Origin of the sequence: Parapedobacter soli, assembly GCF_025460835.1 — a bacterium.
GTDB lineage: Bacteria > Bacteroidota > Bacteroidia > Sphingobacteriales > Sphingobacteriaceae > Parapedobacter > Parapedobacter soli.
This window is the reverse complement of record NZ_JAMXAY010000028.1, coordinates 1-57671: the sequence shown is the minus strand read 5'-3', so window position 1 is coordinate 57671 and position 57671 is coordinate 1. Positions and strand designations below refer to the sequence as shown.

At 52.9% G+C, this 57671-nt stretch carries 52 protein-coding genes and 3 pseudogenes (1 of these 55 running past the window's edge); 8 read left to right on the top strand and 47 right to left on the bottom strand.

The window, feature by feature from the left end:
* From NGM62_RS13065 to cobA, 15 genes are all read right to left on the bottom strand, one after another.
* Nucleotides 1-775, bottom strand: the 5' portion of a protein-coding gene (locus NGM62_RS13065) for a 3-hydroxyacyl-CoA dehydrogenase/enoyl-CoA hydratase family protein (protein WP_262248568.1). Its footprint begins 1670 nt before the window's first position; only the first 775 of its 2445 coding nucleotides appear in the window; its start codon is at nt 773-775; the stop codon falls past the left edge of the window.
* 185 nt (nt 776-960) lie between these two features.
* Nucleotides 961-1392 (bottom strand): MarR family winged helix-turn-helix transcriptional regulator, encoded by a 432-nt coding sequence (locus NGM62_RS13060; protein WP_262248567.1) that lies wholly within the window; start codon nt 1390-1392, stop codon nt 961-963.
* Between the two features lie 153 nt (nt 1393-1545).
* Nucleotides 1546-2040, bottom strand: coding sequence for a molybdopterin-dependent oxidoreductase (locus NGM62_RS13055; RefSeq protein ID WP_262248566.1), 495 nt, complete (start codon nt 2038-2040; stop codon nt 1546-1548).
* Complete coding sequence (gene mobA / locus NGM62_RS13050) at nt 2037-2615, bottom strand: molybdenum cofactor guanylyltransferase (protein WP_262248565.1); 579 nt, start codon at nt 2613-2615, stop codon at nt 2037-2039. Before mobA ends, NGM62_RS13055 begins: the two co-directional genes overlap by 4 nt.
* Before the next feature lie 22 nt (nt 2616-2637).
* Nucleotides 2638-3087: a molybdenum cofactor biosynthesis protein MoaE gene (locus tag NGM62_RS13045; RefSeq protein ID WP_262248564.1), complete on the bottom strand. Its 450-nt coding sequence runs from the start codon at nt 3085-3087 to the stop codon at nt 2638-2640.
* Nucleotides 3088-3091: 4 nt separating this feature from the next.
* A complete protein-coding gene (locus NGM62_RS13040) occupies nt 3092-3328 on the bottom strand; it encodes a MoaD/ThiS family protein (RefSeq protein WP_262248563.1) in 237 nt (78 codons plus the stop codon).
* A 3-nt stretch (nt 3329-3331) separates the two neighbouring features.
* The gene (locus NGM62_RS13035) at nt 3332-4276 is read right to left on the bottom strand and encodes a GTP 3',8-cyclase MoaA (protein ID WP_262248561.1); all 945 of its coding nucleotides are present in this window, start codon (nt 4274-4276) and stop codon (nt 3332-3334) included.
* Between the two features lie 5 nt (nt 4277-4281).
* Nucleotides 4282-5007 (bottom strand): sulfite exporter TauE/SafE family protein, encoded by a 726-nt coding sequence (locus NGM62_RS13030; protein ID WP_262248560.1) that lies wholly within the window; start codon nt 5005-5007, stop codon nt 4282-4284.
* Nucleotides 4986-6464 carry a rubredoxin domain-containing protein gene (locus tag NGM62_RS13025; RefSeq protein ID WP_262248558.1) on the bottom strand — a complete coding sequence of 493 codons (1479 nt, stop codon included), beginning with the start codon at nt 6462-6464 and terminating at the stop codon, nt 4986-4988. Before NGM62_RS13025 ends, NGM62_RS13030 begins: the two co-directional genes overlap by 22 nt.
* Nucleotides 6457-9969, bottom strand: coding sequence for a nitrate reductase (locus NGM62_RS13020; protein WP_262248556.1), 3513 nt, complete (start codon nt 9967-9969; stop codon nt 6457-6459). The genes NGM62_RS13025 and NGM62_RS13020 overlap by 8 nt, the downstream gene beginning before the upstream one ends.
* 35 nt (nt 9970-10004) lie before the next feature.
* Nucleotides 10005-11321, bottom strand: coding sequence for an MFS transporter (locus NGM62_RS13015; protein WP_262248554.1), 1317 nt, complete (start codon nt 11319-11321; stop codon nt 10005-10007).
* Between the two features lie 12 nt (nt 11322-11333).
* Nucleotides 11334-12530 (bottom strand): molybdopterin molybdotransferase MoeA, encoded by a 1197-nt coding sequence (locus tag NGM62_RS13010; protein ID WP_262248553.1) that lies wholly within the window; start codon nt 12528-12530, stop codon nt 11334-11336.
* A 1-nt stretch (nt 12531) separates the two neighbouring features.
* Nucleotides 12532-13482, bottom strand: coding sequence for a bifunctional molybdenum cofactor biosynthesis protein MoaC/MoaB (gene moaCB / locus NGM62_RS13005; RefSeq protein ID WP_262248552.1), 951 nt, complete (start codon nt 13480-13482; stop codon nt 12532-12534).
* A complete protein-coding gene (locus NGM62_RS13000; RefSeq protein ID WP_262248551.1) occupies nt 13479-14222 on the bottom strand; it encodes a HesA/MoeB/ThiF family protein in 744 nt (247 codons plus the stop codon). Before NGM62_RS13000 ends, moaCB begins: the two co-directional genes overlap by 4 nt.
* A gap of 32 nt (nt 14223-14254) precedes the next feature.
* Nucleotides 14255-15013 carry a uroporphyrinogen-III C-methyltransferase gene (gene cobA / locus NGM62_RS12995; protein ID WP_262248550.1) on the bottom strand — a complete coding sequence of 253 codons (759 nt, stop codon included), beginning with the start codon at nt 15011-15013 and terminating at the stop codon, nt 14255-14257.
* Between the two features lie 187 nt (nt 15014-15200).
* Here cobA and NGM62_RS12990 point away from each other — a divergent pair.
* The 4 genes and pseudogenes from NGM62_RS12990 to NGM62_RS12975 all read left to right on the top strand — a co-directional run.
* A pseudogene (locus NGM62_RS12990) lies at nt 15201-15977 on the top strand (NAD(P)/FAD-dependent oxidoreductase); the annotation flags it as partial.
* 314 nt (nt 15978-16291) lie between these two features.
* Nucleotides 16292-17677, top strand: coding sequence for a (2Fe-2S)-binding protein (locus NGM62_RS12985; RefSeq protein ID WP_262248548.1), 1386 nt, complete (start codon nt 16292-16294; stop codon nt 17675-17677).
* Between the two features lie 43 nt (nt 17678-17720).
* Nucleotides 17721-18071 (top strand): nitrite reductase small subunit NirD, encoded by a 351-nt coding sequence (gene nirD, locus NGM62_RS12980; RefSeq protein ID WP_262248546.1) that lies wholly within the window; start codon nt 17721-17723, stop codon nt 18069-18071.
* A 54-nt stretch (nt 18072-18125) separates the two neighbouring features.
* Nucleotides 18126-19052, top strand: coding sequence for an isopenicillin N synthase family dioxygenase (locus NGM62_RS12975; RefSeq protein WP_262248545.1), 927 nt, complete (start codon nt 18126-18128; stop codon nt 19050-19052).
* A 7-nt stretch (nt 19053-19059) separates the two neighbouring features.
* On the opposite strand, the gene NGM62_RS12970 is transcribed toward NGM62_RS12975, so the two are convergent.
* Together NGM62_RS12970 and NGM62_RS12965 are read right to left on the bottom strand one after the other, a co-directional pair.
* A complete protein-coding gene (locus tag NGM62_RS12970) occupies nt 19060-19617 on the bottom strand; it encodes a thioredoxin family protein (protein WP_262248544.1) in 558 nt (185 codons plus the stop codon).
* A 74-nt stretch (nt 19618-19691) separates the two neighbouring features.
* On the bottom strand, nt 19692-20042 hold the full coding sequence (locus NGM62_RS12965; protein WP_262248543.1) for an MmcQ/YjbR family DNA-binding protein: 351 nt from the start codon (nt 20040-20042) through the stop codon (nt 19692-19694).
* Nucleotides 20043-20365: 323 nt separating this feature from the next.
* On the opposite strand from NGM62_RS12965, the gene dnaK reads away from it, so the two are divergent.
* Entirely contained in the window at nt 20366-22294 is a 1929-nt protein-coding gene (dnaK, locus tag NGM62_RS12960; protein WP_262248542.1) for a molecular chaperone DnaK, read from the top strand.
* 100 nt (nt 22295-22394) lie between these two features.
* Here dnaK and NGM62_RS12955 read toward each other — a convergent pair whose 3' ends face one another.
* From NGM62_RS12955 to NGM62_RS22235, 9 genes and pseudogenes are all read right to left on the bottom strand, one after another.
* Nucleotides 22395-23306, bottom strand: a complete 912-nt coding sequence (locus NGM62_RS12955) for a nucleotidyltransferase family protein (protein WP_262248540.1) — start codon at nt 23304-23306, stop codon at nt 22395-22397.
* A gap of 97 nt (nt 23307-23403) precedes the next feature.
* Nucleotides 23404-24948 carry a DUF853 domain-containing protein gene (locus NGM62_RS12950; protein ID WP_262248539.1) on the bottom strand — a complete coding sequence of 515 codons (1545 nt, stop codon included), beginning with the start codon at nt 24946-24948 and terminating at the stop codon, nt 23404-23406.
* A 71-nt stretch (nt 24949-25019) separates the two neighbouring features.
* Nucleotides 25020-26930 (bottom strand): family 43 glycosylhydrolase, encoded by a 1911-nt coding sequence (locus tag NGM62_RS12945; protein ID WP_262248537.1) that lies wholly within the window; start codon nt 26928-26930, stop codon nt 25020-25022.
* A gap of 75 nt (nt 26931-27005) precedes the next feature.
* The gene (locus tag NGM62_RS12940; RefSeq protein ID WP_262248535.1) at nt 27006-28400 is read right to left on the bottom strand and encodes a sulfatase-like hydrolase/transferase; all 1395 of its coding nucleotides are present in this window, start codon (nt 28398-28400) and stop codon (nt 27006-27008) included.
* Between the two features lie 19 nt (nt 28401-28419).
* The gene (locus NGM62_RS12935) at nt 28420-29895 is read right to left on the bottom strand and encodes a sulfatase (RefSeq protein WP_262248534.1); all 1476 of its coding nucleotides are present in this window, start codon (nt 29893-29895) and stop codon (nt 28420-28422) included.
* A gap of 97 nt (nt 29896-29992) precedes the next feature.
* Nucleotides 29993-31426 carry a sulfatase family protein gene (locus NGM62_RS12930; RefSeq protein ID WP_262248533.1) on the bottom strand — a complete coding sequence of 478 codons (1434 nt, stop codon included), beginning with the start codon at nt 31424-31426 and terminating at the stop codon, nt 29993-29995.
* Nucleotides 31427-31698: 272 nt separating this feature from the next.
* Nucleotides 31699-32160 (bottom strand): hypothetical protein, encoded by a 462-nt coding sequence (locus NGM62_RS12925; RefSeq protein WP_262248532.1) that lies wholly within the window; start codon nt 32158-32160, stop codon nt 31699-31701.
* Nucleotides 32161-32599: 439 nt separating this feature from the next.
* The gene (locus NGM62_RS12920; protein ID WP_262248580.1) at nt 32600-32782 is read right to left on the bottom strand and encodes a hypothetical protein; all 183 of its coding nucleotides are present in this window, start codon (nt 32780-32782) and stop codon (nt 32600-32602) included.
* Nucleotides 32783-32852: 70 nt separating this feature from the next.
* A pseudogene (locus NGM62_RS22235) lies at nt 32853-33017 on the bottom strand (carbon starvation CstA family protein); the annotation flags it as partial.
* Nucleotides 33018-33041: 24 nt separating this feature from the next.
* Here NGM62_RS22235 and NGM62_RS22230 point away from each other — a divergent pair.
* From NGM62_RS22230 to NGM62_RS12900, 3 genes are all read left to right on the top strand, one after another.
* The gene (locus NGM62_RS22230) at nt 33042-33335 is read left to right on the top strand and encodes an aminotransferase class I/II-fold pyridoxal phosphate-dependent enzyme (RefSeq protein ID WP_262248530.1); all 294 of its coding nucleotides are present in this window, start codon (nt 33042-33044) and stop codon (nt 33333-33335) included.
* A gap of 110 nt (nt 33336-33445) precedes the next feature.
* Nucleotides 33446-33742, top strand: coding sequence for a nucleotidyltransferase family protein (locus NGM62_RS12905; protein ID WP_262248529.1), 297 nt, complete (start codon nt 33446-33448; stop codon nt 33740-33742).
* Nucleotides 33735-34073 (top strand): HepT-like ribonuclease domain-containing protein, encoded by a 339-nt coding sequence (locus NGM62_RS12900; RefSeq protein ID WP_262248527.1) that lies wholly within the window; start codon nt 33735-33737, stop codon nt 34071-34073. The genes NGM62_RS12905 and NGM62_RS12900 overlap by 8 nt, the downstream gene beginning before the upstream one ends.
* A gap of 27 nt (nt 34074-34100) precedes the next feature.
* On the opposite strand, the gene NGM62_RS12895 is transcribed toward NGM62_RS12900, so the two are convergent.
* From NGM62_RS12895 to NGM62_RS12800, 21 genes and pseudogenes are all read right to left on the bottom strand, one after another.
* Nucleotides 34101-34706, bottom strand: coding sequence for a hypothetical protein (locus NGM62_RS12895; RefSeq protein WP_262248526.1), 606 nt, complete (start codon nt 34704-34706; stop codon nt 34101-34103).
* Nucleotides 34707-34749: 43 nt separating this feature from the next.
* Nucleotides 34750-35364, bottom strand: coding sequence for a TetR/AcrR family transcriptional regulator (locus NGM62_RS12890; RefSeq protein WP_262248524.1), 615 nt, complete (start codon nt 35362-35364; stop codon nt 34750-34752).
* A 16-nt stretch (nt 35365-35380) separates the two neighbouring features.
* On the bottom strand, nt 35381-36604 hold the full coding sequence (gene nagA / locus NGM62_RS12885; RefSeq protein WP_262248522.1) for an N-acetylglucosamine-6-phosphate deacetylase: 1224 nt from the start codon (nt 36602-36604) through the stop codon (nt 35381-35383).
* A 16-nt stretch (nt 36605-36620) separates the two neighbouring features.
* Nucleotides 36621-37927, bottom strand: a pseudogene (locus NGM62_RS12880) (sugar MFS transporter).
* Nucleotides 37924-38670, bottom strand: a complete 747-nt coding sequence (locus NGM62_RS12875) for a glucosamine-6-phosphate deaminase (RefSeq protein ID WP_262248520.1) — start codon at nt 38668-38670, stop codon at nt 37924-37926. Before NGM62_RS12875 ends, NGM62_RS12880 begins: the two are co-directional and overlap by 4 nt.
* Before the next feature lie 30 nt (nt 38671-38700).
* Nucleotides 38701-40176: a Gfo/Idh/MocA family oxidoreductase gene (locus NGM62_RS12870; protein ID WP_262248518.1), complete on the bottom strand. Its 1476-nt coding sequence runs from the start codon at nt 40174-40176 to the stop codon at nt 38701-38703.
* Between the two features lie 32 nt (nt 40177-40208).
* Nucleotides 40209-41399 (bottom strand): Gfo/Idh/MocA family protein, encoded by a 1191-nt coding sequence (locus NGM62_RS12865; RefSeq protein ID WP_315975868.1) that lies wholly within the window; start codon nt 41397-41399, stop codon nt 40209-40211.
* 268 nt (nt 41400-41667) lie between these two features.
* On the bottom strand, nt 41668-43569 hold the full coding sequence (locus tag NGM62_RS12860; protein ID WP_262248579.1) for an alpha/beta hydrolase family protein: 1902 nt from the start codon (nt 43567-43569) through the stop codon (nt 41668-41670).
* A 278-nt stretch (nt 43570-43847) separates the two neighbouring features.
* Nucleotides 43848-45518 carry a right-handed parallel beta-helix repeat-containing protein gene (locus tag NGM62_RS12855; RefSeq protein ID WP_262248515.1) on the bottom strand — a complete coding sequence of 557 codons (1671 nt, stop codon included), beginning with the start codon at nt 45516-45518 and terminating at the stop codon, nt 43848-43850.
* A gap of 103 nt (nt 45519-45621) precedes the next feature.
* Nucleotides 45622-45771, bottom strand: coding sequence for a hypothetical protein (locus NGM62_RS12850; RefSeq protein WP_262248513.1), 150 nt, complete (start codon nt 45769-45771; stop codon nt 45622-45624).
* Entirely contained in the window at nt 45768-47039 is a 1272-nt protein-coding gene (ltrA, locus tag NGM62_RS12845) for a group II intron reverse transcriptase/maturase (RefSeq protein WP_262248511.1), read from the bottom strand. Before ltrA (NGM62_RS12845) ends, NGM62_RS12850 begins: the two co-directional genes overlap by 4 nt.
* Nucleotides 47040-47091: 52 nt before the next feature.
* A complete protein-coding gene (locus NGM62_RS12840) occupies nt 47092-47352 on the bottom strand; it encodes a hypothetical protein (RefSeq protein WP_262248509.1) in 261 nt (86 codons plus the stop codon).
* A 270-nt stretch (nt 47353-47622) separates the two neighbouring features.
* Complete coding sequence (gene ltrA / locus NGM62_RS12835; protein WP_262248508.1) at nt 47623-48873, bottom strand: group II intron reverse transcriptase/maturase; 1251 nt, start codon at nt 48871-48873, stop codon at nt 47623-47625.
* Nucleotides 48870-49400 (bottom strand): hypothetical protein, encoded by a 531-nt coding sequence (locus tag NGM62_RS12830; protein WP_262248506.1) that lies wholly within the window; start codon nt 49398-49400, stop codon nt 48870-48872. The genes ltrA (NGM62_RS12835) and NGM62_RS12830 overlap by 4 nt, the downstream gene beginning before the upstream one ends.
* Nucleotides 49401-49414: 14 nt before the next feature.
* On the bottom strand, nt 49415-51265 hold the full coding sequence (locus NGM62_RS12825) for a RagB/SusD family nutrient uptake outer membrane protein (protein ID WP_262248505.1): 1851 nt from the start codon (nt 51263-51265) through the stop codon (nt 49415-49417).
* A 12-nt stretch (nt 51266-51277) separates the two neighbouring features.
* Nucleotides 51278-54637 carry a TonB-dependent receptor gene (locus NGM62_RS12820; RefSeq protein WP_262248504.1) on the bottom strand — a complete coding sequence of 1120 codons (3360 nt, stop codon included), beginning with the start codon at nt 54635-54637 and terminating at the stop codon, nt 51278-51280.
* A gap of 261 nt (nt 54638-54898) precedes the next feature.
* Entirely contained in the window at nt 54899-56155 is a 1257-nt protein-coding gene (locus tag NGM62_RS12815) for a FecR family protein (protein ID WP_262248503.1), read from the bottom strand.
* Between the two features lie 81 nt (nt 56156-56236).
* Nucleotides 56237-56419 (bottom strand): helix-turn-helix domain-containing protein, encoded by a 183-nt coding sequence (locus NGM62_RS22225; RefSeq protein WP_390937296.1) that lies wholly within the window; start codon nt 56417-56419, stop codon nt 56237-56239.
* A gap of 77 nt (nt 56420-56496) precedes the next feature.
* Complete coding sequence (locus tag NGM62_RS12810) at nt 56497-56685, bottom strand: Txe/YoeB family addiction module toxin (RefSeq protein ID WP_262248501.1); 189 nt, start codon at nt 56683-56685, stop codon at nt 56497-56499.
* A gap of 59 nt (nt 56686-56744) precedes the next feature.
* Nucleotides 56745-56954, bottom strand: a complete 210-nt coding sequence (locus tag NGM62_RS12805; protein WP_262248499.1) for a DUF2683 family protein — start codon at nt 56952-56954, stop codon at nt 56745-56747.
* Nucleotides 56955-56979: 25 nt separating this feature from the next.
* Nucleotides 56980-57576 carry an RNA polymerase sigma factor gene (locus NGM62_RS12800; RefSeq protein ID WP_262248498.1) on the bottom strand — a complete coding sequence of 199 codons (597 nt, stop codon included), beginning with the start codon at nt 57574-57576 and terminating at the stop codon, nt 56980-56982.
* Nucleotides 57577-57671 lie beyond the last annotated feature (95 nt).

Genomic DNA, 57671 nt, shown 5'->3' with positions numbered 1-57671 from the left:
TGCGGAAGGTGGCGCTTTTGGGGTGGCCCATGGCCGGACCGGTAAACTTATCTACCTCCTCGACAGTAAGACCCAGCTGCTCTACCAAGTGGGTGATTGCCAACATGGAATACACACCGATACGGTTACCGATAAATGCCGGGGTATCTTTACAGAGCACTGCAGTTTTGCCAAGGAATTTGTCGCCATAATGCATCAGGAAATCGACTACTTCTGGCTTTGTAGCGGGTGTGGGGATGATTTCGAGCAACCGCAGGTAACGGGGCGGATTGAAGAAGTGTGTACCACAGAAATGAGCCTTGAAGTCATCGCTACGCCCCGCTGCCATGAGGTGGATGGGGATACCGGAGGTATTGGAGGTAACCAGCGTACCGGCTTTGCGGTGTTGCTCTACCTTGTCGAACACCTGTTTCTTGATATCCAGCCGCTCCACTACCACCTCGATTACCCAATCGACCGACGCAATAGCGGGGAAGTCATCGTCGAAATTGCCGGTTGTAATCAACTTCGCACTATGTTTGCTGAACACAGGCGAAGGGTTACTTTTGATAGCGGCATCCAACGATTGATTTACGATGCGGTTGCGCACGGCCTTGCTATCGAGGGCCAGGCCTTTGGCCGTTTCCTGCGGTGTCAGCTCGTTAGGTGCGATATCGAGCAGCAATACCTCGACCCCGATGTTGGCGAAGTGGCACGCTATGCGCGATCCCATCACCCCTGAGCCCAGCACGGCCACTTTTGTGATTCGCCTTTTGTCTATTGTCTCATGTCTCATATCTGATGTCTCAAGTCTCAAATCTGATGTCTCACATCTCACATCTCATATCTCAAATCTCATATCTCACATCTCATATCTCATATCTCATATCTCAGATCTCATATCTCATATCTCATATCTCATATCTCATATCTCATATCTCATATCTCATATCTCATATCTCATATCTCATATCTCATATCTCACTCCGGTTTATATTGTACGGCCAACTCGTTAATGCGCTTCAATGTGCGGATGGCCGATATCCGCTCTTCGTCAGACAGGTGCTGATCGAGGTATGCGTTGAATTTACGTACCACATCTTTGGCCTGCTCCCGCTTCTCCTTACCCAGCGCCGTTAGGAAAACCTTCACCGAACGCTTGTCGGCACTATTCGTTTCCCTATAAATCAACTCCAATTTCTCCAAATTGTTGAGTATGCGCGACAAACTTGTGGCTTTCACGCCCAGTAGGCCGGCAATCTGAGAAACGGGCGTGCCTTCCTTATGGATATTGATGAGTACATAGCCCGTGGCTTGGGTAATCCCGAACTGCGATGCGATCTGATTATATTTGTTCGCTGCCGACTGCCACGCTGCCTTTAAGTAATAATCTATTGTATTGTCTTCATTCATACCGGTTTTCCCTGCAATTTATTATGCATGCATAGCAAATTTAGGTGGAATAATTTTGGATTGCAAGTTTTTTGTGCAAATAAAGATTTGTCCCCGAAGGGTGGAACGTGGAAAAGTGCTTTACCATTTGGTGAAAGCAGCCTTATTGGGGTCTTACAACTGAGGGGAAACAACGAAAAAGCTCCGGACTTGCCACACCCAGCGCGAATGCAACCGATCCTTGGGGGCAATGAGGCGCAACGGCCCCACCCGTTTATCCAGTGGCTTACCTTGCTGCCCGATAGCCAGCAAGATAGCACCGTCAGCCGATTTCGGGTCAAGCTCCGCTAGTGAGAACACGGCTCTATAACCATCTTCCGCGGCAACGACAACTGCCTTTTGGACGTGTTTTCCCTTCAACTGGTTTCCGGCAGGTACGCCGGCCAATGCTAACACGTCGATCAGGCGGACAACGTCATACACGACTGTATCGCCATCCATCGATTGCGTGGTATAGCGCTGCGGGGAGCATGTCTTTAGTTCTTCCATCGTTAGCGAAAGTGGCTTTTCTACGTCGCCGCCTATTTCCAATACGGCTTGGGCGCAACTCTCATTGCCAATAAAAAGGACCAACACAAAGATTGTCCATAATGATGCTGTTTTTCTCATAAAATACAATCTGGGGTGTTATAATTCCGGAAATCCAGTGTGTTTTCCGGTAGGGGTAGGTATACTGTATTAAGTGACTCTGTGGCACGCCGCACCGAAAAATCGGTCGAGTTACCACCGTCGTACGCGACACACAGCTTTCGGAGCCCCGAGGCCGTATAGATGGCACATAATGGCTCTGTGAAACCGGTTTGTCCATACAGGTACGCATCGGCGTGGACAATCTGCCGACGGATATTCAATAACCGTTGCAACAGCGACGTATCTAAATCTACCATATCACACGGCACCACAATGATATCTTTTTTGGGGAAGCGCAAATGTGCACTCAATAGACCACACAGCGGACCTCTCACATCCACTTGGTCAGGTATCAACGCTTTCGGAGAGAAAAACCGGCCGTACTCGATAAACTGGGATGAATTGATGGAAATATACGTTTTCAAATTAAGCAGCGTCAATTTGGCCTCCATATATTCGGCCCACGTATAACCTTCCTTCATCAGCATCCCTTTATCGGTTCCCATACGGCTGCTTTTGCCACCGCATAGTACAAGTCCTATCAAATTCTGCACGATAACATCTATTTCATCAACTTTAAAAAATCACGCTTTCATCCACCCGTTCCTCCTTGCAGGAGCAGTGTCCGCCCCATATCCGGCCGCCGCCGGCAAAATACTCGCATTTCCATATCGGCACGTCGTGCTTTATGCGGTCTATGATATACTGGTTGGCTGCGTAGGCTTCCTTGCGGTGGGCCGCACCGGTAATGACCACTACTGCTGTTTCCATCACTGCCACCTTTCCCAGCCGGTGCACAGCGATGGCCACGTGCAGGCCCCACCGCTGCGTAGCTTCTTCTAGCAGGGCCGCTATCATGTTATTGGCCATGGACTCGGCAGCCTCATAATATAGATGCGAAACGGCCTTGCCCTGGTGGTTGTCTCTAACCTCACCACTGAATAAGACCAGCCCTCCTGCTTCAGGATGATGGCTCCGCTGCCACAGCGAGCCCACGTCGATATGTTCCGTACAAAGGTGCTCCATGCCATTACCCTCCACTGCTCGGCGGGATTACCAGTACGGTATCTCCTGCGCGAAGGGCGTGCCCCTCATCAACAAATGTATCGTCGACCGCAAACCGGCACTGCGCCAGCAATACCGAGGCAGACATGTCCCTATCGACCAAATACTTGCGCAATGCCCGCACATCCTTTAGTGTGTCATCGACCTCCATCCACGCTGGAAAATGGTCTTTCAACGCCGCATAAAACTCTAGTTTAATCATCGTTTATCCTCCAATTGTTAACATGCTTAGTTCACTTCCTGAGAATTTCAGTTGTTTTTGTTCCAATGCCGCATATAAACTGGCCTCCAGTCCCCGCTGCGTGGCGATGCCGACAATGGGAATGGGCGTGTTGCTGCTCAAACAGCCATAGATATTCCCTTTGGTGTCCAACCGCAACCGGTTGCAGTCGGCACAAAAGGGTTGGCTTTCATTAGCGATAATACCGAAGCTGTGCCCGCATGCCGTTGCCCAGTATGTCGCGGTGTCGCCGGGCCGCTTTGCAAGCTCCCGGATCCGGTACCGGCCGGCGATGGTGGCCAGCATCGCCGCTTTTGGGAAAAACCTCTCATCCATATTTCCATATAAATGCCCCATACTCATCAGTTCCAGCAATCGGATTGTAAGTCCCTGCCGGAAGGCAAAGTCCAGCAGCGGCAGCACCTCGCCGTCGTTTTCGCCCCGCATCACCACGGTATTGATCTTCACCTCCAATCCCGCATGCTTCGCCGCCAGCAGGCCTTCCACCACGCGTGCTACTCCGGTCCGCTTCGTCACCCGGAAGAAACGTCCTTCATCCAACGCATCCAGCGACACGTTGATCGATTGGAGTCCGGCACGTTTCAGCTCACCGACCCTCCTTGCTAGCAAAAAGCCGTTGGTGGTCATCTTGATATTGCGGATGCCCAACGAGCGGATACCTGCAATCAATGTGGGTAACTCAGGATACAGCAGCGGCTCGCCACCGGTTAGCCTGACCGTGTGCAGGTGGAGTACTTGATGCAGGCGGGCAATCAACCCGATGAGCTCGGAAACTGATAGTATGGTCTCTTCGGCGCCTTTGGCAGCGGGTTTATCTTCGCAAACGCAGTAGGTGCATGCGAAGTTGCACGTATCCAGCAAACTAACCCGCAAAACACGGAACGAACGACCGATATTATCTTTTAACATACCCATCACATAAAAAATAACAGCTTGCAGCAGGCAATCATCAGGACCACGCTCAGCAGCGTGCGGACTGTCGCCATCTGGAAACGTGCACTACCGAAATAAGCGCCGGCGAATCCACCCACGGCAGCGAAACAGAACCAAATGGCGATCTGATTGTCGATATACACCGGCGAGGTGCTACCCAGCAAACCGCTCAGTGAGTTAAGTGCAATGAAAATGGCCGACGATGCGGCGGCTTCTTTGGCATTGGCCCATCCTAGTAAAATGAGCAAAGGGCTCAAAAAAATACCTCCACCAATATTAAGCATGCCCGATAAACCGCCGAGAAGTATCCCCATGAGCAATGCCACCGGCACATTTACGGGTTTGGTCTGCGCATGTTCTCTTGGTGTAATGCCCAGCAGCCTGATGGTGGGTAACACCAGCGCGAGGCCCAGGAGTACGAAGTAGAGCTGTCCGACGATGGCGTATCGTGCCCCCAGAAAAGCGGCTGGTATGGATGTGACCAGGAACGGCCAGCAGGTAGACCACCTGAAGTGGCCAGCACGCCGGAACTGTACGAACCCGGTACCTGCAACCAGCATATTGAGTACGAGGATAAGCGGCTTATACTGGATAACCGGAATGCCGAAAATGGAGAATACGGCTATGTAGCCACTGGCACCTCCATGGCCAACAGATGCATATAGAAAACCTACTGTGAATAATGTCAATGCGATATATAGTTCCATAGCTTAAAATCTTTCTTCGGCGCGCCGCACAAACCACAGGTGTAGTCTGTTGGCAAGTCGGTAAACGCTAAACCGGGTGGTACCGCCGCGAGCGCATCGCCGTAGGCGGCATCGTAAATACTCAGACAGTGTGTGCACTGGAATCGCGGATGTGTGGGTACGCCCTCCGGGGCTTCGGACAAGTGCGCTGCCGGGCGGGTGGACGACAAGCCGCCTTCAATCGTCGAATCGTAATAGTTGTCACAAAGTTGCTTGAGGACATGCGGTAGCGATTGCTGTGGCACCCCCTGCTTGTACGGAATGAGTATGCGGGCGTTTGCGTTGAAGTCTTCGGTGTGCAGTACGTCAAAGCAAGGCTCCTTGCTACCACCGGTCGTATCTTTTAAAATAATAGACCCCCAGATACCGCTGTTTGTTCCGATCTTGATACCGAAACACAGCCGATAGGTCCGGATGTTCAGCCGATCGAAATACCGTACGATCGACCGCTTCAGCTTCAGGGCAGGTTCACACCAATCTTCCAGCTGCCAATTCAGCTCGTTGGATGCGTGGCGTAGGTTAACGCGGTGCTTATCCAGAATATAATCCCACACCATGCGGTCTTCCTGCCGGATATCCTTGATGATCAACGATCGCCATGGCGTGGTATACAGCTGGCCGATCCGCGAGGTCTGGCAAGCGTCGCAAACGTCGAGCAGGAAGGAAACGGTGTATGTCTCGTCGGGCCGGTAAATACCCAGCCAGAATTTATCTTCGTACCGGTTGAACCCTTCGTAATAGGGAAGTCGGAATTCCGACTCGACCAACGGCCGGCCGGGCTCCTGGGAATGGAAAGATACTGCCTCCTTCACCTTCGTCTCGAGACTCGCACCCCTTACCCTGACGCCTGTTTTCGGCAAGCCGTCGCCCTGGAGGATCAGCTTTTCCAGCTGCCGGCAGACCTCTGCGATATCCATGGAGTATACCAGCGACGACCATTCGAACAGTTGGTTGGCTTTTGGCCACCGGACGAAAACGTGCCAGAAGTTACCGATGTCGGACGAAACGAAATTCAGATTGCCTGTATAATACGGCACCAGCGATTGGTTCGCATCGACAATGTTCACCTTTAGCTTAGGCACGAACTCAAACGAGGCCAGAATGTCTTTGTAGATGCCCTCTCTTAGCCAGCGCGATTGGTTGAAAATGCCGTCCGACACATAGGAGCTGACGATATTGGGGTAGTAATCATTGACCACTTCGTGGAGGAGCTCCTGGTTCAGCAGGTCGTAGGTGAGCTCGTCAAGCTGCTCAGCCGTTGCCGCAAAAAGGAGCTGCTGCCGGTTCCCGATTTTTACGGCGTGGATACCTACGGATTCAATGGCCTCCAACAGTGTCCGGAGATCGCCGATAGACACAAAGCCGCCCGGTAGGTTCACCTTGACGCGTTTCCACACGGGTTGTATATGTTTAGCCATGTACCTCCTCCATTTTTTCGGCTTCCGCCAGCACCCCTTCCAAGATTGCCATCACCTGCGGCCGGCATGAGCCGCATCCAGTTCCGGCGCCACTGGTCGCGCATAAGGTATCCAACTCGGTACAGCCCGACTGGATCAGGTTGGTCAGGTTCCCTTCACCCACCTGGCTGCAGCTGCATACCAGTTTTCCTATGACCGGTTCTTTTGTTGAGCCGCCGCGTAACAGTTGCAACCGTTTCTCACTGAGCTCGGTTTTATTCGTAATCAGATCTTTGAACTCGAGGAACTCATTCTTGTCGCCAATTAAAATGGCCCCTACCAGCCGGTCCTGGTGGATAATGCATTTCTTGTAATACCGTTTGGCTTTGTCGATGAAAACGATTTCTTCGTAGCTGTCGTCGGGGCAATCGACGAGGCCGATGCTACACAGGTCGAACCCCTGTATTTTGATGATGTTCATAAACACGCTGCCTTGGTATACACTCCCCACATCGCCATGGTGGTATCGTGCTACGACTGCTCCCTGCTGCTCAGCAGCAGCGGTGATGCCGTACAGCACCCCTTCGAATTCGGCGATCTCGCCGATGGCATAGATGGACGGGTCGCTCGTTTGCATGCGGTTATTCACCACCACCCCACGCTGGCATTGCAGGCCCGCAGCTTTGGCCAGCTCGATATTGGGGGTGGTGCCGATTGCCACAATCACCGCATCGCATTTAATCTGCCGGCCACTCTTCAGTTCGACTTTGCTGACCTTGTTGCGGCCGTAGTAGAGCTGCACCTCATCGTTGTAGTACACGTCGCAGCCGTGTTCCACCATCTCCTCGTGGAGCATCTGGCTGCCCAGTACGTCGAGCTGGCGGTTCAGGAAACGTGAAACCCGCTGTACGACGGTGATCTTCATACCCATTTCGCGCAAGCTTGCTGCCATTTCCAACCCCAGGAGTCCACCGCCGATAATCACGACCGATGCTTCTTTCCGAAGGAACTTCCGGAGGTTGTCGGCATCCGATCGGCGCCGCATGCTGAAAATACCGGGCAGGTTCGGTATGTCTTTGGGCATCGCCGGGCGGCTTCCTGTTCCCAGAATGAGTATGTCATAGGGCGTTTTTATCCCCCGTGAGTCTTCGACGCATTTCGTTGACCGGTCAATACGGGTTACCGCCACCCCGCGGATGTGCTTGATCTGGTATACGCCGTGCTCCTCCTCATCCTGCATTTTCACCAATTCGCCCCATTGCTGGTCGCCACTCACATAATGCGGTAGCATCACCCGGTTGTAAAACGGAAGGTCTTCGTTGCTGAACACGGTGATTTCGTCGGTGTTATTGAGCTCACGGAAAGTTTTCACGAATCCGAATGCGCCCGCTCCGGCGCCCACGATCACGATCCGCTCGAACGGCTTCCGGTAAGGCGTCACCTGTACCGCACAGAACTTAAAGTCCGGCTCTTTCGATATCGGATCCAGCAATGGGTTGGTCAGGTTGTTTGTCCGGTTGAGGTCCGAGCCCCACAGCTTGCCCCAGTGCATGGGCAGAAACACGCAACCGGGCTTTATGGTATCGCTAATAGTGACTTTCACCCGTACATTGCCCCGGCGGGAGGTGATTTCCACCAGCTGACTCTCGGCTATCCCCAGTTGCCGGGCATCGTCTTCGTGCATTTCTAATTGGGGCTCCCTGATATGCTGCTTCAGCTTGCTCACTTTTCCTGTTTTGGTCATGGTATGCCATTGGTCGCGAATACGGCCCGTGGTCAGGATGAACGGGAAATCGGTGTCGGGCTGCTCGCTCGGCATCTCGGCACCTGGGCTGTGGATGATGGCCCGCTGAGTGGGTGTATGAAACCGGTGGTCTGCAAACAAACGCGGCGTACCTCTGTCTTGGTGCTTCCGGTAGGGCCATTGGATGGTCTTATGGCTGTCTATCCGCGCATAATCCAGCCCTTCAACACGGATGGACGTTTTGGCCGTGAGCCGGGTATGCTCCTTGTATATCGCTTCCGGGCCTGTGTAGTCAAACCCACGGTAGCCCATCTTCTGGGCGAAGCGACAGATGATCTCCGCATCGGGAAGCGCTTCTCCGGGAGGGTCGATGATTTTGTGCAGGTGGCTGATCCGCCTTTCGGAATTGGTCATGGTCCCTTCTTTCTCTCCCCAACCTGCCGCGGGCAGGATCACGTCGGCATAATCCAATGTCTGGGGCTTGTTACTTATTTCCTGCACCACAACAAATTTGGCATTCGTCAGCGCTTGCTCCACCTTCCGGGCGTTGGGCAGGCTTGTCAGCGGATTGGTACACAGGATCCAGACGGCTTTCAGTCTCCCATCGGCGAGGGCATCGAACATCTCGGTCGCCGTGAGGCCCGGTTTATCGGCGATAGCCGTGCCGCCCCAGAAACCGGCCACCTCCCGCCGGTGGGCATCGTTCTTGAGGTCGCGGTGTGCCGGAAGCAGGTTGGCCAGCCCTCCCACTTCACGCCCCCCCATGGCATTGGGCTGGCCCGTTAGCGAGAACGGACCTGACCCCGGCTTGCCGATCCGCCCGGTGATAAGGTTGAGGTCTATGAGCGACAAGTTCTTGTCTACTCCTTTCGCACTTTGGTTAAGTCCCATAGTCCACAGGGTCAACAGCGATTTTGACATCCCGATATACGCGGCTGCCCGCCGGATTTCCCCTTCGGGCAGCCGGCAAATCTGCGCAGCCTCCGCCACGGTGCGCTCAAATACGCGCGTTTTATACGCCGCAAATCCTTCCGTATGATTTTCGATGAAGTCGCTGTCGATGTCGCCGTTTTCAATCAGCAATCTGCCAAGGGCATAGTTCAGCACCATGTCGGTGCCGGGCTGCAACTGCAGATGGATGTCGGCGATAGCCGCAGAATCCGTTTTGCGCGGATCGACGACGATAATCCGGGCATGCGGGTTTTCCGCTTTGTGGGCCTCCACCCGCCGCCAGAGGATGGGGTGGCACCAAGCCGGGTTGGCCCCTTCCACCAGCAGGCAATCGGACAGCTCGATATCGTCGTAGCAAATCGGCACCGAATCCTCGCCCAGGCTCATTTTGTAGGCAGCAACAGCACTGCTCATGCATAGGCGCGAATTGGTATCGATGTTGTTGCTCCCGATAAAGCCTTTGATGAGTTTATTGACTACGTAATACTCTTCGGTAAGGCATTGTCCCGATGCGTAAAATGCTACGGAGTCGGGCCCATACGTTGAAATCAATGAGCGGAATACCGCCGCGGTACGGGTAAGGGCATCGTCCCAGCTCACACGCTCCATGGGCATGCTGCGGTGGTAACGCATCTGTGGATACTGCAATCGATCGGACCGGTCATTAACCGTATACTGTAAATTCATGCCCTTGCTACACAACTTACCGCGGTTTACCGGATGGTCCGAGTCGCCGGTCACGGCAACCAGGTTGTGCTTATCCAGCTGGATCTTCACCCCACAGCCGACCCCACAATAGCAACAGGTACTGGTTACTTCCGTTTTCTTCATCGTTAACGCTGATCCATCAATCGTTTATATTATTGCTACTGCCCAAACACGAGTTCGCGGCGTTTCACTGCGGCAGCCGGTGTCGGCTGGAATTTGGTGACCACCACCATCAATCCGATTAAAACTACCCCGATACCGATATACTGGAAGGCATCGACGTACGTCAGCTCTTCCGATTTGAAGAGGAAGCCAACCAGCATGGCGCCGATGTTCCCACCGGCACCCACCACGCCGCTCACCACCCCGATGTTGTCTTTATTGATGAAAGGGACAATCCCATAGGTACAACCATTGGCCATTTTCAGGAACAATGCGAAAATCAGCATGGTAACCAACGCAAGCAACAATGAGTCAGATGCTGCGAATAACATAATCACCACACCTTCCAGCACCAACAGTACCCCCAATAACGTTCCTTTACCCCGCAAGCCGAACTTGTTGCCGACACGATCGCTGATGATTCCACCAAGGGCACGTGCAAAAATATTCATACCACCGAATATGCCGGCCATGGCTCCCGCCACGATGAGGCTGGTGCCAAACCGATCGATAAAGAAGGTAGCTGCCACATTATCTACGGTGATCTCGATGCCAAAACAGGCGGCGTAGGCCAGTGTCAACACCCATACCCGATAATCACGCAGTGCTGCCACCAGCGTCCCCCTCCTCTTTTTTTGCCGTACCGCAGCACCCACCTGCTCCAGGTTTTTGAAATTACCTGCAGGTGTATCCGTGGTATAGCGATAGTATACAAAGGCCATGACCAGCAGGACGACTCCGGGCACTACCATTGCCAGCAGCCAGGAATCGGCATCGCTCACCAGTCCCATCGCTGCAAAGCCAGCCGCAATCAATGGCATTACCAGGTTGGTAACACCACCGCCCAAGTTTCCCCAGCCGCCGGTTACCGCATTCGCGGTGCCGACGATATTAGGCGCAAACATCATGGACGTATGGAATTGGGTGATGACGAAGGACGCACCGACAATCCCGATAGCAAACCGGAACAACAAGAAAGACAGGTAACTATTACTCAACCCGATCAGCATCACCGGGATGGCACCCACCACCAGCAGCATCGTGTAAGTGCGCCGCGGCCCCAACGAGTCGCACAGCTTGCCGATTACTAAGCGGGCGATGATTGTAGCCGAAACAGAAGCGATGATGATGTTGCCCACCTCGCTTTTGGTCAAGCCGAGTTCATCGCGGATCATGGGCATCAAGGGCGCAGCCCCAAACCACCCAAAAAAGCAGAAAAAGAATGTAATCCACGTAATGTGGAAGGTCCTCATCTGGATTCCCTTAAACGAGAAGATGTTGAGTTTGCTGAGTGGTTGCTGGCTTTGAATCATAGTATAAGTAGCTTAAAAACTTGACAGGGAAAGAATTGAAATCACCTCATTGGCTTTGATGTCACGCCTGTTTTGCGGATGCCAGCCGATGCCATCGCACCCCACTGCGGCAGTGATATCGCCCGAGCCATGATGCGGCCGCCACGTGTACCCGTCGGTATGAATTTCACGGAACACAGGAAAAAATTCATCCAAGGATGTTTTCTTGGGTCGGTAGTTCAATAGTTGTGCTTTTTTGAGCCGCGTGTGTGCAAACCCATAGCAGCACCATAGGTATTCCTCCACGAACAGTTTGAAGGTAACCAAGCACGACAACGGGTTCCCCGGCAGGGCGAAGACGATACCACCATTGGGAGTCGTACCCACCAATATCGGTTTACCCGGCTTTATCAGTACCTTATGGAACAAGGTTTCTACGCCGAGGTCTGCCAATACCTGCGGCACATAATCCGCATCCCCGGCGGAAACACCTCCGTTTATGATGGTGATGTGGTGGTCCAACGCCTGCCCGAGGGTCTCTCGTAGTATGGCCGGGTCGTCCGGCGCATGCTGGCAAAGGCCAATGGGCAGCCCCCACCGGCAGCACAATGAGCGCAAGAGGTACTGGTTGCTGTTCCGTATCTGAAACCGGTTCGGCTGCCTACCGATATCCACCACTTCATTGCCGGTAGTGACAATCGCTACGGAGGGGTTGGCATACACGGGTACATTATTTACCCCCAGTGCCGCCAATGTACCAATGGCCGATACGTCACATCGACAGGGTGCGGCAAGTGCCCGGTCGCCTTTGGTGAGGTCTTCCCCCTGCTGGGCAATATGCTGCTTGGGTACTACCTGCTCGCTTTGGACCCGCACCTGCTGGCTGCTTATGTAGGTTATGTCTTCATTGCGGACGACCGCATCTGCAGAAGGTGGGCAAGGTGCGCCGGTCATAATCCGATAGCATGTTCCTTCTTCCAACGCCACTGTGGCCTCCGAGCCGGCAAAAATCGTTTCTGCGATGTGGAATTCCCGGGCACCCTGCTGGTAATCTGCCAGCCGGATGGCTATCCCATCCATCGCCGAGCGGTCGAAAGGCGGGTAATCGCGGTCTGCAAAAACAGGACGGGCCAACACACGGTTGTCTGCCGATGTGAGCGGTACGGTTTCCACTGGGAATGGACTCGCCAAGCCCCGGATTTTTGATACAGCTTCCAGGTATTTCAGCATATCAGTGTCCTCCTCCTACCACCATTTTCCGCACATGAAATAGTGCCGGCAGCACAGCTTCCAGGCATTCCTTCACCCCGTTAGTGCTGCCCGGCAGGGTAACGATGAAGGAAGTGCCTACTGTGCCCGCAACGGCGCGGCTCATCATGGCCAGGGGGGTACGCTGCTGCCCATGGGTCCGCATGGCCTCGGCAATGCCGCTTGCTTGTTTCTCCAGTAACTCGGCAACGGCCTCCACGGTGACGTCTCTAGGACCCAATCCTGTGCCGCCCGTAGTGAAAATAAACTGGACTCCCCTATCTACCCAGTGCCGCACAATACGCTGGATATCGCATTTTTCATCGGCTACGATTTGGTAGTCCAATACCTGCGCGCCGGTGGCCAGAAGCATTTCTTCGATTTTTTTACCGCTGCTATCCAGTCGCCGTCCGGCGAAAGTCGCATCCGAACATACCAGAATGGCGCACGTCGCCAACGGCGCGAGGAAGCGGTCGTTGTCTGACTTACCCCCTGTTTTGTTTATCAACCGGATATGTCCGATCTCCAACTGGTCATCGATCGGTTTCAGCATGTCATAAAGTTCGAGCGCGGCCACCGATACCGCCGTCAGCGCTTCCATCTCTATTCCTGTCCGGCCAATCGATTTGGCGGAAACAGTAAGCTGTATACCCACCCGGTCTGGCTGTCCATCGCCGAAATATGCGGGATGGGAGTCCGGGTATAGGTAGTCGAAATCGACATCCATTGCGTCGATACTGACGGGATGGCAGTGCGGGAGCAGTTGGGGAGTTGCCTTTGCCCCCAGAAATGCGGCTGCACGGGCCACATCGAAGAGGTCGCCCTTGGGAAGTGTACCCTGTTTAACCCTTAAAGCGGTCCTATCGGTGATGTACAAAACCGCACTGGCCAATGCTGTGCGGAGCGTACTGATTTTATGTGTGATATCTCTCATATTATCTGTTCAAGCGGGGTCGTGGCTAGTGGTTTGGAAAAGCGGACAATCCGCTGCTGGAGCGTCAACACATCGAAAAGAAGCAATTTACCTGCAAGTATACCGGGCAATCCCAGCAGTACTTTGACTGCTTCATTTGCCATTAACAGGCCTATCACCATACTGCCTATTATATAGGTGCCTGATTCGGTGCAGGCTGTCCCTACGATGGCTCCCGGGTCGACAGCGGATAAATCGGTCATGGCTCCCGTCGACTCGCCGTAGTTGAAAACGGTGACCTGCCCCTCCGTCCGGAAGATAGCACGATACACTTGAGGGAGCCCCAGCTTCAGGCATGCTTGGGCAATCATAGACCTCGACAGGAAATTGTCGGTCGCATCGATGATCAAATCGTATGCGGCAAACAACGAATCGATCGTTTGGGGACTTAGGTATAGTGGATATCCTTCGAAGGAGGTTTCAACGCATCGGGTTCTCAAATAGTCGATGGCCGCCGTAGTTTTGAATTCACCCACCTGATCGGGCGTGTACAGAAATTGGCGTGCTAGGTTCGTGGCATTTACCCGGTCGCCATCTACGATCCCGATATGTCCGACCCCACTGGAGGCCAGTGCCGAAACGACAGGGCAGCCCAACCCACCGGCTCCTACCACCAATACTCGTTTCTTTTTTAAATTGTCGACCCCCGGCCTGCCGATAAATGGCAGCTGAAGGTGGTCATTGAAAAAACTGCTATCCACCTTTTTGTATCCTAAGTTTTCTATGATCCATACTATATCACGTGGCGCTTTACGGGAAAGGATGTCATCGCTTCACTTAAGGCAACGACTTCGCCGATGACGATGATAGCCGGATTAGCCATATCCGCCTCCCGGCTGCATTTCACCAGGTCGCGCACCGCACAGGTTACCTTTCGGCCATTGGGCTTGGTGGCGTCCTGCACAATCGCAGCGGGTGTATCGCCTTTGCCTTGCATTACGTACGTGCGCGCAATCGTTGATAGCTTCCGCATCCCCATATAAATAACCACCGTTGAATTGCTTTGCACGGCCAGCGATAAATCGGAGGCGATGCTACCGTCGCTTTTCATCCCTGTGAGTATCCAAACCCCTTCGCTGGTACCGCGATGGGTAAGTGGGATGTCCCACATGCCGATACCCTGCATACTCGTAATTCCCGGTACATAAACTACCTGCACCCCTAACCGTTGGGCCACAGCCCACTCTTCGAACCCCCTGCCATATATATAAGGATCACCTCCCTTTAACCGGACGACGTGGGAGTAGCGCTTACAGTAGTATACTATCAACTCATTTATATCGGATTGGGGCACATATTTGCCGAAGGGTTTCTTACCTACATAAATTTTCGTGCAGTTTTCCGGTACAATGGCAAGTAAATCCCGGTTCACTAGGTTATCAAACAACACCACATCCGCTTTAGCTAGGATTTTATACGCTTTTATGGTAATTAATTCAACATCACCCGGACCGGACCCAATAATATATAGCTTATTTTGAATATTTAACATATAAACACTCGTTTTTTAATAAAAATCACAAGCAAAAATATGATTTTTTATCAAAAAAATAATTTTATTTATCTTTTTTTGATAAAAACGATTATTTTCGCATTCATAAACATCAATATTTTTATATATTATTTAGAATATGATTAAAAAATGAGCATAAAAAAAAATAATTATTATTGGAAATGGCATGATTAGCCATAAATTTTGTGAAAAAATAAGAAAAAAAGACAAAATTTCTCATATAATAGTATTTGGAGAAGAACCTATAAGGGCATACGACCGCGTTCACCTCACCAGTTACTTCAGTGACAAGCCATTGGACCGACTTTACCTATCCGAAGAGCAGTGGTATTCTGAAAACAACATCGAATTACACTTAGACGACCCGGCAAAAGCCATCGATCGGGACAATAAATCGATTATTTCATCAAAAGGACTCCGACTCCACTATGATTTCCTGGTGCTGGCTACCGGATCGGCTGCTTTCGTGCCGCCTATACCCGGGGTAGATAAAGAGGGTGTCTTTTTATACCGCACCATACAGGACCTCGATCACATCAAGGAGTATTCGGCACGTGCCAAGAAGGGGGCTGTCATCGGTGGCGGGCTCCTTGGCTTGGAAGCCGCGAAGGCCTTGGTAGATTTAGGTATCAAGGAATCCACCGTCGTCGAGTTCGCACCCCGATTGATGCCCCGGCAAATAGACGATAGCGCCAGCCGCACACTACAAATAAAATTGGACAAACTGGGGCTAACCTGCTTGCTGCAGAAATCGACCACACAGATACTCGGCGATGGGCACATAACCGGACTTTCATTTTCAGACGACACCCAGATCGATGTGGACATCCTCATCATATCTGCCGGCATCAAGCCCCGCGATGAGCTGGCCGTAGCCTGCGGCCTGGCTACGGGGCCGCGCGGCGGAATCATCATCGACGAAACAATGCGCACGTCAGACCCGGCCATATTGGCCATCGGTGAATGTGCACTTTCAAACGGCATGATCTATGGCTTGGTAGCTCCCGGTTATGAGATGGCCGAGGTCGCCGCCTGCACAATTTGCTGTGAGGAAAAATTATTCAACGGCTTTGATATGAGTACCAAGCTGAAGCTGATGGGGGTAGATGTGGCGAGCTTCGGTGACCCATTCATTGCCGAACCTCACGCGAGAACCATCCTATTGGAAGACACAAACAAAGGGGTGTACAAGCGCCTGAACATCAGTACAGCCGGCTACTCGGTGGCATCCTCGTGGGCGAGGCCAGCAGCTACAACATGTTACTGCAGACGGTCAACAACAACATGCCTATCCCCCCCGACCCCGAAATCCTTCTTCTCGGCGAAAAAGCCGACAGCAAACCTCCCGGCTCGGGCCTGGAATCGCTCCCCGATTCGGCACTGATCTGCAGCTGCGAAGGCGTTACGAAAGCACAGATATGCGATGCGGTGACCACCCAAGGGTGTGAAAACTTCGAGGGTGTAAGCAAATGCACCAAAGCGGGCACCGGCTGCGCCGGCTGCGTGCCCATGGTAAAGGACCTCATCGCCCATACCATGAAACAACAGGGCAAGTACATCCGTACGACCGTCTGCGAGCACTTCAACTATAGCCGCCAGGAACTCTACGACCTCGTAAAAATCCACCAGCTTAAAAGCTACGACGAGATCCTAGATAGTATAGGTAAAGGCGACGGTTGCGAAACCTGCAAGCCGTTGGTAGCGTCCATCGTGGCCAGCCTATGGAACGAGATGATCCTCAGCCGGGGCAATGATGTGGTGCAGGACAGCAACGACCGCTTCCTAGCAAACATCCAACGCGGTGGCACCTACTCGGTGGTACCGCGTATTCCCGGCGGCGAAATCCACCCCGACAAACTGATTGTAATCGGAGAGGTTGCCAAAAAATATGGACTGTATACCAAAATCACGGGCGGGCAGCGCATCGATCTATTTGGCGCGCACCTGAATGACCTACCCGCTATCTGGGAAGAATTAATTGCCGCCGGGTTTGAAAGCGGCCATGCTTATGGAAAGGCCCTACGCACGGTGAAAAGCTGCGTGGGAAGTACGTGGTGCCGCTTCGGGCTGTACGACAGTGTTTCCTTCGCCATCCAAATCGAAGAGCGCTACCGTGGCCTGCGGGCGCCCCACAAACTTAAGTCTGCCGTAAGCGGCTGCGTACGTGAGTGCGCCGAAGCACAAAGCAAAGACTTCGGAATCATCGCCACGGAGAAAGGGTGGAACCTATACGTATGCGGCAATGGCGGCAGCAAGCCACAGCACGCGCTATTGCTCGCCAGCGATGTCGATTCCGCCACCTGTATCCGGTACATCGACCGATTCCTGATGTTTTATATAGGGACTGCAGACCCGCTGACACGGACAGCCACGTGGTTGAACAAAATGGACGGGGGCATCGATTACCTCCGGAACGTAGTTATCAACGACAGTTTGGGCATGGCTGAGACCTGGGAAAAAAACATGCAGGAATTGGTCGACGCCTATGAATGCGAGTGGAAAGCGGCCGTGAAAGACCCCGAAATACGCAAGCGTTTTGTACATTTTGTAAACGCTCCGGAGGAAAAAGATGATACCGTCCGTTTCGAGACTCTTCGGGGACAGAAAAAGGCAGCCGATTGGAATGCATTAACAACACATTAAAAAAAAGCAACTTATCAATTCACTATTTATTAATTACACATTTATGGAAACATTAGCCACATCAGCACCCTGGAAATTAGCCTGCCGCGTAGAAGATACGATTGCCAATGGCGGGGTTTGCCTAAAACTGGAAGGCCAACAGATTGCATTGTTCTATTTCAAGCGCCGGAACGAATGGTACGCGACGCAAAACGAATGCCCCCACAAACGGCAAATGATCTTGAGCCGCGGCATGATCGGGTCGCTCGGTGACAGCCCGAAGGTCGCGTGCCCGTTTCACAAAAAAACATTCGCCCTGGATACGGGAGAGTGCTTATCGGGTGATGAATGTGCAATCAAGACCTACCCGGTGAAAATCGAAGATGGCTTGGTTTACATTGCGCTGAATAACTGAGCGGGTGTCGTGCCTTATTGCCAAAAACTTGTACCTTTACTTCAAAAAGGAAAGATGGCTAATATCAATATCCCAAGGCTCGACCTTCATGATTATACCCAAGGCACTGCCCGGCAGCGCCACCAGTTCTCACAAGACATTGGTCACGCATTCAACGAAACGGGCTTTGTAACCATTGCCAATCATGGCATGGATAAGGCGTTGATCGATGAGCTATACCACGTGGTGCAGGCGTTCTTTGCCTTGCCCGATGACATCAAATCTAACTATGAAATCCCGGGGCTAGCGGGCCAAAGGGGGTATACTTCAAAAGGGAGAGAAAAAGCAAAAGATGCCAAGGTGCCCGACCTGAAAGAGTTTTGGCAGCGTGGCCAGGACGAAAACCCGATTGTGGATGAGCTGCCGCGTTTTGATATGGTGACCGGTAACGTGTTCCGCCGCCTGGAATCGGCCGGGCGCGAATTGCTAAAAGCCATTGCCGTATACTTGGGGTTGACAGAGGATTATTTTGAATCGAAAGTCGAGCGAGGCAACTCCATTTTAAGGGCTATCCATTACTTTCCTATTGATGATCCGGACAGCCTGCCTGGTGATGCCGTCCGTGCCGGTGCCCATGAAGACATCAACCTGATTACGTTACTTATCGGTGCAAGCGCCGACGGACTGGAAGTACTCACGCGCGACGGCACCTGGTACCCCGTCAAAGCGCATGGGGAAGACATTGTAGTGAATGTAGGCGATATGCTGCAGCGGCTCACCAACAACAAGCTAAAGTCTACTACTCACCGGGTGGTCAACCCACCCCGCGAGCTGGTGAAGACATCGCGCTTTTCGGTACCGTTTTTCCTCCACCCGAAAGCTGACATGAGCCTCGCGGTACTGGAATCATGCATCAACGCCGAGCATCCCAAGGCATACGCGGACGTGACGGCCGGCGAATACTTGGATGAAAGGCTACGGGAAATCGGGTTAAAGATGTAATGCCGGCTTATAACGCCTTGAGAATAGCTTCCAACTCGGCCTGTACAGATTGCCCCTTGTCGGCATTATACCATTGTTGCAACGCGACCTTCTGCCGCTCGAAGTCGGCATTCTCTTCCTTCAGTTGATCAAATAGCTTTTGGCATTCCACAGGGCGCGGCCCCCACGTGGCCAGGTCAGTGCCCTGGCTGTCCCTGATAATCAACTTCGGAATGGATTTGCTCCCATTGGTCAGGTACGCATTGATCCGGAAAGGTTCGGCATCGCGCAATTCATAGTCGACCGAAATTAACGGATTCAACTGGGCTGCCAATTGGATGAAGGGCACAGAGTGAGCCGCATCGCCGCACCAAGGCTCGGTAATTACAATCCACTGTTGGGGCTGGGCAATACCTTTGACCATTTCCGCGAGTGTATCAGACAGCTCGCCTTTCTTCAGCCAACGGTTCATTCGCGACCAATTGAGCTTGGTATAGTCAAGGTAATCGGGATTATCGTACGGCGGCTGAGGTTCCTCACTATCTAATATACGGCCGAACTCAGTTAAATAAGATTTGAAATCCATAGACACAAGCTACAAACATTTAGTAAATACTTGCAAAGGTAACGAATACAAACCTGCTGTCGGTCTCGTGAGTGTCAGATTCGCTCCCTAATGCTTTTAGGCAGTCCGGCCACGACCAACTCATAGCTGTGATTTATCAGTTCTTCAAGCTGGTGGTCGCTTAGTTCCCCATTGCAAGCCACCTGGTTCCAATGGCGTTTATTCATGTGGTAGGCCCCTTGTATGGTGCGCGGGTGTCGGCCACGTAACTCCAGTGCATATTCCGGATCGCATTTGGCACTGAACGATAGGGGTTGGCTATCCAAGCCTGCAAGGAGAAACATCTTCCCCGCCACCTTGAAAACCAAGGCATCCGGTCCGAACGGGCAGCTTTCTGTAACCGCCGGCTTGGCAAGGCAATAATCACGTAGTTGTTCTATATGCATGTATAATCGTTAGTCACTAGTCGTATGTCTTTAGTCGAAAGTCGTATGCCACTCATCAAACATCGGAATTATAGCGGGAATTACAAAAACCAAAGGAACTGCTCCACTTGTCTGGCATCTCATGTCTAATGTCTAATGTCTAATGTCTCACATCTCGCGTCTAATGCCTCACGCCTAAAATGACACATTGTCATGATACCATCATCAAGAATGACGCTTTTTTCGCTATGCAGAGACAATTGGCATTGAAAGCACGATTGGCACAAGGCTTGTTAATCAGTAAGAGAATTGATTTTATCAACGTAGAAAAAGAAAATAAAGATATGGCAAAAATTATTGGAATCGACTTAGGAACTACCAACTCTTGCGTAGCTGTGATGGAGGGTAATGAGCCGGTAGTCATCACCAACAACGAAGGCAGGCGTACTACCCCTTCGATTGTGGCATTCGTTGAGAATGGTGAGCGCAAGGTAGGTGACCCTGCTAAGCGCCAAGCCATCACCAACCCGAAGAAAACCGTCTCTTCCATCAAGCGGTTTATGGGTACCACTTACGACGAGGCCGCCAAAGAGGCTAAGCGTGTACCCTATAGCATTGTGAAGGGCGACAATAACACGCCCCGCGTGGAAATAGACGACCGTAAATACACGCCACAGGAGATCTCTGCGATGGTTCTGCAGAAAATGAAGAAAACAGCAGAAGACTTCTTGGGCCACGAAGTGTCGGAAGCCGTTATTACGGTGCCCGCCTATTTTAACGACGCACAACGCCAGGCTACCAAAGAAGCGGGCGAGATTGCCGGTTTAGCGGTAAAGCGGATCATCAACGAGCCGACGGCCGCAGCACTTGCCTACGGGTTGGATAAGTCGAACAAGGACATGAAAATTGTGGTGTTCGACTGTGGCGGCGGTACGCATGACGTATCTGTGCTGGAGTTGGGCGACGGTGTGTTCGAAGTAAAATCAACCGACGGCGACACCCACCTTGGGGGGGACGACTTCGACCAAGTAATCATCGATTGGCTGAACGACGAGTTCAAGAATGATAACGGTGGATTTGACCTGAGTAAAGACCCGATGGCGCTGCAACGGCTGAAAGAAGCTGCAGAAAAAGCAAAAGTGGAGCTTTCAAGCTCTTCTTCTACCGAAATCAACTTACCTTACATCACGGCCGATCAAACCGGGCCGAAGCACTTGGTACGCACATTGAGCCGTGCTAAATTTGAGCAACTGGCAGACAGCCTGATCAAGCGGACCATCGATCCGTGTAAATCAGCCCTGAAAAATGCTGGCTTCTCCCCTTCGGATATCGACGAGATTATCCTTGTAGGTGGGTCTACCCGCATACCGGCTATCCAAGAAGCGGTGAAGAGCTTCTTCGGCAAAGAGCCCTCGAAAGGGGTAAACCCCGACGAGGTGGTTGCACTTGGAGCTGCGATCCAGGGCGGCGTGCTTACCGGCGAAGTGAAAGATGTTCTTTTGCTCGACGTGACCCCGCTGTCGTTGGGTATCGAGACGATGGGTGGTGTGATGACCAAGCTCATCGAAGCGAACACCACCATCCCCACGAAGAAATCGGAGGTATTCTCCACGGCATCAGACAACCAGCCTTCGGTGGAAATCCACATCTTGCAGGGTGAGCGGCCCATGGCTGCGCAAAACCGCACCATCGGACGTTTCCACTTGGACGGGCTGCCACCGGCACCGCGCGGCGTACCACAAATTGAAGTAACGTTCGATATCGACGCTAACGGTATCCTGCACGTATCGGCAAAAGATAAAGCTACTGGTAAGGAACAAAAAATCCGTATCGAAGCGTCTTCTGGCCTCACCGAGGATGAAATCCAAAAGATGAAACAAGAAGCGGAAGCCAATGCCGAAGCAGACAAAAAGGCGAAAGAAGAAATCGACAAGCTGAATGCAGCTGACGCGCTTATCTTCTCGACCGAAAAACAGTTGAAAGAATATGGCGACAAAATCGGTGCAGATAAAAAGACACCTATTGAAGATGGCTTGAAGAAGTTGAAAGATGCGCATGCAGCAAAAGACTTCGCCGCTATCGACGCTGCCCAAGCCGAGTTGCAAAACGCATGGAACGCTGCCTCAGAGGACATGTACAAAGCTTCTCAAGGGGGGGCGGCCAACGGACAAGCCGGAGGTGATGCCAGCGGTGCCGGACAAGCGGCAGGCAACGCTGGTGACGACGTGACCGACGTAGAATTCGAAGAAGTCAAAGACGACGACAAGAAGTAAGTTGTAAGTCGCATATCTGCGACATCCTCCAACAAAAAAACCTCGCAAGTACGGTACTTGCGAGGTTTTTTTATTTACTGATATTGTTATTGTTTCTCGCTTAAAACAGCTTGCTGGGATACACACCGCTATTTATTAGTTTGGCAATACTTTCCTGCACGATAGGCTTATCTTCAGGATAAGTAACGCCGAACCATTTTTGCGATGTGGGGAGCACTTTGAAGGTGGCTTTCCCCTGCTTAATTAATTCGTCGGCTACCTTTGGAATCAAAAACTCCGACTTAGGGTTGTTTTCATTGGCCGGTACGAATGCTTTGAACAGCTCTTCGCTCACTTTAAAAATAGCGGGGGTAAAACCCCAGAAATTCATCGACACACGGCTACTCCTGGGTAGTTCTGTTTCCACGCCATCTTCTTCAAAGAAGATGCGCCTCTCACCATCCACTTCCTTGAAATAAACCTTCAGCCGCTCATTGATTTCTGTCATGTTCCCATCATCATCCACCTTGCACACCCCGCGCGACACGGAGCCATAATCAGAAAGCGTTTTGTCTATTTGGTACCCCATCAGCGAGAACTTGCTGTCCGTTACCTCGTGGGTCAAGAACTTCGCCATTTTTTCAAACGCCTCGTAACCGTAGAAGTCATCGGCGTTGATTACGCAGAAAGGCTCGTTGATTTGGTTGCGGGCCGAAAGCACGGCATGAGCTGTACCCCATGGTTTGGAACGTTCAATCTGTCTATCGATACCGAATGGTGTTAGGTCGTAGCTTTGATATACATAGTCTGTTTCGATTTTTCCCGCTAGTTTCGGCTCGAATATGTCTTTGAATTTCTCAGCAAACTCTTCGCGGATGATGAAGCTCACTTTTCCGAATCCGGCGCGGATAGCGTCATAGATGGAATAATCGATGATCGTTTCACCGTTAGGCCCGAAAGGATCTATCTGTTTCATGCTTCCGTAGCGGCTGGCCATACCGGCCGCAAGAATCAACAAGGTGGGTTTACTCATTACTTAATTTATTATGTTGAAAATGTGTCGTTCAAGTCGTCAAACTTAGCTAAATTCCTTTTGATATAAAAATGCTTCCCGTGTGGCGCGCACCGCCTTAGCGCTTCCGCTTGAACATGGCCGTCAATATTCCATTGGCGAGCCGCGCCAATAGCTTGGTACCTTCGCGCGCCAATGTCGTCGTCGCCGCCTTTTGGGCGGCCTCCAACGGGGTCTGGCGGCTACTGCGCCTGGATTTGCTTTTAGTTTTCTCTTTGGCCGCCGCCTCGCGCGCCTGCTCCGCCTCATGTGCCTGCATCTTTTCTTCAAGTATTTCCGCTGCACTTCTACGGTCGACCAATTCGTGGTACTTGGTATAGAAGGGTGAAGTTTTGACCAGTTGGTCGTACGTCTGTGTATCCACCGGGCCCATTACAGCGCGCGGCGGTATCAGGTGGGTGGCCACTACTTCGGTGGGGATACCTTTGTCGTTGAGTACGGTAATCAATGCTTGCCCTGTTCCGAGCGATGTGAGTACCCGGTCTATCTCATAAAACTCAGACCGGGGATAGGTTTTTACTGTTTTGCGGAGCGCCTCTGCGTCATTGGGAGTGAAAGCCCTCAGTGCATGCTGTACGCGGTTACCCAGCTGGCCCAGCACGCTTTCGGGGATATCGGTCGGCGATTGGGTACAAAAGAATACCCCCACCCCCTTAGAGCGGATGAGCCGCACAATCTGCTCCACCTGGGTAAGGAACGCTTTCGGCGCATCTTTGAAAAGCAGGTGTGCTTCTTCGAAAAAGAACACCAGCTTGGGCTTGTCGAGGTCGCCCACCTCCGGCAGGTTCTTAAATAACTGCGACAGCAGGCTCAATAGGAACGTGGATGACAGGATAGGCTGGTCTTGGATGTCCGAGATGTTCAAAAGGCTGATGACGCCTTTGCCATCGACCCGACCGAAAAGGTCGTCTATGTCAAACTCTTTCTCTCCGAATATACCCGATACCCCTTGTTGCTCCAGCGCGACCAGCTTGCGCAATATCGTGCCGGACGTGCTGCTGCTGATGCGGCCGTAGCTGTCTTTGATTTCTTCTGCTCCCGGTCCATCCGTAAGATAGCTCAGGAGTTTCTTCAAATCGGCGAAGTCGACCAGCGGCAATTTGGTATCCTCCGCATATTTGAACACAGCGGCCAGCACGCCCGTTTGGGTATCGTTCAGGTCTAAAATCCGCCCGAGCATCACCGGACCGAAATCCTCAACAGTAAGCCGCATGGGGTTGCCTACTTCTCCGCTCAGCGAAAAAAGCTCCACCGGAAACCCCGAAGGTTCAAAGGGCCACTCCAGCGCGTCACCACGCCCCACCAATGCCGCATTCGATTCACCGGGCTGGTGCAACCCCGAAAGGTCTCCCTTGACATCGAGCAAAAATACGGGTACGCCTGCGTCAGACAGCTGTTCGGCAATCAGCTGCAGCGTCCGGGTCTTCCCGGTGCCCGTAGCACCGGCAATCAGCCCGTGCCGGTTCATCATCTTCAGCGGCAGGTTCACTTTGGCTTGTGCCAATATTTCCCCATCCAATAGTCCAGCACCCAAAAAAATAAAGGCACCCTTGGGGTTGTAGGAGGCTGATACTTTTTCGATGAACTTCGCTTGATTTCCCATATCGTATGTAACAAAATAATGGTGGAAAGCTACATACTTCTTCGAATAATTGCAAACGGCAGGGTCGATATTTAAGGCCGGGTAGTTGGTCCGTTCACTTTCAGCACACCGTTTTCATCGATTTCCATCGCATCGATGAAAACCACACGCTCGTTACCTGTCTTCTTAGTGCGTGCATGGTATACGCATAGCATCCGTCCATCGGGCAGGAATAGCACGCTACTATGGCCGGTACCTGTTACGGTGCCCCCGCTGGGGGTGTTTTTCTCCAGTACCGGGTTATTGGAGGCTTTGGTATACGGCCCTAACGGGTGTTTCGCTGTTGCATAACCAACGGCATAGTTCTCTCCTGCGAAGTGGTTGGCCGAATACATCATGTAATAGGTATCGCCGTGTTTGAACGTGAACGAACCTTCCGTCCACCGGCGGTTCACCTCTTTGCTGGTTACCGAGCGGCTTTCCCACTCAGCTTGGGCATCGTCCATTACCACCGGTGGCCGCAGGCATAGCACCGGTTCACCGATGACACCCGAAAAATCCGGCTTGAGTTCCACTCCGTATACCCAGCTTTCTTCGATTTCATCATACCAGCCTTTTTGCCGTGCCCACGTTGCCACCTCACTCTCCACAGGGTGTTTGTAGCAGCAGCGCGAATAGTATAGAAACATGCGGCCATCGTCTGCGAAATAAACATTGGCATCGATAATCGGGTACCCGGGATCGAATAGCGGGCCACCCGGCAAATCGATGAAAGGCCCCGTGGGCTTATCAGCCACAGCAACACCGATACGGAAGTTCTCCAGCTCTTTACCGGGATTGCTTTTCCATTGCGCACTGTAGAATAGATAAAATTTGCCTTTGTGTGCGTAAACCTCAGGAGCCCAATATGCACCGCCCCAAGCAGCGGTTGAGTCACTCCAGCCATTTTCGTTGCTGGCATAATACACTTGTCCTTCCGGCTCCCAGTTCAGCAGATCGGCAGAAGAATATGCAGCAAAGCCATTGTTGGCTCCGCCCCCCGTGCCGTACATATAATACCGTGCTGTAACGGCATCGTAAATCACATAGGGATCGCCGAATGCCACATCCAATGGATTACTGAAGGACGTTCCCACTTCCCTATCGGCAGCAGATGGATTTGCATCCGCTTTTTTTGCCAGTTCGTTGACATACTGGAGTAGGATGTGAAACGCCGGTGTGGCCATGGCACCGTGGTTGAAGCCATCCAGCTCATACAAGCGGACGTCAGGGTGCCCCACCAGCTTCATCATCCGGTAGAAATATGCATTTTCTTCATAGCGGCCAAGCATCTCCATCTCCCGGTCTCCGGTAATGAGCAACAGCGGTGGGGCGTCTTTCCTGACATGGTACAGCGGTGCGTACTCATCTATAATGGGTTGTGTATCCTTTATCCCACGTTCGGCGCGCACCGTCATATGTGTAATGGCATGGCCACTGAAATCCACGATACCGGCCAGCTTATCGGCATCCTCACCATATTTTTGCAGCCACGATTTATCTAACCCGACCATTGCAATGAGGTATCCGCCAGCAGAATGGCCTGAAATAACGATTTTCGAAGGGTCGCCACCATAATCAGCGATGTGCTTGAACGTCCACGCGATCGCTGCCGCGGCATCATCGATATAAGCCGGTGCCTTCACCTTCGGGCTCAGCCGATAATTGACAGCAACCACTGCCAGCCCCTTCTCTTTCAATTCTTTGGGAATGAATTTCTGTCCTCCCGTGATGCCACCACCATGGAACCAGACGACCGTAGGGAAGCCTTTTTCGTTCTCGGGGTAATAGACATCCAGCACACATCGCTCCTTAGCATACGGATCGTTGATATCATCGCCGCGATACCCTATATTTTCTACAAGTTGATAGGTTACCGAATGTTCGTTTTGTGCGTAAGCAGTAAAGATAAACGCTATCAAACACCAGCCTATCATCAAATGCTTCTTTCTATTCATGGTCATGTCAAGAACTTGTTATTAGTGAAACGTTCCAAATCAGTGGCGCTAAAAGTACATAAAGCCGATGAAAACGGAAAATTACTTCCTTGCAGGGTCTGCCCTCTCGGGTGTCAGCTCCGGCAAATAGGCCCTCCATGTGTGAAGCCTGGCCCTCAATTCATTCACTACCTCAGGATACGATTCTGCAACGTTCGTGGTTTCATATCGATCGCTTTCCATATCATACAGCTCCACGTTATCGCGCTGGTAGTCCATCAGCAATTTCCATTTGCCGGACCGGATGGCTAAGTTGGGGCTCCGGTCGCGCCCCTTCGGGTAATTGAACGCATAGTCGTTCCGGCCGTACTCCCAGTACATCTCTTTTTTCCGTGGTGACGGACTTCCCATCAACACCCAGGCCCGATTTTCGCCGTCACCTTTATAATTTGCAGGCAGCGCGGCTGCAGCGATCGACGACAATGTTGGAAACAGGTCGGTGGAATTCAGCACGGAAACACTATCTGTAACCCCAGCGGGTACGTGTCCCGGCCACCGCACGATAAATGGCATGCGAATACCACCTTCATAAAGGGAGAGCTTCGTGCCCCGTAATCCGCCTGAGCGGCTGCCCCTAAAACTCGGCAGTGGCCCGTTATCACTGGTAAAGATAATCAGCGTATTTTCGGCAATCCCCAGTTCCTCCAGCCCGTCGAACAATCTACCCATCTGCTTATCGAATTCGGCGAGGACAAGTTTAAATGCAGCCTCTTCATTGGGATCCATGGGAAATTTACCGGCTTGGCGCCGGTTTTCCTCGGGCACCCAGGGCGTGTGCATATCATCGGGCCAAAGGTTCACAAAACAGGGAGTTCCTTCATGCCGGCGTAGGAAATCGAGGGTTTTGTCGACGAAATAGGCTGTCCGATCCCACCGCTGAACGCTGTCCACGTCAGACCATATCCAGTTCGTTGCGGTCAACGCCGGGTCGGGCTCGGGACTTTCGTAGGTGCTGGCATGTTCGTCGAAACCGTACAGCTTGAACTTCGGGGCGTTCTTGATGTCGCGCCCGCCCCCCATGTGCCATTTACCGAAATGGCCGGTGGCATATCCGGCTGCTTTCAGCACTTTCGCGATAGAGGGGGCATGTACGTTGAGGTAGTTAGCCTGTTCAGCCCTTCCATTACTCCGGCGGTCATTCAGGTAATTGGTGAAATTCCATTCGGCGGGGAACATGCCCGTAAGTATACTCGTCCGGGAGGGGCTGCAAATCGGGGAAGCACTATAATATTGCGTAAACTTGCTACCTTCTTCCGCAAATCGGTCAAGCCGCGGGGTAGGAACAAAGTCGCCGCCGAATGTTCCGATATCACTGAAGCCCATATCATCCGTGAGGATAACGATGATATTGGGCGGCTCTTGCCCGAAAGCGGCGACGCTGCTTATCGACAGGGCCGCCAGCAATACCATGGGGAGGGTGATTTTCGTTGCTCTCATAACTTAATAGCCGTTTAACTTAATGGGTACTCTCTGGCCGCGGGGCCATTGCTTCTGGGTGCTGCGCCAGGATTGCCCGTAGGGAGTCACGCACGGCCGGCTGCTCATCGGCGATATTCCTGACTTCCATAAACCCGTCTTTATAATCATACATTTCGTATTCAACCGGTGCTGTTGCATCGCCAATCTTGCGCCACTCCACGAGGCGGTAACGGTCCGTCCGAATGGCTCTGCCGAGCCGTCCGCCCCGTGGAAAGCTATGATAAGCGTGATCACGGATACGCCTTTCGGGATCATTCAGTACAGGCACCATGCTGAGGCCATCAAGCGGTTGTTGTGCCTGTGGTGTTGGCAGCCCGGCGAGCTCCACCAATGTCGGGTAGATATCTACTGTTTCCATAAATTGTGCGGTTTTCGATCCGGGCTGTGCAACCCCGGGGGCGGCGATTATCAAGGGGATATGGTTGGCCAACTCATAATTCACGTGTTTGGTCCACATGCCCATCTCACCGAGCATGTAACCGTGATCACCCCATAATACCACAATGGTATTTTCATCGAGGTCGAGTGCCACCAATTCGTTCAATACGGTCCCGATCTGGTTGTCTACATAACTTACCGCGGCATAGTAACCGTGGATCAGCTTCCGGGTCAGGCTATCCGGAAACGGCTCCGCCGTTACCTTTTCCGGAATCGGGACATACTGGTCAATCTCGGTGCCGTATTTCACCGCGTAGAGAGGTGCTCCTTCAGGTCGGGTGGTAAGGGTTGGCAGGGGCAACTTGCTTTCATCGTATAGGTCCCAATACTTCTGAGGCACCGAAAACGGAAGGTGCGGTCGGGCAAATCCCACGGCTAGGAAAAAGGGTCGTTCCGGTTGTGCTTTCAGGTTCCTGAGCCGATTTACAGCCCGGTTCGCCACACGGCCATCGGCATAGGCATCGTCGGCCACATCCGGAGATTCCCACGCAAGCCCACGGGGCAACCCTCGGGCACTTTGATTCGAAAACAGCGCTTCTTCACGCGTAAACCCATCTTTCTTACTGGCTGGATCGACATACTCGATGACCAAGTCCTTATGGTGCGGCACACTCCACGACGCCGTATCACCATATGTGCCGTGGCCGATGTGGAAAACCTTACCCATTGACTCGGTGTGGTAACCGTGCTGCTTGAAGTATTGGGGTAACGTTATGGCATCCGGATACGGATCGCGGAAGGCGCGACCGAAGCCATAAATTCCTGAGGAGGTAGAACGGCTGCCGAATAACAGATTGTACCGCGACGGTCCGCAAACCGCCTGATTGGCGTATGCTCGTTCGAAAAGCAGACCGTTAGCAGCTAGATTGTCCAAGTTGGGCGTAATGGCCACGGGGTCCCCATATGCGCCGATGGCCGGACGGAGGTCATCGACCAGAATCAGCAGAACGTTTGGTTTTGTGGGCTTCTCGACTGCCGAACAGGAGCTACCGACCAAAACTACCAGGCCAGCCATACATATGGAGGATAACCGTTGCCTCATATTGCATTGTTTATCATTAATCATGTTTCTCACAATTGTTATGCATCAGCATATTCATTGAATCATCCGTTCAAAACACGTACGGTGCCACCGGTCCCTTCTGTTCACCTTGGTCTGGCTTAGCATTCAAATCTTCAGGGCCGGTCTCATGGTCGCCTTGCTTTTCTCGGATAGCGGCCATCTCTTCCCTGAACTGCCCCAGCAGGCTAGAATACGTGGAATCAGCGGCCAAGTTCATAAGTTCCCAAGGGTCGGCCTGGATGTCGTATAGTTCCTCCTCGGGGCGGTTATGGTAACGCCAAAGTACCGCAGCGGCATGGGAATCGCGGAACGACTCGGTGCGCCACGACGGCCAATATTCCCGGCCTCCATCGTGGTCGGTCGCCTTGTTCATGTGGGTATTGTACAACGTGTCAGGTGCCAGATTGAGAATATATTTATAACGGTCTGTACGTAGCATTCGCATGGGCGATCGGTTCATTTCCCGGTCACCGGTATGGGAAGCAAAGACGAGTTGCCGATGGGCGGCTTCGGGATTTTTCAATACCTCTAAAAAGCTCTGCCCGTCGATATTAGCGGGGTTGGTCCCGTTGGCAATAGCTACCATGGTTGGCATAATATCTACATGGGATACCAACGCCTTGGTCCGTACCCCGGCGCTAACATGTCCCGGCCAACGCACAATCAGCGGCACCTGTACCCCATAGTCATACAACCCCCATTTCCCGAATGCCCATTGAGGGCCCTGGTCTGCCGTAAACATCACGATAGACCGATTTAACATGCCATGTGCCTCCAGCATAGCCATGAGCTTGCCCACGTTTTTATCCATCTTCGTCACGTCGGTATAATACCTCGCCCTGGCACGCCGCGTATCAGCGGTGTTGATATGGATTGGGGGGATATCAACCTCGTCGGCGTCGTAAGCTGGTGTCTCCGGCCAAACCACATGTGGACTATGGTCTGCGACAATCAACACAAATGGTTTTCCGGCTCGTTGTTTTCGAAGCCACTCGTCGACCGGCCCTAGGTTGAGATCGTAGAATAACCCCGGCCGCTCTTCATGTTCCGGCTCAGGCACATTGGTACCCTCAATCCGTTCAAAAGGGAAAACATCGCGAGGGCCGACATGGAGCTTGCCTGCAATAGCAACGTGATAGCCAAGGGCCGACAACTGCTGCACCATGGATGTTGTCCCGGCCCTCACTCCCGAATGGTTGCCATGTGCTCCGTGCTTCATGGGGTACATCGCTGTAAATAAGGAGCTCCTTGAAGGACCACAAGTCGGCGATGCTGCGAAAGCGCAATCGAACACCATCGATTCGCGGCTCAATTTTTCGAGACTCGGCGTACGGACTACCTCATTTCCATAGGGACCTATATCGCGCACTGCCAGATCATCGCCAATGAAAATGACCATGTTTGGGAGTGGGTGCGTTTCCTGGAGATAAGCGGTGGTCAGCCAACAGCTAAACAAGGCAAAAAGAGAGAATTTCTTTTTCATCTTATTATAAGAATATAATAGCCACCGAATCCGGCAGTGAGACAACATATTGTGTTTATAATCGCCCGAACTACAAAGATAAATGAAAATAGCTTTCAGAAAACCACGATATGTTGTCTCTTTGCGGTCAAATTATATCACAACAACCTATATAAATAGCCAACATAGGATAAGTTTAGAAAAACAGTAAATGCCTTATTCAATTTTCACAAAATGAGAAAAGGGGCATCGAGTAATCACTCCATGCCCCTTCTTACTATCTAATTTCGGCCTTACCTAGGCAGATTAGCCATAAACTGTACATTCAGCGCTCCGACGTTTAGCCCCATCATAAACGACGGCATGGTTTGGGCAAAGACCCAAGCGTTGTTCTGACGGTACACGTATCCGCGGCGGTACGGGTCGTAATACGTACGATACTTAGGGAAATACACGTATTCGCTACGGTGGTGGAACCGCTTGCCATAGTACCAATCGTCGTGATCGCGATAATGGCGTTTGTGTTGCTTTACGTATTTCCGGTATTCACGGTCGCGCTTTTCGTAAAACTTTCGGTATTCACGGTCCCTCTTTTCGGCATACTTCCAATAGGCTTTGTCGTGTTTTTGATGCTTTTTAGCATACTCCTTTTTGTGGTGGCCCCGGTGGTCCTTTCCGCGCCCCTGTGCATCTGCTTCTAACGTCATACCCACCACAAATGCGAGGGCAACGATTCCAATCAATAACTTTTTCATAGCATCAATCTTTTACGTACAACCATCAATCTAATCTATCGGTGAGACAACAGAAGTGATGCCAAGGTTTAGTGTTTGTATGTAACACATCGATGACGCAATATCCTCCCCTTTTTTGGTGAGCCCCCGAAAGCGACAAGCGACAATTGAACATTTTCCCCTAAAACAAATCAATCTGATTGGTTATACATAAAAAACACCATCAGTTAGCTTAGCAATTCCTTCACGGTTTCGCCTTAGGCATCGGTCTCNACAGAAGTGATGCCAAGGTTTAGTGTTTGTATGTAACACATCGATGACGCAATATCCTCCCCTTTTTTGGTGAGCCCCCGAAAGCGACAAGCGACAATTGAACATTTTCCCCTAAAACAAATCAATCTGATTGGTTATACATAAAAAACACCATCAGTTAGCTTAGCAATTCCTTCACGGTTTCGCCTTAGGCATCGGTCTCGTCGGCAGGCATGCCCAGCAGCCGGTACCACTTCCGGAACGCGCCGATGAACACGATGAGCATCAGCACCATCGCCAACACCGCCAGCGAGGCCAGCAGGTATTGGCCGTTGGGCAGGTAAATATCCGCCACCTGCGCATAACCCGCCCAGAAGATGATCACCGCCATGAACACCCCGGGTATAGCCGAACACAGCGCATATTTCCCACGGTTCAGCCGGATCAGCATCGATAGCCGTCAGGATCCACAGCGCACCGGGCAGGTAACCGAACTGCGCCGCAAGCACGGGGCCCACCAGGGGTCCCGCAGCGGCAATCGCCGCAAAGTGGTGGCCGAAAAGCACATTGCGGTCCGTGGCAACGTCGTCGCGCCCGTCGGCCAGCGATACCGCCGGAGTAGCGTTGACCGAATTAAGCCGCACTGGCGGATGAAACTATGGAAAAACATCCGACACCTAACGGATGGACTACGCGAGCTGGGCCTGGATATCGGTGCCACCGAGTCGGCCATTATCCCGGTGAAAATTGGCGACATCGCGAAAACGCTGGAGGCAGGTAAGCTGCTGCTTCGGGCAGGTATCTTCGCCAACCCCATCATGTACCCGGCGGTAGCGAAGAAAGACGCCCGCATCCGGCTAAATGTGATGGCTACCCATACCACCGAGCAGTTGGACAAGGTATTGGAAGCTTTTTCGGATGTAAAACGACGGCTGAATAGCTGATATGAACATGCGCTGGCTAAGTTGATGAATGATTTAAAACAAAGCGGCGGGTATTGTAAATGAGATGATAATTACCGTCTTTTGTATAAGAATGTGTAAGGAGGAATGTCATGAAGTCTAAAAGCGAGGTGTTAGCCGCCATAAAGGGAAATAAAAAAGCACTAGCAAAATTTGGCATCAAAAGCATAGGCTTATTCGGTTCGTACGCGAGGGAGAGCCAAAACGAAGAAAGTGATATCGATATTTTGCTTGACTTTGAAGGTGATAAGGAAACATTCGACAACTATATGGCGACATACGATTTGCTTGAAAGTTTGTTTAACGGCAAACGAGTGGAGGTGGTGACTAAAAACGGCCTTAGCCCTTACATCGGTCCCAAAATCCTAAACGAGGTAATTTATGTCTAAAGATGTACACGAATATCTCAGACATATTTTAGACGAATGTTCCTATCTGACAAACGCAAAAACTGAGTTATCGTACAACACCTTCATTGAGGATGAGACACTGAAACGTGCTGTCGTACGCAGTCTGGAAATTATTGGCGAAGCAACAAAAAAGATTTCGCCTGATTTTAGGGACCGGTATCCATCAATCAATTGGAAAAGTATGGCAGGCATGCGAGATCGGCTTATCCACGATTACATGGGTATAAATTACAAAATTGTTTGGGACGTAATTATCAATAAGATACCTGAGCTTAAACGGCAAATATCACGAATTATAGAGACGCATTAAAGCTATGCCAATCTGAATACCTGATATTCACAACACGTCATTCACCAGATAAGCCACGGCATCATACACCTCTTTCTTTCCTTCTTCCGTAGTCAAATCCAAGCCACAGAATGTACTCAGGTTCTGCGCAGCGTGGAACGGCAGGAAGTAGCAAGCGCCGACCAGAAACACGGCCATCGGCAAGAACGGAATCTCGCGCGAGCCGAGAAGCCGATCGGCGGCGGTGAGCAATTCCGCCGCGGCCCGCTCACGGGCATCCGAAAATTCCCGTTTCAACCGGCTTCGCGGACGAGAGATGCCCCACACCATGAGCTCCTGCATTTCACGGGAGTCGAAGAAGCAATCCAATTGGTGATGAAGTATACGGACCACCAGCGCCTTCAGTCGAGTACAGTCATTCAAATCATCCGTGCGGATCGTACCGATTGTATCGTCCAGGCGCAGCCAGAAGTCGGCTTGTACGAGGTAGGCCGTGAGCAGGCCATCCGTATTGTTAAAGTGTTTTTTTATCCAACGGCCTTTAGGTGGCAAACCGGCTACGCGGATTACATTACGGGATGTTAATGCACGGCTCCCCTCCGTGTTGAGGATGTGGCGTACGGCCGCCAGCATCCTCGAACGAGGATCAATCATTGCAACAGCTTAGTTTGATTTCCCGACAGGAAAAAGTGAATATTTAGTTCATAAACAGTTTTTTCATGGTATGTTCAATTGCTTTCAACAGCTGTTCCTGCGTAGCCGGCGCATTCAAATCCAGTTTGCACATCCGGCCCCGGTTGCGATTGGCGTGCAACGCGGCGTAGTAGGTACCGGCCACGAAGATGGCTGCGATTCCACGAAACGGGATATCCCTTACGGCTAAACATTGATCGGTCAACCGCAATACCTGCTCACCCACCGCCTCGCGGGCTTCGGCAAACTGCCGCTTCAACCGACTCGGTTTGCGGTCGACGCTTTGCGCGATCAGCTCACGCAGCACAGGTTCCTCAAAGTAATCCAACATTTGGTTCTGCAGAACGGCTACGACCACGTCGCAAAGCCGCCCGCCAGCTGCTGGACCCTCCAGTCTGGACGTATTCACATCCGCCAGCGCATTCAACCAGTAATCATTTTCTGTAAAAAACTCGGTAACTGCGCCATCCATCCCCTGAAAATAGCGGTAAATTAACTCCTTGGAGTAGCCGGCTGTACGAGCCACGCGGTTTACGCCTAGCTTTTCATAACCCTCATCCGCCATTACGGTGCCGATGGCATCGATAATCTGTCGTTTGGTCCGCTCTTTGTCTTTCATCAGGAGAAGTTGTTTCTTAGTAGCAATGAAGCCTTGGTAGGTTAAACTGTTCGGCTAAGTAAACGGGCGTGCCGTTAACAAACGTAGCCTTGATGGTGATTTCCTCGTCGAATAAAACGACATCCGCATCCATGCCCTCCGCCAATGTTCCCTTGGTGTCTTGTAATCCCAATATCCGGGAGGGTGTGCTGGTCATCATTTGAACAGCGTCGGCAAGGCATATCCCTGCGAGGTTAACCATGTTGCGGACCAGCAGATCGGCGGTGGCCACACTTCCCGCAAAAGAGCTGCGGTCAGGTAGTTTTGCCACACCGTCTTCAATAAGGACTTCCAAACCCGTATCTTTGTTTCCCAACACGCTTTTACCCGGTGGCATACCCGCACCGCGCATAGCGTCCGTAATCAGGGCCGTTCGATGGGGGCCCTTGATTTTATGTACCAGCTTCAACAAAGGCGCGGGCAGGTGCACACCGTCGGCGATGATCTCGACGTCCATGGCATCCAGGAGGTATGCGGCTTCGATTACTCCAGCGTATCGGAAGCAGTTGCGCCGCGTAACACCGGACATACCGGAATAAAGATGCGTGGACAACGTATAGCCATTTTCGACAGCTTCCACCACGTCTTCATATACCGCATCGGTGTGGGCTACGGCTGCCAACACCCCCTGCGAACGGAGGTAGCGGCCGAACGCCATGGCGCCCGGCAACTCGGGTGCCGCACTCCATCGGCGGATATGCGGTGAGGCGGCAAGGATCTCACGGTATTCGCCCGCATCGGGATTGCGGATGTACTTCGGATCCTGCGCCCCGCGTTGGTTCATCGCGAAATACGGCCCCTCCAGGTGCAGCCCCACGAACTGTGCTCCCCGTGTATGCTGGCCGGCGGCGTTGCCATACACCTCGAGAGTACGGAGCAGATCGCCCTTCCCGGCGGTAAGTGTTGTGGGGCACAAGGCTGTGGTACCAAAGCGGGCATGGGTCTCGGCAATAGCGCGGTATGCCGCAACGGTATTGTCCATGAAGTCGTGCCCGCCGCCGCCATGGACATGGAGGTCGATGAAGCCGGGCGCCAAGTAAAGGCCTTGCGCATCGACAACGGTAGCGTCGGGCACATCCGCATTTTCAGTGCCGACATACTGTATCTTGCCATCCTTAATAACCACACAGCCGTCGCTGATGATACGGTGGGGAGTGATTGCCCGCGCATTGATGATCTTGATAGAGCTTGCTTGTTCCATAATGTTGTGTGTTTGGTTACGACCACCGCCGCAAGCGGTATCCCCTGAACGCGTAAAAAATAAGGTAAAGGTAGCACGGCACAAGCACCCAATAGCCGCCGCGGAGCGAATGGCTGTCTGCGAGGTAACCGTAGAGTAAGGGAAGCAGTGCATTGCCGCATAGCCCCATAATCATAATTGAACTTCCGAGTTTTGTAAACCGCCCCAGCCCATCGAGCGCAAGCGGCCAAATGCCTGCCCAAACCAGGGAATTGGCCAGGCCTAACAGTACAATGAACCAAATGGAGATATCCGCCTCGTGTCCAAGCAGACGTACCGTCCCCGAAAGCCACAGGATACCGAAGGTGAACCCTAGACCTAACAATGTACAGACCCGTAAGGCAGCTGGGTGAGGAATTTCGGTGTGCAGATAATACCAATCAAGTAACCCACGATGGTGGCAGCAAGCGTGTAGGAGGGGAAAGATTTGGCCTGGAATAAATCAATATCCATTGAGCCGGCATAACCGATGATCGTGTCTATGGCGATCACCTGTGTGCCTACGTGCAAAAATATGGCAAAGGCTCCCAGGATAAGGTGCGGGAACTGGAAAATGCTCGTTTTATCCTCGTTGCGCAAGGCAACATCGGCGGGTTCGTGTTCCGTATCGATTTCGGGCAAGGGTGAATAGCGTACAACCAGCCCCAAGACAACCAATACACCGCTTACGCAAATATAGGGGAAAATTACCCGGCGGATCAGCGCATCCAGGGTGCGCGCGCGGGCCTCCTCGTCCATCAGCGGAATCTGAGCGAACAGCTCGCTGTCTGTTGGTTGCAGGATGGCAGCTGCAAAAGCCAAGGGAGCCAATATACCTGCGCCCTTGTTACAAATCCCCATAATGCTGATGCGTTGCGTGGCCCGTTCTTTAGGGCCGAGGACGGTAATGTAGGGGTTTGCAGCCGTCTGGAGGATGGCTAACCCTCCCCCTATCGTGAAAAGCCCCACCAGGAACACCTCATATGCGCGCATCAATGCTGCCGGCACAAAGATAGCGGCACCGAGCGCCATGAGCCAGAAGCCCACCATCATCCCATTTTTAAACCCGACTCGCTTAAGCAGGTAGGCTGAAGGAACGGAAACGACAAAGTATGCGATATAGAATGCGAATGCGACCAGATAAGACTGGAAATGGTTCAACTCGCATGCGATCTTGAAATAAGGAATCAGGATCGCATTGACCCACGATACGAAACCGAAGATAAAAAACAGTATCCCGATAATACCTATCGAGATATAGGTCTGGCGCTTGGTCAGCGAGTCTACCGAGGTTACCCCTGTCATACGCAGCCCTTTGACAAGAACCGGGCTGATTCTTTATCCAAGTAAAAGCCACAGCGACCATGACGTTGGAGGATACTGGCCGGAAATAGGTTACTCACCTGCTGTTCCACGCTGTCCTTGACTGCCTGTGCCTTGCGGGCATCCGGTACGGAGCAGATGATGTGCTTGGATTTCATGATCTGGTTGACGGACATGCTGATGGCTTGTGCCGGCACCTCATCCACCGAAGCGAACCACCCTTCGTTGTATTGCTGGGCACGGCAGGGCGCGTCGAGGTCAACGATAAGGTACGGTTTGTCCGTCCCGAAGTCGGCCGGCGGGTCGTTGAACGCCAGGTGCCCGTTTTCCCCGATCCCCACCAATGCCACGTCGATGGGATGGGCTGCGATCAACCCGCCCAACCGTTCGGCCTCCGCCCCGGGCTCGGTTTCACCGTCGATGAGGTGGGCGGCTTTCAGGGGCGGTACCAGGTCCAGGAACCGTTCTTTCAGGTACCTGCGGAAGCTGGCCCCGTGCGTGATGGGCAGGCCGATATACTCGTCCAGGTGGAACATGGTTACCTTGGACCAATCGATGCCGCCTGCCGCAACCAGCTGCTTGATGGTCTCGAATTGGCTCGTCCCGGTGGCCAGGATGATGTTCGCACCGCCCTTTGCGGCAATCGCGCGCTTTATCCGGGTTGCCGCATCCTTCCCGGCGGCTTCCCCTAACTTCTCTGCATCGGCAAAAATGTGGATTTCCATAACTGTTATTGAAATTTATATGATAAAAGATTATTCCCCGGACCGTCCCTGGGCGGCACCCCTTTTCGCCAAGGGGACCAGGTCGGTCAGCGATGCGATTTTCACCGGGCATCCCTGCGCAATGCTCTTGCGGGCGGCAACCCCGATGAGCATGGACATCACCCCATCGCGCACCCCCGCCGAATGGCCATGGGGATCGGGTGCATCCGTAAACCGGAACAGCCGGTCATGCAGCCTGCGGTCGCCCCCGCCATGCCCGCTCCGCTCACTGGTTACCTGGATAACCCGGTGGTCCTCCCAGTTCTTATGGACGATAACCGGTTCGTGGATGGCATCCGACGCCCCGCCCTGGTTCATTTCCGCTGCGTGGAGGCTTTCCTGGTCCAACTGTCCGTTTCCCATCCACGGGATGTCCAGCCAAGCCTCCAGCCTCCCCCCGTGCCCGTTGAAAGCGACCCGCCAGCCCTCGAAGGGGGAGTAGGTGGTCAGCGAATAGTTCGCCACCGCGCCATCGGCATACCTGATCTGCGCCGACATCTTATCATAGATATCGATCTCCTCGCGGTAAACACAGCTGTCCCGGATGTAGCCGTCGAAGGCTTCGTTCTCGGCGTAGAGCTTCATGCTGTGCCGGTCCTTGGTAATGTCCCAATGGTATGCGCACCTATCCTTATAGGCGCATGACCGGCAGCTCGCCCCGCGGAACGCCCCGTTCTTCCCGTAATGCTCAAGCGCACCGTAGGCAAAGACCTCCTCCGGCTCCGAGTCCAGCCACCAGTTCAGCAGGTCGAAATGGTGCGTCGCCTTATGCACCCAGAGCGATCCGCCGTATTCCATCAGCCCGTTCCACCGCCGGAAATAGGAGGCACCGTGGTGGATGTTCAGGTACCAGTGGAAGTCGACCGAGGTGACTTCCCCGATGGCCCCCCCCTGCAGCAGCTCCTTTATCTTTGTCATGTACGGGCTCCAGCGGTAGTTGAAACCCACGATCAGGTTCTTCCCGTATTTACGTTCCGCATCCAGGATGGCCTGTGCCTTGGATTCATCCGTGGCCAATGGCTTTTCCGTGATGACGTCGCAGCCCGCCGCCAGCCCCTTGATGATGAAACCGTGGTGGGTGGAATCCGGCGTGCTCACGATGACCAGGTCCGGTTCCGCCTGCGCCACCATCCGGTCGAAATCGGTGAAGAGCGGGCAGTCGACCCCCATGTATTCCCTGGCGTATTCCATGCGGCCCGGATTGGCATCGCACAGCCCCACGAATTGCAGGTGGTCCGCGTAATGCTCCATGAGCCGGCGGCCCCAGAATGAGATGCCGCGGACCCCCGTGCCCACCAATGTGACCCGCAGCTTCCGCCCCATCCCGAATGCGGGTTCCGGGAGTGTCACCGCTGCACCGGCAGCTATCAAGCTTACCGCATGCAAAAATTTTTTTCTTGAAACGGATGTTTCCATATTGTGTTTAGTTATCGTTAAGTTATATCGTCCGTTGCGGATGTGATCCATCCTAATTATATTATTTACGTTTTCAAGTCTTTTTAACTGGATAAAACCACATCGGTATTCCCGCCCTTTTCCAGGGTGAGATCAATCGGGGCATTGTTTTCCCAGGCCCCGTTGGTAAAATCGGGAATGTCGATGGAGGCGCTCCGGTTGGCTGCCGACCATTCGCTGAGCGGGCCGATCACGCTCCATGCGGCGGCATCGTATACGTCCATGTCCATGGGCAGCCCATTGCGGAGGCAGTCGATCAGCCGCCAGTCCATCAGGAAATCCTTCCCCCCATGGCCGCCCACCTTTTTTGCCAGCTCGCCGATCCGTTTAACGATGGGCGGGGTGTACCGTTCTTCCAACGTTGCAAACTCATCGTCATTCAGCCAATCTTCGTGGCCGGTGGCGATACGGCCGGGCAATGGGTACTGGCGTGCGGTGCCCGCCGTGCCGCTGAGCAGGTGGATGCGGGAGTACGGCCTGGGCGAGGACACATCGTGCTGCAGCATGATGGTCCGCCCCTTGGCGGTGCGGATGGTGCTCGTGTTCATGTTGCCGCGTACCATCGGGCCGATATGCTCCCGCAGGGAAGGGTTCGTTCCCGCCGATTTTTCAACAAGCTCCGCCAGCATGAAATCATCAGATGCCATCGAGGTCATGTAGGCCAGCCTGTCCCCGCGGTTGATGCCCATCGCCTGGCAGATGGGGCCAAGGCCGTGGGTGGGGTACAGGTTGCCGTTGCGGTGCGTGTTCTCCTCCAGCCGCCAATAGCCGAAACGCTTCTCCGGTTCCACCAGGCTGTCGAGGATATCATGGATGTATGCACCCTCGCCATGGATCAGTTCGCCGAAGAAACCCTGCCGCGCCATGTTGAGGGTGAGTAGTTCGAAAAAGCCATAGCAGCAGTTCTCCAGCATCACGCAGTGTTTCTTCGTTTTTTCAGAGGTCTCCACCAGGCTCCAGCAATCGGCCACCGTCGTGGCTGCCGGGATCTCCACGGCCACATGCTTGCCATGCTCCATGGCGTACCGGGCTATGGGCGCGTGGAGTTTCCAGGGCGTGGCAATGTAAATGAGATCGATGTCATCGCGGTCACATACCGCTTTCCACGATTCGGGGCCGTCGGTATACAGGGTGGCCCCATGGCCGGGGCTTTTGATGCGTCCCTTGGCTGCCGCCGCCTTTTCGGGCCGTACGTCGCAGATGGCCTGGATGGCCACGCCCTGGAGGTAGCCCATGCGCTGTACGGCGGCCGAACCCCTGTTGCCCACACCGATGAACCCGATGCGGACCGTGCCGATGGGCGGTGCCGCATAGCCGCACATGTTGGAGGACTGGCGGTGGCGGGAAGCCGCCTGCCGGCGGATCTCCGCAAGCCGCTCACCGGGCAGGCTGCTACCGTTAGCGCCGACAGCGGTGAACAATGGTGATCCGAGAATACCGGCACCCGCAAGGCCGGACTGTTTGAGGAATGTTCTTCTGTTTGACATGTCTTTTCTGTTTGTGTTATCGTTTCCCGCCCGGGTAACTGGCCGGGCAGGGTGCTATCTGGGTAAGGCCCTTGCGCTCCAGGGCCGCGTAGCAATCGGGGAGATCGAAATGCGCCAGCACACCCGGCAAAAAGGCCGAAAGCGGCCAGTCATAGAAGTCGCGCCGCGCGACATCGCCGTATGCCGTGAGGGCGTTCTTCAAGGTGACCTGGGTTATCTTATCCGACAGCAGTGCCGCAAACGTGGCCGGGATGGCCCCCCATCCCTTACCCACCAGATGGATGCCCGTGTGGCCGGCGGACCCCAGCAGGCGGATGACCTGCAGCAGGTCGTGGGTCCGCTGCCCCGCATACGGGTAATCCAGCATCAGTCCATACGATGCGTAGAAGTAATCGCTCCCGTACGGGGTGTCGAATCCCCGACTGGTGGTGTTCGGCTCCGATTCACCGATACCACGGACGTCACAAGCATAAAATGTAGTGCCCGGGTATCGGGTAAATAGCTCTTTGATCAGCGGCTCGGCCCGAAGCTCGCTGTCTGACGAACGATCCGCCACGTACAGGATGGCCGGACCCTGCTGTGTGGGAAGGCGGGAGTAGTGGACCTCATCCCGAAGTAGATAGAGCAATGCGAAAACCCCCGCCTCGGTCTCCACCGCATAGTGCACCGCATGCTTGCTCGGATAGGAGCGCCCGCCCATGTTGCGCAGGATCCGGTAGTCGGGCACCCCGCCCCCTGCCGGGAGCTTCAGGCAGCCCAGCACCCGCTTTTTAAGCTCCGCCTCCGATGGCACGGTTCTCCGTCCAGCCAGCGAGGCGGCCCGATCACGCGTAAATGCCGCAACGGTTTTCGTACCCAATGCGTTAACCTGCCCTTGGGGGGTACACTGAAGGGTTTTATCATCTTCAAGGGTAAGGGGCGGCTCCAGGTGCCCCGTTGCCGATCCGGTGAACCGGTTGAACCAGCCGTACATCGCCTCCCGGAGTTCCTGCGCGTAACCGTGGTAACCCGATCCGACAAAGCATGCTACGTTTTCTTCCGCACCCAGCAACCGGTAGACATGCTTCACGCGCCCGAAGGCTTCGATGGTGCCGCGCACATCGAAGAAATCCCTCTCCTGCGCCAGCATGATCACCGGCCTCGGGGCCATCGCAACCAGGAAATCGCTGTGGTCCAGCCCCTCGGCGATCGCACCCGGCGGGCACTGCTCCGAATCCGCGGCCTCCTCGTTCTCCAGATTCCGCCGCCAGGTGGTCGTGTAACAGCCCGGCGCGGCCATGGTGATGCGGGTGTCGACGCCGCAGAGCAGGCTGGTTTGTGTGCCGCCGCCCGAGATCCCCGTCACGCCGATGTGCTTCGGGTCGACTTCGGGCCTGCTGAGCAGGTAATCCAGCGCACGGATCCCGTCCCACGCGAACCAGCCGCTCAGCGAGTCTCCGGTCAGCAGGAGCTGGTTGCCCATGAGATTATGTTCCAATACGCCGGTGCCGACGGTCGGCTCCATATCCCCATCTACGTATTGCAGCCGCTCCCCCTGCCCCACCGGATCGATGGTCAGCACGGCATAGCCCTTCCTGGCCAGCCCCTGGCTGAACGACTGGTAGGGCTCCGCCGCCTTCCCGTTGGCACTATGCCCGCACAGGCCCAATACACCGGGCACTGGCCGTTTTTGGCCTTTCGGAAGGTACAGGTTGGCCGTCACCGGGAAGCCCGGCCGGCTTTCGAAGACCACCTTCTCGATGGTGTAGCCATCCCGCTCAACCGTCCCGGTGACCCGGGCGTTCAGTGGTGTCTTATCCGGCCAGGGTCCCAATATCTTATTGATCTTCGCGCGTACCGATTCCACGTACGCCTCCGCATCCGCCCTTGTTTTCAACCCGCCCCGCACCCGGTCGGCTTCCCGCTCTGCTTCCCGCATGCGGCAGGCCATGTACTCCTGCACCATGCGCGGGAAACGGTGGAGCGCCCCCGGCCCCGGCCCATCCGCCGCGCTGGCCGGGCGACCCGTCCGGCCAGCGGCAAACGCAGGCAGCGGCGCGGACGTACCGGCGGCCAGCGCACTAATCCCCCCTACGCCCGTGATTCTCAGGAAATCCCTTCTCGAACTCATTTTTAAACATATTATGATTTGAAATTTTGCTAACTGTTCTCAAGCTGCTTCATCTAAAGGCTCCGACCCGAACCGCCTAAATTCAATCAATTGACAACATTGCCGCTTCCCTCATCCAATATCGCCGAAACCACGTAAGCGTCGTTAGCAATGGTATTGGATGACACGGTATTCGAAGACGTGGTCGGCATCAGCCAAATGCCATATTTGGCTTTGTTGGTATGGCTGCCCTGTTGGATGGAATTATTGGAAATGGTGTTGCCGTTGCTGCTTCCACTTAATTGTAAAACGGAATACGTATCGTTGCTGGCATGGCAGTTCCCGATAAACGAATTGCCCGTGAATTCATTATCGGCCCCATTATGGAGATACACCGGCGTTTTGCCAATGCCTTCAAAATGGCTGTCTTCGAAAACGCTGTGATACACGCTATCCAAACGAACACCATCGCCGGCCTGTGCGCTGAAGTCTACATCCGAAACCAATACGTTCGTCAGGTTTTTCCCATCAAGTCCAGTAGCACCACCCGAAACCGACAGCGACGAAAATGTAAGGCTATCCGAACCGATGAGCGTAAACACGTCAGGCGTGGCATATCCAACATCAATAATCCCGCGGCTGGCAGCGATGCGTTCACTATCGGATATGACGACAACTCCTTCCCTGGCTTCCTTAGCGGTGTTCCGCACGGTGAACGAATCCAGCGCGATGTCGCTGCTGTTCACCACCCAGATACCCCGGAGACCGGAATCGAGAACCCGCGTACTATCCACGTCAATGTTCGCAGATGTTCGGATAAACAACCCGTCCTGAACCGTATTGGTGATCGTAACATTGGAGATGGAGACACGTTGTAAATTTTTCTCTCCTGGCATAGGCGCACCCGAATTCAATTGTATGCCTGCATTATAATTGCTGTCTGCAATGCAGTTTTCAACACGGACATCGGAAACTTCACCGTATGCCGCAAAGATGGTCAGCCCCTTCCCCCTGTTTTTCAGGAAAGAGGTGCCGGTAATCAGCACATTTCTGACAGATTGCGTGCTTAAATACGGTTCTATATCAATCCCCGACTGCGGAGCAGTGCCTATCGTATTGGACAAAACGGAGTTCCGCAAAACAAAACCATCGATATTTTCAACAGAAATACCTTGTCTTCTGTTGGAATCGCAGGTAACATTATCGATCAGCACATCACGGCAACCTACAGTTTCTCCCGACACGTAAATGCCGTCGCCCCAGCAGTATTTGATAAGAACATCTTGAACCGTTACACTATCCGAATTGCGGATATCGATCCCCATACCATATTCGCCGGTCGTACCCGTGTGTTCATTCCGCTCACCCAGGATCGTACCGCCGGTCACTTTAACGCGGCTCACATCCCAAACACGGACGATACTGTAATGGTTCGCGGCATTCGGTATGGCCTTCAGTACCGCCGCCGGATCCAGCCGGAGGGTGATGCCGTCTTTAAGGCCGATACCGCGATCGCCGTTGACACCGGCGGCATCGATTTCGTACATGCCCGCAGGTACAAATACACTAGCAATGCCGTTATCGTACGCGTAGTTAATGGCCAACTGGATCATTTCGTGATCCGTGGTAGCTGCAGACTCGAAGTCCAGCACATTGACCTCGGTGGTGGCGGTGGTGTCGGGATCGACCTCCGTCATACCTCCCTCGACCCACTTCTCACAACCGTGAAGCATAAACGCGGTAATCATTGCAATAATTACCAGCAAACGTTTTATCATAAGCGTTTTCATAACTTATCAAGATTAAGTTTTTAAAATTTGGTGTTTGCAGCCGCTAGATTAGCTGCTGCCCTACGGCTATCGTCAAGTAAACCCGGGCATTTCAGCCCGAGATTCTCACAGGTAGGGTCGAGCGGTGGCGCATCGGTTCTTCCTCAACCATGTTTCCACCGCCCGCCTCGTCAAACGCAGCGTGCGCATTTAACGCACTGCGCTTTCCCGATGGCTTCGCATCAGGCTTATGGCCTATCATGTCGGGGCGACTTTCCGGGGGGTGACCCTGAAGTCGTTGTATACGTTGTACATCGCATACAGCCCCCGCGTACTCCATCGCTTCCAACCGAAACCTCGTTTTCCCTTGGCTTTCATCAGGTGCCTGCGCATCTTCTTGGTGAGCCAGTCCCTTACATATCCGAATGTCCGGCTCGAATGCCCGATACGGAAGTAACGTACCCAGCCCCGAAGTATCGGATTGATCAGGTCCCTCACCCTTGTCAGTGGCTGTGATCCGTGCCTGCGGAACACATCTTTCAGTTTGTCGAGCAGCTTGACCCGTGCCTGCATCTTCGGCCGGTAGTTCACGCCCCACTTCCGTGAGCGTGTCCTTGTCCGCCGGAACTCGAACCCGAGGAAGCCGAAACTGTCCCCTTTGCCCAAGTCCAGCAGCTTGGTCTTCTCCTCGTTGATGTGCACCTGCACCTTGTCCAGCTCCTCGCGCAGTCTCCTGACTACCCCGGCCCATAGCCAGTCCCATTTCCGGTGGCCGTCCACCAGTACCACGCAGTCATCGGCAAACCGGGCATACTCGATGTGGGTGTACCTGCCCTCCCGGGTGACTTCCTTCGCCCGCTCGAGCATCCTGTCCACCTCATTCAGGTAGAGATTGCTCAGGAGCGGCGAAATCACGCCCCCCTGCGGAACCCCCATCTTCCCGCCTGCCTTGAGCAGCTGCTTCAGCAGTCGCAGTACCCTGCTGTCCGATACCCGCTTCGCCACCTTCTCAAGCAGTATATGGTGCCTTACCGTATCAAAGTATGAACGCAGGTCCAAATCGATGACCCGCGTCTTTTCCTTCACCACGGCTTCGGCCACCCGTTCCACTGCCTGATGGGCCGTCCGTCTGGGCCGGTAACCGTAGGATCCGTCCTGGAAGTCCGCCTCGAAAACCGGTTCCAGAACCAGTTTCAGCGCGCCCTGGACAACCCGGTCGCGGATGGTCGGGATGCCGAGCTTGCGGGTCTTGCCCCCTCCCTTCGGTATTTCCTTCACCCTGTTCCGTGACGGCCGGTATGTCCCCTCTTCCAGCGAGGCCTTTACGTCCCGTAGGAAGCCATCGACACCGCTTTCCTCGATGGCCGAGAACGTCATCCCGTCTATGCCGGGTGAACCGTTGTTCCCTTTAGCCATACGGTAGGATTCCATCAGTGTCTCCATCTTGCATACATGTACATAAAGTCCCCAGAAACGGTGTGCCTTCTCGGCTTTCGCCTTGATGTATATCTTCCTTCTCAGTTCCTGCATTGTTATTGACGTTTTTATCATTGTCGTCTTTGCCTCCCGTTTCGTCGGAAAATCACCAGCGGTAAGGGGCCTTCGCTCCATTCCCATTACGGAACTTCCCCGCTAATATGCCCCTATCCGACTCCCTCCCATCTTCGCCCCGTTTCCCCGTCCACGGGTTATAGGGGTTACCCTGCTCCGGCCGTTTCCAAGCCGGGATGGGGAGGGGCTCTCCAGTTGCGTAACGTATCCCTGCCATCATGCTGCTGCTACCACCCCGCCGGTGTGTCTTCCCCGTATCAGCCATTTCGGGGGGACATGCTGCCTTCGCCATACGGTTATTGGCTCGGCCAACCGGTATTTCTCACTTACGAGGCTACCTCTGCATTCACTCGCGTTGCGGCCTGATGACTTGCTGGTCGCCTTGCGATCCACTTGTCGGTGGGCTTCATGTCGTTCATCTCTTCCCGCCATGCCACCTAGCTACGGGGCTTCGGCTATTACCCCGGTGGGACTTCCACCCACTGGATACGTCCACCTTTGCTGGACGCACAACCGGGCGTAAACGTCTCCGTTTACACGGCTCTTATTATCTAACCTTTTGTTAATTAACCGATGGGACTGCATTCAACCTCCAATGTGCCAGCAATCCCGGATTCTTACGGCTGATGCCGTGAAGCCACCTTATCGCCTTCATTTCGCTTGAACGCAGGTGCTTGTACTTGCTCCTTGCCCATTTGGCAAGCTTTACGTTTACGATGTGCATAAAATTCCTGAGCTTCGTTCTGTAAAATCTACCGTAGTAGTTGATCCATCCCTGAACGATGGGGTTGATATGCCCCGCTATGTCCTGTAGCGTGACATCACTGCACCGGAGTATGCCCCAGCCCTTCATCTTCCCGTTCATCGCCGTCATTGCCTTCCGGCTAACCGCAGGCAGGAAGTTCGTGAAGGTCTCCTTGCGGACGCTGTTCTGTGCCTCCCTCGGTTTGAACGTGTAACCCAGAAAGTCGAAACTCACGTTAACGTGGTTCATCCTACGGTTACTGTCCTTGCAGTAAACCACCTTCGTCTTCTGCGGATGCAGCTCAAGGCCGCATTCGCACAGCCGTGCCGTTAGGCTGTCCAGCAGTTCTTTCGCTTCCAGCCCGCTGCGGCAGTGGATGATGGCATCATCCGCGTAGCGTTCGAACGGACTGTGCGGGAAATGGCGGCTAAGCCAGCTGTCCATGCAATAGTGGAGGTAAAGGTTCGCCAGCACGGGCCCGATGACCGAACCCTGCGGAACCCCCTTGTCCCTCGCCTCGATGGTGCCATCAGCCTTTTGGAGCGGCGCTTTCAGCCACCGTTCCATGTACAGTAGCATCCAGCCCTCCGTGCAGTGTTTCCTGACGGCCTTCATCAGCAGCCCGTGGGGGATGTTATCGAAGAAGCCCCTGATGTCAAGGTCGATAACCCAATTCCACTTCCAACAACGTACCCGTGCGCTGGCAAGCGCACCGTGCGCCGACCTGCCCGGTCGGTAGCCGTAGCTGTCCGAATGGAAGATGCCGTCAACAACCCGTTCCAGCCGTTCCTTCACAACCGTCTGACCGATGCGGTCGGATATCGTCGGAATACCCAGCGGGCGATTGCCGCCCCCTTTCTTCGGTATTTCGATAAGCTTCACCGCGGGTGGCAGGTAGCTGCCCGAGCTCATCCGGTTCCACAGCCGGTAGAGGTGGTTCTTCCAGTCCCTGCTGAAGGCCAGCAGGCTGACGCCGTCAACCCCGCCGCTGCCACGGTTCTTCTCAACTTTACGGTAAGCATCGTACAGCTCCTTCCGGTCTATAACAAATGGTTTCGCCCCTTTCATTTCGGTACCTCCTGTTTCTGGATTACTCCATCGGCAGTTTCCCTCCTCGAAAATGGCCAGATAATACGCCCCCTTCGCTCCGTACCCATTACAGGGACTTCATCACTAATACGGGGCGTTCCGCCCCCGTGCCGCGCATCGGTACTTTCCCTCTTGCAGTGTCCGCTGCTTGGGGTTTTCCCTTTACATCGCGACGACAGGTTCTCACGTTCCGTGCATACGCCTCCGATAGGCTCGCGCCGCTTATACGCCGGATGCCGCATGGGCAGTAGACAGGTGCCCCCCATGCTTATCCCGATGATGATACTGGACATCGGTTCTGACATCAAATAATCCTTTCGACGCCTCTTCAGCGGTTCATTCGCATTCGCCTTCCTATCGGGCACCTGACACCTCGGGGTGCCTTTTCCAACAACGCTCACTACCGGGACATTTAATCCAGGCAGCTTGGCGGCGGTTTGATACCGGAACCTGCATTCCGATACCGAAGGGCCTGCCTTCATCATACGCACAGCATCAACTCTCATGTTGTTCGTGACACTCAATAACCGGGGTTTTGTACCAGCAATTGACTTTTCTGAATTTCTGCCAATGGAATCGGCATCAGATAGTTCTTGCGGTCAAATACCCGATCGCGCACCTTAGTCCGCGTATAGAATCCTTCCAGGGTCATGGCAAACATATCCATGCCGTAGATCGGTCCGTCCAATCCGCCTTCCTCGGGTGATTTGTCGGCAATCATCCAACGCTTGAGGTCAAAATATCGCTGACCTTCCGTACACAATTCCACCCGCATTTCTGCCCGGATTGCCTGCCGTTGCGCTTCCCGGTCACCCACGATGTCCGCTTTGATGTCTTTCAGCAGCGGTACGCCGGCACGCTCCCTGATCTTGTCTATGTATTCGATGATACGCAGATCATCTGGATTAACCTCATTCAGTGCTTCGGCATAGAGCAGGTAGAATTCGGCCAGCCGATGAACAATCGGTGGGCGATATTCTTCCCTCGGATAGTTCCCTCCGGGGTACACCCGTTGGCTCATCCGTTTATACATCAGGTGCCCTGTAAGCGGATACCGTGCCGAGTTCATGTCGGAATTCCCACCCCGGTTGAACCATGCCTGCTCGTTTCCGATGTGCCATTTACGGCCGTTGTAAAACACAGCTTGATAAAATCGAGGTTCCCTGTTGATGAACATTCGGTAGGTGCCTGTTTCGGTCTGTCCGGATAGGTCATCGCCCGCTTCGGAGAAGCCTTCTTCCGAATATAGCGGCGACTCATCAATGGAAAGGCCATCAACCATAAAAAATGCGTCGACCAGTGCCTGGGTAACGGCAGTGTTAGCTCCCTGCGTCGATCCGGTCACAACCCTTGGCGGGTTCTTGGTGTCCAGAAAGTATGATGCAGACGGCTGGTTATCTTGGGAGCGTGCAAAAATCGTTTCCTTGTTGTACGACATATGGACACCATAAACACTTCCATAAGGATCCAACTGACCGTCTGAATACACTTTGAAGAGTTCATAATGGTCGGCGTTCGCATAGTCGATGAACTCCTGCAGGGCCGCAAGTGCGCGCTCCCATTTGGCAGCATCATATGCGGGGAACAACAACTTCCCATCGGTATTGGCCAAACCCGTCGCTTCCTCATAGCCTCCGTTGAACAGGGGAGACGCGGCATACACCATCAGCCTTGCCCGGACGGCCAACGCTGTTCCCTTCGTGGGTACTGCCAACAACTCTTCATTCGCCAGGTTGGGATCCCGCAGCTCTCCGGCTACCGCCGTCAGCTCATTGTAAATAAAGTCAACCACCTCATCCACGGAATTCCGGGCAAAATCGAGGTTAGTCTCCGATGGACTGACAGCCACCTCCATGATGGGAATGGGACCGTACGCTTCAAATAGCAGGTAATGGTAATACGCACGGAAAAAACGTGCCTCAGCCTTTAGATCATGGAGTTCGGAAGCACTGAGGTAATCTGCCATGCCCGAGCCAGCGCGTGGAATCTCCCGGGCCCATTCCAGGAATAGGTTCGCCTGCCGGATATACTGGTAATAATCCCACCTCGAGATGATCACATCTGTAGGGTCGAGCGGCCTCGAATAAGGAAAACTGGTAGCGAACTTGCACAGGTCATCGCTCAACAGTGCCCATACGTTGGACTGCCCCCTGTGCGTTGTAAGACTAGACCACCAGGTCATGTTCATCGTGTTGGGGATACCCTCATAGATGTTCCGATGGAAGCGCCGCGCATCCTGGGGATTGGAAAAAATTTTCTCCATATCCAACTCTTCGGCCAGCTCATCCGACACGTCGAGGAAACTTTTATTGCAGGCAGGGAACTGGATCAGTAACAAGATTGCGGTAAAACCGATCAATATTTTTTTCATAATCATTTCAAATTAGAATGTAACGTCCAAACCGATTGTCCAGATGCTGGGCAGCGGGTAAGTTGCCGCTCCGCCATCCGACGCCTCCATCTCCGGGTCTTGCACTTTCACCTGATCCCAAACAGCCACGTTCTGGCCCATTGCATAAATCCGCAGGCTGGTAATCCGCGATGACTGAAGGAAAGACGGCGAAAAGTTGTAGCCTGCCTCCACGTTCTTCAGCCGGAGGAAAGCACCGTTTCGGGCCCACCACGTACTTGTCGGTCTGAGCGTATTTTCTCTATTCAAACTCAAACGGGGATAAAGCACGTCCTGCCGGGGATTGTCCTCGGTCCAGTGGCTTTCTAGAATTTCACGGCGGATACTGGAGGATCCAACCCCTTCGTAGTAAAGACCAAACGAGCGTTGGCCCTGACCGGCTATCAGGCTCACTGCAACGTTTCCGGCCCCCTGAAAAAATGCACTTACATAGGCACCTTTATAGGATAAGTTTGCTCCGAACCCATAGATGATTTCAGGAACAGTAGGCTGGGAGTAACCCGTAATCCGATCGACATTGTTATCAACCACCCCATCGCCGTTCAAATCGATGTACTTGATGTCACCGGGCTTGGGATTGGGCAGGAGGGTGAAGGCCGGGATGCCATCCTTGAGTTCATAAACACGGTTCCCGTTGGCATCCTGCGTGATGTTGAAATCGTCATCGGTAAACAGCCGCTCAACTTGGAGGCCGGCTAATGTATTTAACCTCGTCCCCGTCACGGCCATCCAAGGATAAGGTGTCGGGACCTCATCGTACTCCAATATTTTATTGCGTGCGAACGTGAAATTCCCCCGTAGGGCCACCTCGAGTTCGCCAAATCGATGTCGGGCATTCAGGCTGCCATCGATTCCTTTGTTGCTCACCCTGCCGTAATTCTGCCAGGGTGTTTGATGGAAGCCGGCCACGCCCGATACGGTGCGCCGCTGTAACAGGATATTGGTCCGCAGGTTGTTGAAATAATCGGCCTGCACCTGTACCCTACCATTGAATAAGGCAAAATCAACTCCGTAGTTCCGCTTCATCTCAATTTCCCAGGAGAGACCCGGCGATTCGAAGCGCCCCTCGATGATGGACGTACCCACCGAGTTGAGTGATCCGGTACTTCCGATCCCGATATCATATCCGTCGGACGTACCGAACGTGGGACGGTACAGAAACCGGGCAGACCCCGTGTTATCATTCCCCGTCTGGCCCACCGAGACCCGGAGCTTCAGATCGGACAGCACCTGCTTCAACCCTTCCGGATAGTAGGGCTCGTTTGCCACATTCCACGCCAGCCCCACGGCAGGGAAAAATCCGTACCGGTAGCCGTCGGCAAACTGCTCGCTGCCCGTGACACTGAAATTCCCTTCAACGATGTACCGCTGGTCAAAATTGTACGTCGCCCGGCCGATCCAGGCCTGTTTGCGGAAGGCAAGCGCATCGTCGGTCAGTTGCCGTTCTTTCTGGTAGTACAGGAACATGCCCCCAACGGTGTGCCGATCAAACGACTGGTCGTAATTGACCGCCCCCTCCATATAGATATTTTTGTTGCCCGAACTGCTCGTGGTTGGGTTACCGAATGGTGTGGCATTGACCATCTGGTTGAACAGAAGGTTACCTTCGCTGTCGCGGCCTGTGGCAAAAAACTCGCCGGGTGTCCGCAGCCGGGAGGTATTGTATATCGAATTGGCATCGAAACTGACGGCACCACGTACCTGCAATCCCTGCAGCCAGAAATCCAATTTCTGGTTCAGTTCCACTTTGGATTGTATGCCCGCGCGCCATTCCCGGCGGTACCCGCTTTCCACCAAGTCGTTGTAGGGGTTTTTGGACGTGACCGCACTGCTGTTGTAAGAAAGCGTCCCATCGGAATAAATAACCGGGATGATGTGGGGCGGGCTGCTGTAAATCCCCGTAAATAGGGTTTCGGTCGTCGCAGGCGACCGATTCACCTTGAGGTATTGCCCGCTCAGATCCAGCCGCAGCAGCGTGGTGGGTGTGATGTCAATGTCTACATTGCTGCGCAGGTTATAGCGCTTCACGCCGGCGTTATTATCATAGTCGTTGTGTACGTTATACAGACCGGACTCACCGAAGTAGGCACCCGAAGCAAAAAACCGCATCCGTTCGCCGCCGCCACGGAAATTAAGCGTGTGGCGGGTGTTGTAGGTATGGTCGCGCATCAGTGCCTCCCACCAGTTGACATCCGGATACAGATCGGGATCTTCGCCCGACCGATATTTCTCCAGGGTCTCAGCGGTGAATTCCTCGGCCAGTCCGTCGTTGCGCCGAGCTTCATTGTAGAGCGACAGGTAGTCGTATGATCCGACAAACTGGGGAACACGTGTGGGGGTGAGCCGGCTGGCTTCCGCCCGGTAAGAGATGGTCGTCTTCTGCACACGTCCCCGCTTGGAGGTAATCAGGATGACTCCATTGGCACCTTCCGAGCCGTATACCGATGTGGCTGCAGCGTCCTTCAACAGCGTAAAGGTTTCAATCTCATCGGGTTCGATGTCATTCATCTCGCGGGGAACACCATCCACCAGCACCAGCGGCGTGGTGCCTCCGGCAAACGAGCTCACCCCACGGATCCAGAATTCAGCATTGTCGTAGCCAGGTTCACCCGAGCGTTGTACGGCGATCAGGCCCGGCAGTTGCCCAGCCAGATTATTGGATAGGCTGCGGGTCGGCATGCGTAACTGTTCGCCTTTCACCGACGATACCGACGCCACCACGCTCTCCTTTTTCTGCTGGCCGAAACCGACAACCACTACTTCCTCCAAGCCTGCCTGATCTAAAACCAGCGTTACGTCAATCGAAGTTTGGCTGCCAACAATGATCTCCTGTTCCAGGTAACCCACATAGCGGTAAATCAATGTCGCATTGTCTGGCAAATTCAACAGCGCATATACCCCGTTGGCATCGGTGGTTGTGCCTACCCTTGCGTTCCCCTTCAGCTCTACCGTGACACCCAGCAATGGATTCCCTTCTTCGTCGGTTACCTTGCCGGTAACCCGGCGTTGTTGGGGCATGGGCCTGCGCGTTTCGGAGGGCAAATGGCGTTCCGTAATCGTGATAATCCCCTCGTCCAACGACCAATCCAACCCGCTTTTCGTCAGAATCATATCCATTGCCTTCGCAAATTCCACTTGCCTTAGGTGAATATCCACGCGCATATCTGCAATTTCGTCACCGCGGAACAGAAACGAATACCCTTGCTGTTTCTGAACTTCTTTCATCACCTCCCCAAGGCGCGCGTTTTCAGCATGGAGCGTTATCTTCTGGGCTTTGCTTTCAGCCGTCGCATACAAGGCAAAAGCGAGCGTAAAGAAAATTGCCAGTTTCATAATCAGTAATAATCGGTATTTAAAAGACCAAGGATGGCCTGTTACACCTCGTGTAAATATCATATATTTGTACTGTTTGGATGGTTAACAAATTGGTTTCCGGCTTCGCTAACGAGATGCCGGTAATCGAATCCAAGCAAATAAGCGGGTGGTGTCGTCAGCATCATCCGTTTTTTGCTTTGTTTACAAATGTATCGTTTATGTTTTCATCGTCCTGCTCCTCCTTTAGTGTTTATTGAATTGGTTATCAAAATTTAGGGTTTATCGCTGTTCTCCCAAAACGATCAATTGCTTTTGCTCGCCAGCTTGTGTTACCTTGAATTTCAGTCCACTTTTTTCCAATGACGTCAACACAGCGCTAAGCGGCTTATCCCGCTTGATATAGGCAAACATATTCATCTTTTTCAATTGCCCCTCATAAATCAACTCGAGATCATACCATCTTGCTAATTGGCCCAGCGCAGCACGCGTAGGCAAGCGGTCGAAATAGAAAAAGCCGTCTTTCCAAGCCGTAAAAAGTTCGGTTTTGACCTTCCTGACATCGATAACATCATTAACAAGACTCCCCTGCTCACTAGGCGCAAGCATCACATTTGCACCAGTAGCGTCTGCTAATAAACGAACTTCGCCTTCCACTAACGTCGTTTTAGTTGCGTCTTCGTCTGGATATGCAGACACGTTAAATTCGGTACCCAACACTTCCACTTCCTGCCCCTTACTGCGTACCTTGAATGGGCGCTTCGTATCTTTTGCGACTTCGAAATATCCTTCGCCCTCAAGCTCCACAATACGTTCATTATTATCAAAGTGACTCGGATATTTTAATGTGGATGCCGCATTGAGCCAAACTTTGCTCCCATCGGCCAAGGTTAGTTGATACGTACCGCCATTTGGAGTAGTTAGTACATAGTAGTTAGTAGTTAGCTTGTCTTTCTCCGTGCCGTGGGGGCCACCTTTTTCTTGTTTCTTTGTCCCTTCTCCTTGTTCTAAAACAGCACTTCCATCCAAGTACGTAATTCTGTCACCTATTTTTATCCCGGCTTGCTCCTCACTCAAATCAATCGTTTGTCCGTCGGCTAACGTTAGTGTGGCACGATGGCCGCCCGGTGCGATATCTTCGGTTTTCAGATCAACAATCTTGGGTTCTTGATTTGACCCGCCTTCTAAGAAAAAATAAGTAACGACGCTTGTAGCAATAAGTAGAGCCGCAGCATACGGTAACCATTTACGTAAGCGACGGAATCTTGTCGGTTCAGTCGACCCCTCGGTAACCACCTGCATACCATCAGCAATACGTCTCTCCATACGGGCAATGGATGCTGCCTGATCACCACCATACACTTGGTCAAAGGCGATTAGGGCTGATGTGAGGCCTTTCTCGTCAGACACTTCATCCAGCAATTGCTGAAATGCAGGATGGCTACCCGCCCAAGTGGTGAGCTCAGTCGCTTCATGTTCATCCAACTCCTGGCGGATGTGTTTGTGAAGTAAGTATACGATCCTATTAGTGATTTCCATGATTAAAAGTGGTCACATTCGAGCATAAAAACAACATGTGAATGGAAATCTTACATGAGAAGTGAAATTATTTTATTTCACCTATCTCTCGTCAAGAGATTGTGTCGGCTGTTGTAATATATTAGATTTGATTGCCATAATCACTTCCACCCCCAATACATCCGCTATGGCGTTCACGACTGCTAACGTGGGATTAATTTGACCGCGCTCGATACGGATGGCGGTATTTACGTTAACTCCTGCTAACTCCGCGAGATGCGCCAAGATACACGAAAGTCATTAAAATACACATTAAAATGTTTATTTTAATGCAGTTGGTATCACCACCGGAACAAAACAACTTAATAATGTCCTTTTAACGAATATACGATGAGTTGATTGGCTGCTAGTTTATAGACGTATCGATCAGTGTGATTGATTCTGCGGGACCATTTACCACTTAGATCATGTTTTAAAGGTTCAGGTTTGCCAATTCCCGCGTAAGGCGATTCCATGATGGCTTTGGTTAATTGCGCAATCTTTTTGAGCACAGGTTTGTTTCCTGTCTTATTTCAGTAGGATAAATCTTCAAGTGCTTCCGGAAGGAAAATCACTTCCATAGTTCATCCAGTTCCGCAAGGGTTAACGTACGACCCTCGCCCCTCGCTAAGGCTTCATCCCCCCGTTTAATTTTGGCGACGAAATCCGGATCGTAAGGCGATTCATCCGTTTTCCAAAAATTGATTTCCATTGCCCTCAAAACGGCTTTAATAGCTGCCAATTGCTTTTTGCTTTGCGGTTCAATAATCAACGTTTCCATATATGCAAATATAATCGGTTTACCATTAAGATACAAGTATTTTGACGATGCCGACATTACGCATCAGCTCTTCCAACAAAAACAAGCAAAGCCACAGCTCCTTATTTTTAAAGATATTACGGAGGGCTTCGATTGCACGGGATCGGTTGGCAAAAATGGCGGTGGGTGTCATCCCCAAACGCTCGGCAATTTCGTGGGTATCCAATTCTTCGAAAAAGGTGAGCCTGAACACTTCCCGTTGTTTTTCGGAGAGCTTCATCACCTCATCATGGATCTGTTGCATGAGCTCGGCCCGCACAATCTGTGCATAACTATCGGGATCTACACTTTGTAAGACATCCAACGAGTCGCCTTCAAAGGCCTGCCGTGCGTGAGCGGATTTGAGGTGGTTTAAACAGGCATTTTTTGTAGCGATGTACAAAAATGCTTTTACCTTATTACCGTTCTCAAAGGCATCCCGCCGTTGCCATAGTTTTACAAAACTATCGGCCACCAATTCTTCGGCAGTCTCTTGATCGCGCACCATCGACTTGGCAAAATACAACAGCGAACGGTGATATTGCTTAAACAGCGCATCAAGTTGCTGCGTATCCAAAAATGCCGATGACGAAATAGATTCCATGGTTATTGGGGCTAAAGTTAGAAAATATTTCTGTAATTGATCAACGTTACTTAGGGCCTGCTGAAAAAGTCAGCCAGCCATTTTCCATTTAAAAA

Bases quoted from the DNA above. Each gene is read 5' to 3' on its own strand.
- NGM62_RS13060 (WP_262248567.1), bottom strand. From the start codon at position 1,392: ATGAATGAAGACAATACAATAGATTATTACTTAAAGGCAGCGTGGCAG.
- NGM62_RS13055 (WP_262248566.1), bottom strand. From the start codon at position 2,040: ATGAGAAAAACAGCATCATTATGGACAATCTTTGTGTTGGTCCTTTTT.
- NGM62_RS13045 (WP_262248564.1), bottom strand. From the start codon at position 3,087: ATGGAGCACCTTTGTACGGAACATATCGACGTGGGCTCGCTGTGGCAG.
- NGM62_RS13040 (WP_262248563.1), bottom strand. From the start codon at position 3,328: ATGATTAAACTAGAGTTTTATGCGGCGTTGAAAGACCATTTTCCAGCG.
- NGM62_RS13035 (WP_262248561.1), bottom strand. From the start codon at position 4,276: ATGTTAAAAGATAATATCGGTCGTTCGTTCCGTGTTTTGCGGGTTAGT.
- NGM62_RS13030 (WP_262248560.1), bottom strand. From the start codon at position 5,007: ATGGAACTATATATCGCATTGACATTATTCACAGTAGGTTTTCTATAT.
- NGM62_RS13025 (WP_262248558.1), bottom strand. From the start codon at position 6,464: ATGGCTAAACATATACAACCCGTGTGGAAACGCGTCAAGGTGAACCTA.
- NGM62_RS13020 (WP_262248556.1), bottom strand. From the start codon at position 9,969: ATGAAGAAAACGGAAGTAACCAGTACCTGTTGCTATTGTGGGGTCGGC.
- NGM62_RS13015 (WP_262248554.1), bottom strand. From the start codon at position 11,321: ATGATTCAAAGCCAGCAACCACTCAGCAAACTCAACATCTTCTCGTTT.
- NGM62_RS13010 (WP_262248553.1), bottom strand. From the start codon at position 12,530: ATGCTGAAATACCTGGAAGCTGTATCAAAAATCCGGGGCTTGGCGAGT.
- moaCB (WP_262248552.1), bottom strand. From the start codon at position 13,482: ATGAGAGATATCACACATAAAATCAGTACGCTCCGCACAGCATTGGCC.
- cobA (WP_262248550.1), bottom strand. From the start codon at position 15,013: ATGTTAAATATTCAAAATAAGCTATATATTATTGGGTCCGGTCCGGGT.
- NGM62_RS12985 (WP_262248548.1), top strand. From the start codon at position 16,292: ATGTTACTGCAGACGGTCAACAACAACATGCCTATCCCCCCCGACCCC.
- nirD (WP_262248546.1), top strand. From the start codon at position 17,721: ATGGAAACATTAGCCACATCAGCACCCTGGAAATTAGCCTGCCGCGTA.
- NGM62_RS12975 (WP_262248545.1), top strand. From the start codon at position 18,126: ATGGCTAATATCAATATCCCAAGGCTCGACCTTCATGATTATACCCAA.
- NGM62_RS12970 (WP_262248544.1), bottom strand. From the start codon at position 19,617: ATGGATTTCAAATCTTATTTAACTGAGTTCGGCCGTATATTAGATAGT.
- NGM62_RS12965 (WP_262248543.1), bottom strand. From the start codon at position 20,042: ATGCATATAGAACAACTACGTGATTATTGCCTTGCCAAGCCGGCGGTT.
- dnaK (WP_262248542.1), top strand. From the start codon at position 20,366: ATGGCAAAAATTATTGGAATCGACTTAGGAACTACCAACTCTTGCGTA.
- NGM62_RS12955 (WP_262248540.1), bottom strand. From the start codon at position 23,306: ATGAGTAAACCCACCTTGTTGATTCTTGCGGCCGGTATGGCCAGCCGC.
- NGM62_RS12950 (WP_262248539.1), bottom strand. From the start codon at position 24,948: ATGGGAAATCAAGCGAAGTTCATCGAAAAAGTATCAGCCTCCTACAAC.
- NGM62_RS12945 (WP_262248537.1), bottom strand. From the start codon at position 26,930: ATGACCATGAATAGAAAGAAGCATTTGATGATAGGCTGGTGTTTGATA.
- NGM62_RS12940 (WP_262248535.1), bottom strand. From the start codon at position 28,400: ATGAGAGCAACGAAAATCACCCTCCCCATGGTATTGCTGGCGGCCCTG.
- NGM62_RS12935 (WP_262248534.1), bottom strand. From the start codon at position 29,895: ATGGCTGGCCTGGTAGTTTTGGTCGGTAGCTCCTGTTCGGCAGTCGAG.
- NGM62_RS12930 (WP_262248533.1), bottom strand. From the start codon at position 31,426: ATGAAAAAGAAATTCTCTCTTTTTGCCTTGTTTAGCTGTTGGCTGACC.
- NGM62_RS12925 (WP_262248532.1), bottom strand. From the start codon at position 32,160: ATGAAAAAGTTATTGATTGGAATCGTTGCCCTCGCATTTGTGGTGGGT.
- NGM62_RS12920 (WP_262248580.1), bottom strand. From the start codon at position 32,782: ATGGCGGTGATCATCTTCTGGGCGGGTTATGCGCAGGTGGCGGATATT.
- NGM62_RS22230 (WP_262248530.1), top strand. From the start codon at position 33,042: ATGAAACTATGGAAAAACATCCGACACCTAACGGATGGACTACGCGAG.
- NGM62_RS12905 (WP_262248529.1), top strand. From the start codon at position 33,446: ATGAAGTCTAAAAGCGAGGTGTTAGCCGCCATAAAGGGAAATAAAAAA.
- NGM62_RS12900 (WP_262248527.1), top strand. From the start codon at position 33,735: ATGTCTAAAGATGTACACGAATATCTCAGACATATTTTAGACGAATGT.
- NGM62_RS12895 (WP_262248526.1), bottom strand. From the start codon at position 34,706: ATGATTGATCCTCGTTCGAGGATGCTGGCGGCCGTACGCCACATCCTC.
- NGM62_RS12890 (WP_262248524.1), bottom strand. From the start codon at position 35,364: ATGAAAGACAAAGAGCGGACCAAACGACAGATTATCGATGCCATCGGC.
- nagA (WP_262248522.1), bottom strand. From the start codon at position 36,604: ATGGAACAAGCAAGCTCTATCAAGATCATCAATGCGCGGGCAATCACT.
- NGM62_RS12875 (WP_262248520.1), bottom strand. From the start codon at position 38,670: ATGGAAATCCACATTTTTGCCGATGCAGAGAAGTTAGGGGAAGCCGCC.
- NGM62_RS12870 (WP_262248518.1), bottom strand. From the start codon at position 40,176: ATGGATCACATCCGCAACGGACGATATAACTTAACGATAACTAAACAC.
- NGM62_RS12865 (WP_315975868.1), bottom strand. From the start codon at position 41,399: ATGGGCTACCTCCAGGGCGTGGCCATCCAGGCCATCTGCGACGTACGG.
- NGM62_RS12860 (WP_262248579.1), bottom strand. From the start codon at position 43,569: ATGCGGGAAGCAGAGCGGGAAGCCGACCGGGTGCGGGGCGGGTTGAAA.
- NGM62_RS12855 (WP_262248515.1), bottom strand. From the start codon at position 45,518: ATGATAAAACGTTTGCTGGTAATTATTGCAATGATTACCGCGTTTATG.
- NGM62_RS12850 (WP_262248513.1), bottom strand. From the start codon at position 45,771: ATGATAGGCCATAAGCCTGATGCGAAGCCATCGGGAAAGCGCAGTGCG.
- ltrA (WP_262248511.1), bottom strand. From the start codon at position 47,039: ATGCAGGAACTGAGAAGGAAGATATACATCAAGGCGAAAGCCGAGAAG.
- NGM62_RS12840 (WP_262248509.1), bottom strand. From the start codon at position 47,352: ATGGCGAAGGCAGCATGTCCCCCCGAAATGGCTGATACGGGGAAGACA.
- ltrA (WP_262248508.1), bottom strand. From the start codon at position 48,873: ATGAAAGGGGCGAAACCATTTGTTATAGACCGGAAGGAGCTGTACGAT.
- NGM62_RS12830 (WP_262248506.1), bottom strand. From the start codon at position 49,400: ATGAGAGTTGATGCTGTGCGTATGATGAAGGCAGGCCCTTCGGTATCG.
- NGM62_RS12825 (WP_262248505.1), bottom strand. From the start codon at position 51,265: ATGAAAAAAATATTGATCGGTTTTACCGCAATCTTGTTACTGATCCAG.
- NGM62_RS12820 (WP_262248504.1), bottom strand. From the start codon at position 54,637: ATGAAACTGGCAATTTTCTTTACGCTCGCTTTTGCCTTGTATGCGACG.
- NGM62_RS12815 (WP_262248503.1), bottom strand. From the start codon at position 56,155: ATGGAAATCACTAATAGGATCGTATACTTACTTCACAAACACATCCGC.
- NGM62_RS12805 (WP_262248499.1), bottom strand. From the start codon at position 56,954: ATGGAAACGTTGATTATTGAACCGCAAAGCAAAAAGCAATTGGCAGCT.
- NGM62_RS12800 (WP_262248498.1), bottom strand. From the start codon at position 57,576: ATGGAATCTATTTCGTCATCGGCATTTTTGGATACGCAGCAACTTGAT.